The organism is Paenarthrobacter sp. 22069 (genome assembly GCF_052046035.1).
Classification (GTDB): domain Bacteria; phylum Actinomycetota; class Actinomycetes; order Actinomycetales; family Micrococcaceae; genus Arthrobacter.
On the sequence record NZ_JBQEQF010000019.1, the window covers coordinates 57,147 to 100,389 of the forward strand.

At 66.2% G+C, this 43,243-nt stretch carries 40 protein-coding genes (1 of these 40 running past the window's edge); 31 read left to right on the top strand and 9 right to left on the bottom strand.

All coding sequences use genetic code 11. The features are described from left to right. The 23 genes from dinB to dnaE all read left to right on the top strand — a co-directional run. On the top strand, positions 1-241 hold the final stretch of the coding sequence (gene dinB, locus ACTJK0_RS15860) for a DNA polymerase IV (protein WP_220034413.1). The gene continues 941 nt to the left of window position 1, outside the view; only the last 241 of its 1,182 coding nucleotides appear in the window; the start codon falls outside the window, past its left edge; the stop codon is at positions 239-241. Positions 242-493: 252 nt separating this feature from the next. Next, positions 494-865, top strand: a complete 372-nt coding sequence (locus ACTJK0_RS15865; protein WP_440745835.1) for a DUF3040 domain-containing protein — start codon at positions 494-496, stop codon at positions 863-865. Positions 866-1,215: 350 nt separating this feature from the next. After that, on the top strand, positions 1,216-1,644 hold the full coding sequence (gene mraZ / locus ACTJK0_RS15870; RefSeq protein ID WP_018763545.1) for a division/cell wall cluster transcriptional repressor MraZ: 429 nt from the start codon (positions 1,216-1,218) through the stop codon (positions 1,642-1,644). Between the two features lie 165 nt (positions 1,645-1,809). After that, on the top strand, positions 1,810-2,802 hold the full coding sequence (gene rsmH, locus ACTJK0_RS15875) for a 16S rRNA (cytosine(1402)-N(4))-methyltransferase RsmH (protein WP_440745836.1): 993 nt from the start codon (positions 1,810-1,812) through the stop codon (positions 2,800-2,802). Further along, positions 2,799-3,518: a hypothetical protein gene (locus ACTJK0_RS15880; RefSeq protein WP_440745837.1), complete on the top strand. Its 720-nt coding sequence runs from the start codon at positions 2,799-2,801 to the stop codon at positions 3,516-3,518. The genes rsmH and ACTJK0_RS15880 overlap by 4 nt, the downstream gene beginning before the upstream one ends. A 48-nt stretch (positions 3,519-3,566) precedes the next feature. After that, positions 3,567-5,372, top strand: a complete 1,806-nt coding sequence (locus ACTJK0_RS15885) for a peptidoglycan D,D-transpeptidase FtsI family protein (protein ID WP_440745838.1) — start codon at positions 3,567-3,569, stop codon at positions 5,370-5,372. 94 nt (positions 5,373-5,466) lie between these two features. Further along, positions 5,467-7,098: a UDP-N-acetylmuramoyl-L-alanyl-D-glutamate--2,6-diaminopimelate ligase gene (locus ACTJK0_RS15890; protein ID WP_440745839.1), complete on the top strand. Its 1,632-nt coding sequence runs from the start codon at positions 5,467-5,469 to the stop codon at positions 7,096-7,098. A gap of 6 nt (positions 7,099-7,104) precedes the next feature. Continuing rightward, positions 7,105-8,568 (top strand): UDP-N-acetylmuramoyl-tripeptide--D-alanyl-D-alanine ligase, encoded by a 1,464-nt coding sequence (locus ACTJK0_RS15895; protein ID WP_440745840.1) that lies wholly within the window; start codon positions 7,105-7,107, stop codon positions 8,566-8,568. Further along, the gene (mraY, locus tag ACTJK0_RS15900) at positions 8,565-9,674 is read left to right on the top strand and encodes a phospho-N-acetylmuramoyl-pentapeptide-transferase (protein ID WP_110544615.1); all 1,110 of its coding nucleotides are present in this window, start codon (positions 8,565-8,567) and stop codon (positions 9,672-9,674) included. The genes ACTJK0_RS15895 and mraY overlap by 4 nt, the downstream gene beginning before the upstream one ends. Next, positions 9,656-11,230, top strand: coding sequence for a UDP-N-acetylmuramoyl-L-alanine--D-glutamate ligase (murD, locus tag ACTJK0_RS15905; RefSeq protein ID WP_440745841.1), 1,575 nt, complete (start codon positions 9,656-9,658; stop codon positions 11,228-11,230). Before mraY ends, murD begins: the two co-directional genes overlap by 19 nt. A gap of 2 nt (positions 11,231-11,232) precedes the next feature. Next, positions 11,233-12,558: a putative lipid II flippase FtsW gene (gene ftsW, locus ACTJK0_RS15910; protein WP_440745842.1), complete on the top strand. Its 1,326-nt coding sequence runs from the start codon at positions 11,233-11,235 to the stop codon at positions 12,556-12,558. Positions 12,559-12,564: 6 nt separating this feature from the next. Beyond that, complete coding sequence (gene murG, locus ACTJK0_RS15915; protein ID WP_440745843.1) at positions 12,565-13,665, top strand: undecaprenyldiphospho-muramoylpentapeptide beta-N-acetylglucosaminyltransferase; 1,101 nt, start codon at positions 12,565-12,567, stop codon at positions 13,663-13,665. Beyond that, on the top strand, positions 13,662-15,038 hold the full coding sequence (gene murC, locus ACTJK0_RS15920) for a UDP-N-acetylmuramate--L-alanine ligase (protein ID WP_110544608.1): 1,377 nt from the start codon (positions 13,662-13,664) through the stop codon (positions 15,036-15,038). Before murG ends, murC begins: the two co-directional genes overlap by 4 nt. Next, a complete protein-coding gene (locus tag ACTJK0_RS15925; protein ID WP_440745844.1) occupies positions 15,031-15,948 on the top strand; it encodes a cell division protein FtsQ/DivIB in 918 nt (305 codons plus the stop codon). Before murC ends, ACTJK0_RS15925 begins: the two co-directional genes overlap by 8 nt. A gap of 184 nt (positions 15,949-16,132) precedes the next feature. After that, positions 16,133-17,371, top strand: a complete 1,239-nt coding sequence (ftsZ, locus tag ACTJK0_RS15930) for a cell division protein FtsZ (protein WP_110544604.1) — start codon at positions 16,133-16,135, stop codon at positions 17,369-17,371. A gap of 8 nt (positions 17,372-17,379) precedes the next feature. Next, positions 17,380-18,069 (top strand): polyphenol oxidase family protein, encoded by a 690-nt coding sequence (locus tag ACTJK0_RS15935; protein WP_440745845.1) that lies wholly within the window; start codon positions 17,380-17,382, stop codon positions 18,067-18,069. Further along, a complete protein-coding gene (locus tag ACTJK0_RS15940) occupies positions 18,062-18,814 on the top strand; it encodes a YggS family pyridoxal phosphate-dependent enzyme (protein WP_440745846.1) in 753 nt (250 codons plus the stop codon). Before ACTJK0_RS15935 ends, ACTJK0_RS15940 begins: the two co-directional genes overlap by 8 nt. 90 nt (positions 18,815-18,904) lie before the next feature. Next, positions 18,905-19,435 carry a cell division protein SepF gene (locus tag ACTJK0_RS15945; protein ID WP_440745847.1) on the top strand — a complete coding sequence of 177 codons (531 nt, stop codon included), beginning with the start codon at positions 18,905-18,907 and terminating at the stop codon, positions 19,433-19,435. 135 nt (positions 19,436-19,570) lie between these two features. Continuing rightward, positions 19,571-19,858, top strand: coding sequence for a YggT family protein (locus ACTJK0_RS15950; RefSeq protein WP_043453045.1), 288 nt, complete (start codon positions 19,571-19,573; stop codon positions 19,856-19,858). Between the two features lie 175 nt (positions 19,859-20,033). Further along, complete coding sequence (locus ACTJK0_RS15955) at positions 20,034-20,720, top strand: DivIVA domain-containing protein (RefSeq protein ID WP_110544597.1); 687 nt, start codon at positions 20,034-20,036, stop codon at positions 20,718-20,720. Between the two features lie 93 nt (positions 20,721-20,813). Then, positions 20,814-21,386, top strand: coding sequence for a signal peptidase II (gene lspA, locus ACTJK0_RS15960; protein WP_110544595.1), 573 nt, complete (start codon positions 20,814-20,816; stop codon positions 21,384-21,386). Then, the gene (locus tag ACTJK0_RS15965; RefSeq protein ID WP_110544594.1) at positions 21,379-22,305 is read left to right on the top strand and encodes an RluA family pseudouridine synthase; all 927 of its coding nucleotides are present in this window, start codon (positions 21,379-21,381) and stop codon (positions 22,303-22,305) included. The genes lspA and ACTJK0_RS15965 overlap by 8 nt, the downstream gene beginning before the upstream one ends. A 47-nt stretch (positions 22,306-22,352) precedes the next feature. Continuing rightward, positions 22,353-25,913: a DNA polymerase III subunit alpha gene (gene dnaE, locus ACTJK0_RS15970; protein WP_440745848.1), complete on the top strand. Its 3,561-nt coding sequence runs from the start codon at positions 22,353-22,355 to the stop codon at positions 25,911-25,913. 61 nt (positions 25,914-25,974) lie between these two features. Here the strand turns inward: dnaE and ACTJK0_RS15975 are convergent, their stop codons facing one another. Further along, a complete protein-coding gene (locus tag ACTJK0_RS15975) occupies positions 25,975-26,475 on the bottom strand; it encodes a flavin reductase family protein (protein WP_110544590.1) in 501 nt (166 codons plus the stop codon). Between the two features lie 127 nt (positions 26,476-26,602). Here ACTJK0_RS15975 and ACTJK0_RS15980 point away from each other — a divergent pair, with 127 nt between their 5' ends. From ACTJK0_RS15980 to nrdR, 3 genes are all read left to right on the top strand, one after another. Further along, positions 26,603-27,136 carry a hypothetical protein gene (locus ACTJK0_RS15980; RefSeq protein ID WP_440745849.1) on the top strand — a complete coding sequence of 178 codons (534 nt, stop codon included), beginning with the start codon at positions 26,603-26,605 and terminating at the stop codon, positions 27,134-27,136. Positions 27,137-27,140: 4 nt separating this feature from the next. Continuing rightward, on the top strand, positions 27,141-28,514 hold the full coding sequence (gene hisD / locus ACTJK0_RS15985) for a histidinol dehydrogenase (protein WP_440745850.1): 1,374 nt from the start codon (positions 27,141-27,143) through the stop codon (positions 28,512-28,514). A gap of 138 nt (positions 28,515-28,652) precedes the next feature. Continuing rightward, positions 28,653-29,147, top strand: coding sequence for a transcriptional regulator NrdR (gene nrdR / locus ACTJK0_RS15990; RefSeq protein WP_043453030.1), 495 nt, complete (start codon positions 28,653-28,655; stop codon positions 29,145-29,147). 50 nt (positions 29,148-29,197) lie between these two features. Here the strand turns inward: nrdR and ppgK are convergent, their stop codons facing one another. Both ppgK and map read right to left on the bottom strand, forming a co-directional pair. Beyond that, a complete protein-coding gene (ppgK, locus tag ACTJK0_RS15995) occupies positions 29,198-30,001 on the bottom strand; it encodes a polyphosphate--glucose phosphotransferase (protein WP_440745851.1) in 804 nt (267 codons plus the stop codon). A gap of 111 nt (positions 30,002-30,112) precedes the next feature. Beyond that, positions 30,113-30,991 carry a type I methionyl aminopeptidase gene (gene map / locus ACTJK0_RS16000; RefSeq protein WP_440745852.1) on the bottom strand — a complete coding sequence of 293 codons (879 nt, stop codon included), beginning with the start codon at positions 30,989-30,991 and terminating at the stop codon, positions 30,113-30,115. A gap of 120 nt (positions 30,992-31,111) precedes the next feature. Here map and ACTJK0_RS16005 point away from each other — a divergent pair, with 120 nt between their 5' ends. Continuing rightward, complete coding sequence (locus tag ACTJK0_RS16005) at positions 31,112-31,276, top strand: SPOR domain-containing protein (RefSeq protein WP_110544584.1); 165 nt, start codon at positions 31,112-31,114, stop codon at positions 31,274-31,276. Between the two features lie 198 nt (positions 31,277-31,474). On the opposite strand, the gene panB is transcribed toward ACTJK0_RS16005, so the two are convergent. After that, entirely contained in the window at positions 31,475-32,389 is a 915-nt protein-coding gene (gene panB / locus ACTJK0_RS16010) for a 3-methyl-2-oxobutanoate hydroxymethyltransferase (RefSeq protein ID WP_440745853.1), read from the bottom strand. Positions 32,390-32,668: 279 nt separating this feature from the next. Between panB and glnA (ACTJK0_RS16015) the strand changes: the two genes are divergently transcribed. The 3 genes from glnA (ACTJK0_RS16015) to ACTJK0_RS16025 are packed head-to-tail and all read left to right on the top strand — an operon-like array spanning position 32,669 to position 37,559. Beyond that, the gene (gene glnA, locus ACTJK0_RS16015; RefSeq protein WP_110544581.1) at positions 32,669-34,009 is read left to right on the top strand and encodes a type I glutamate--ammonia ligase; all 1,341 of its coding nucleotides are present in this window, start codon (positions 32,669-32,671) and stop codon (positions 34,007-34,009) included. A gap of 9 nt (positions 34,010-34,018) precedes the next feature. Continuing rightward, positions 34,019-37,030, top strand: coding sequence for a bifunctional [glutamine synthetase] adenylyltransferase/[glutamine synthetase]-adenylyl-L-tyrosine phosphorylase (locus tag ACTJK0_RS16020; protein WP_440745854.1), 3,012 nt, complete (start codon positions 34,019-34,021; stop codon positions 37,028-37,030). Beyond that, positions 37,020-37,559 (top strand): GNAT family N-acetyltransferase, encoded by a 540-nt coding sequence (locus tag ACTJK0_RS16025; protein ID WP_440745855.1) that lies wholly within the window; start codon positions 37,020-37,022, stop codon positions 37,557-37,559. The genes ACTJK0_RS16020 and ACTJK0_RS16025 overlap by 11 nt, the downstream gene beginning before the upstream one ends. 283 nt (positions 37,560-37,842) lie before the next feature. Here ACTJK0_RS16025 and glnA (ACTJK0_RS16030) read toward each other — a convergent pair whose 3' ends face one another. Then, positions 37,843-39,267, bottom strand: coding sequence for a type I glutamate--ammonia ligase (glnA, locus tag ACTJK0_RS16030; RefSeq protein ID WP_285242527.1), 1,425 nt, complete (start codon positions 39,265-39,267; stop codon positions 37,843-37,845). 284 nt (positions 39,268-39,551) lie between these two features. Between glnA (ACTJK0_RS16030) and ACTJK0_RS16035 the strand changes: the two genes are divergently transcribed. Further along, complete coding sequence (locus ACTJK0_RS16035; RefSeq protein ID WP_440745856.1) at positions 39,552-39,989, top strand: RDD family protein; 438 nt, start codon at positions 39,552-39,554, stop codon at positions 39,987-39,989. On the opposite strand, the gene ACTJK0_RS16040 is transcribed toward ACTJK0_RS16035, so the two are convergent. From ACTJK0_RS16040 to lipA, 4 genes are all read right to left on the bottom strand, one after another. Next, positions 39,986-40,921 carry a DMT family transporter gene (locus ACTJK0_RS16040; protein WP_440745857.1) on the bottom strand — a complete coding sequence of 312 codons (936 nt, stop codon included), beginning with the start codon at positions 40,919-40,921 and terminating at the stop codon, positions 39,986-39,988. The genes ACTJK0_RS16035 and ACTJK0_RS16040 overlap by 4 nt on opposite strands. Before the next feature lie 69 nt (positions 40,922-40,990). Continuing rightward, positions 40,991-41,344 (bottom strand): DUF3817 domain-containing protein, encoded by a 354-nt coding sequence (locus ACTJK0_RS16045; RefSeq protein ID WP_440745858.1) that lies wholly within the window; start codon positions 41,342-41,344, stop codon positions 40,991-40,993. Between the two features lie 113 nt (positions 41,345-41,457). Next, positions 41,458-42,210, bottom strand: a complete 753-nt coding sequence (locus ACTJK0_RS16050; protein WP_110544573.1) for a DUF4191 domain-containing protein — start codon at positions 42,208-42,210, stop codon at positions 41,458-41,460. A gap of 85 nt (positions 42,211-42,295) precedes the next feature. Next, a partial coding sequence (gene lipA / locus ACTJK0_RS16055) for a lipoyl synthase (protein WP_440745859.1) occupies positions 42,296-43,243 on the bottom strand: 948 nt, incomplete at its 5' end.

Genomic DNA, 43,243 nt, shown 5'->3' on the forward strand with positions numbered 1-43,243 from the left:
CCTGGAGTCGCTCGGGAGCAGGGCCATGGCGGTACGGCTGGTGGGCGTGCGGGCCGAGCAGCTCGAGGAGACCGCCCGGACGTCCCTGCAGCTGAGCATCGACCGCAGGGATGAGAACTGGCGCGCGGCCGAGCAGGTCCTGGATGAAGTGACCCGCAAGTTCGGCAACAAGTCCGTCCTGCCGGCCCGTCTGATGGAGCCCGAAAACCGGCCCGGCGGCGGGGCGGAGCGGCTTGCCTGACGGGCCCGCCGAAGTCATTGCCGTCTTTCAGATCAGCCCTCAACAATCTATCCTTAGATATACATAGTTTTTGAGTGAATGGACTTACTGCCGGACCCTCTTGGACATGCTCCCGCTCCCGCGGACGCGTGCTGGGTTCCTGTTTTTGCCAGTGACGGCGGAACGGGAACTTTCCAGCAACAGCAGGCGTTTTACGGTGCAGTAGTAGTGGCTGGGACCAGCCCGGACGTTGGCCTACAAAAGGAGGTCGTGATGCCGCTGTCGGAGCACGAACAGAAGTTGCTTGAGCAGCTTGAGAAGCAGCTTCACGAGGACGACCCGAAGTTCGCGAACTCAATGGGTTCGGACCCCGGTCGTTCATGGTCCACAAGGCATGTGGTTATTGGGGTCCTGTGTGCACTCGCCGGCGTCTTCCTGCTGCTGGTCGGTGTCACCCTCCAAAACATCTTTGTTGGCGTGCTGGGCTTCGTAGTGATGGGCGGCGGAGTGTATTTCGCCACCATGCGAAGTTCCCGCGGAAGGGCAGGCTCCAAAGCAGCCGGCGGAAAGTCCGGCAAGCCGCGGAGCTCGTTCATGAGCGGTCTCGAAGAGCGCTGGGACGAACGCCGCAAGGGTGAGCCCTAGCCACTCCGCCCGACGGCGCCAGCCTCCTCCACTTCGCTCCCCGCGAGCAGGGGAGTTCACGAAAAGACCCGCTTCGGCGGGTCTTTTCGCGTTTAACGGCGCGCGGTGGCCTGCATGCGCTTTCTTCCGGCCGCCGCCAGGGCTGATCGGGGGGCGCTTGCGAAAAGTCCTCCACTTTCCACCACCGGAGCAAAAACCCGGCAATTCAAGGAATTTTTCCCACAACAACGCTGCCTGCCGGGTGGTTTTGCGTTGACTGTGGTGGAAAGTGGAGTAATGTGGAGGACATAAGAGGGTGGTTGCAACATTAGGGGATGTGCAGTTCCTGACAGCGGACAGGCGGTGGGCCAGTGTTTCTGGGCACTCACTCGCCGCGTCTGGATGAAAAGGGACGGATCATTCTCCCCGCTAAGTTCCGGGAGGAACTTGCCAGCGGTCTGGTGCTCACGAGGGGCCAGGAACGTTGCATCTACGTCTTCAGTGAGAAGGAATTTGCACGGGTCCACGAGCAGATGCGGGAGGCACCAATCTCCTCCAAGCAGGCGCGTGACTATATCCGCGTATTTCTCTCTGGAGCCTCGGACGAGGTACCTGACAAGCAGGGGCGCGTGACCATTCCACCGGCGCTCCGGGAGTATGCAGGGCTCGGAAGGGAACTCGCCGTTATCGGCGCCGGTACCCGCGCCGAGATCTGGGACGCCCAGGCTTGGAATGAATACCTTGCGGAGAAGGAAACGGCCTTTTCCGAAACTGACGATCCCATTCCAGGAATTCTCTGAATTCCGGGAGCGGGGCAGCAGGGTTTCCTGGATGAGATCTCCAGCCGGCCCATCGGCTGTCAACCTGGCTCACCTTCCCCGGAGCCAGGCGGGCGGAACGGTAGGCGCGGATGGGGATCTGGTCCCGGAAACAGCAAGTGACAACGACGGCGGGAGAGGACAGGCATGACCGACCAGCCCAAACCCACGTCCGAACGCCATGTGCCGGTCCTTCGCGACCGGTGCATCAATTTGTTGGCACCGGGATTTGAAGCCGCAAGGCTCCGCGGCGAAACCCCCGTGGCAGTGGACACCACCCTCGGTATGGGCGGCCACTCCGAGGCAATGCTCCAGCGGTTTCCCGACCTCCACCTCATTGGCATCGACCGTGACGAGGAAGCGCTGGCCCTCGCGGGGGAGCGGCTTTCCCCCTTCGCTGCCCGGACTGACCTGGTGCACGCGGTCTACGACGAGATCCAGGACGTCCTGGCAGACCTTGGCGTGGCCGAAGTGCACGGGATCCTGATGGACCTCGGGGTTTCGTCCCTTCAGTTGGACGAGCGTGGGCGCGGTTTTGCCTATTCCTTCGACGCGCCGCTCGATATGCGGATGGACACCAGTCGTGGACAGACCGCAGCGGATGTTGTCAATACCTATAGCGAAGAGGACTTGGTCCGGATCATCCGCAAGTGGGGTGAGGAAAAGTTTGCAGGACGCATCGCCAACAGAATCGTCGCGGCACGTGCGGTCAAGAAGTTCACCACCACGGGGGAACTGGTGGAGCAGATCCGTTCCGTGGTCCCTGCCTCCGCTGCAAAGTCGGGCGGCCATCCCGCCAAGCGGACCTTCCAGGCCCTGAGGATCGAAGTCAACGAAGAACTCGACGTCCTGGAGCGCGCCGTTCCTGCCGCCGTTGACTCCCTAGCCCTCGGCGGCCGCATCGTCGTCATGTCTTACCACTCCCTGGAAGACAAGATCGTCAAAGGCGTCTTCCAGGCCCGCTCCAAGTCTTCCGCTCCGCTTGGTTTCCCGGTCGAGCTGGAAGAGCACAAACCTGAACTCAAGACCCTGACCAAAGGCACCGAGGTGCCAACCGCCGCCGAAATCGCCGAAAACCCGCGCGCTGCATCCGCCAGGCTTCGCGCGGCAGAACGAATCAGAGCCAGGAGAGCTGCATGAGCACCGCCGCCGTCAAGAACTTTCCCATCGTGCCCGGCAGTTCGGCGGCCGACAGCAGGCCAGCAGGCGAACCCGGTGGGGGACGGAAGGAGCGCACGCCCCTCTCTGTGGTCCAAAGTGCCCCGCGCAAGCGCCGTGCCCCGTTCGTGGTGCTGTGCTTCGCCATGCTCGCCGCGGCGTTGATCGCTGTCCTGGTGCTGAACATCTCGGTATCCACCGCCCAGTACCAGTTAGTGGAGCTGCGCGCCAAGCAGAGCTCCCTGACCAAGGCGAACCAGGACCTCACCCAGCAGGTGCAGAACTTCGAGGCCCCGCAGAATCTGGCGGCAAAGGCCACTGAGCTGGGAATGGTGGCTTCCACCGTCAAGGGACAGATCGACCTGTCCACACTCTCTGTCACTGGAAAGGCCACCCCCGCGGTCAAGGGGGCTGCGGCGGGAGCCGTGATTCCATCGCCCGCCGTGGCAGGCCAGCTTATTGTGCCGCCCGCTGCCACGGATGCGGGCGCGAACAAGTCGGCCACCGCCGCGGACAGGTCGGCCACAGCTGCCGACGCCGGCAAGGCAGCGGCAGACGCCGCCTCCGCCAACGCGGCCAACGATGCCGCGAAGGCTGCGGCCGCCGCCCAGGCCGCTGCTGCCGCCGCTGCCGTGCCGGCCCCCGAACTTCACGGCGGATCCATCCCGGCACCCCAGCAGAAGGTCCCCGGACAGTAGGCCGTCAGGCAGGACAGGCAGCAGCGTCGAGCAGCAAGGAATATCAAGGTGGCGGAGACGACCGGCAAGGCAGGAAAAAGCAAGGCACCCAACGCCACGAAGCGCTTGCGTTTGGGACTGGGCATCATGCTCACGCTCCTGCTGGTGGTAGGCGGGAAGCTCTTCCTGGTCCAGGGACTGGACGTCGGGGGGATGGCTGAAGCGGCTTTGAACAGCCGGATGACGTCCGCGATCCTACCCGCCGAGCGCGGCAGCATCCTGGACTCGCGCGGCACCGTCCTGGCGAACAGCGTCATCCGCTACAACATCGTGGTTGACCAGCGCGTCAACACGAAAACGGACTCCTACAAACGGCTCGAGCCCCAGGCCGACGGCCACGACAAGCTGGTGGATGTCACCCGCGACCAGGCAATCTCGGAGCTTGCTTCGGCGCTTGGCATGGACACCAACGCCGTGCGGGATGCCGTTACGGGCGCGAAGCCTTACTACATCGTGGCCAAGGAAGTGAAGCCCGATGTGGAAGACCGCATTTCCAAGCTCCAGGTTCCCGGCATCGTTGCGGAGGGTGTCAGCAAGCGCGTCTACCCCAACGGGGCCGTGGCCGGGGGAGTGGTGGGATTCCTCCAGGACGGCACCACCGGACAAGCCGGCATCGAGCAGACCCAGGATGACCAGCTCAAGGGCAAGGACGGCAAGCGCCTGTTCGAAATCGGGGCTGATGGGCTCCGCATTCCCGTTGGCCTTGACGAGCTGACGCCACCTCAAAACGGCAAGAACGTCAAGCTCACCCTGAACTCGGATCTGCAGTACTTTGCGCAGCAGGCCATCCAAAGCCAGGCGGACAAGCTCAGCGCCGAATGGGGCGTCATCATCGTGATGGACGCCAAAACAGGGAACCTGCTCGCGCTGGCGGACACCAACGCCCCGGACCCCAACAATCCCGGGTTGGTGGCCGCAAAAGACCGCGGCGTGCGCTCGGTGACCGCAGCCTACGAGCCCGGCTCGGTTGAAAAAATGATGACCGCTGCTGCCGTTATCGACGAAGGGCTCGCCAGCCCCCTGGACCACTTCACTATTCCGCCCACCTACACCGTGGATGGGCAGACATTCAGCGACGCCTTCACCCATGGGACTGAGGAACGGACACTGGCCGGCATCATCGGCTATTCCATGAACACGGGAACTGTCATGGCCGGCCAGCGGCTCAGTAAGGAACAGCGCTACGACTGGCTGAAGAAGTTCGGCATCGGCGAGGCGCCCGACATCGGGCTTCCGGCAACCGCATCGGGCATCCTCACCCCGCCGGACCAGTGGGACGGACGCCAGCAGTACACCGTCCTGTTCGGGCAAGGCGTTTCCCAGTCCACGCTTCAGACGGTGCGCGCCTACCAAAGCATCGCCAACAACGGCGTCATGCTGCAGCCCCGGCTCATCGACTCGTACATCTCACCCGACGGCACGGAGGAGAAGGTTCCCGCGCAGCCCTCACGGCAGGTTGTCTCCGAGAACACTGCCCAGCAGGTCCAGGACATCCTGGAGAGCGCCGTCACCGAGGGTGAAATCAAGGACGCAGGCATCGATGGCTATCGTGTGGGCGCCAAGACGGGAACGTCCGAGTCACCGTGCGACGACGGCAAGAGCGGCTACTGCGGCTACACCGCCTCCATCGTCGGAATGGCGCCGATGGATGATCCGCGGTTTATTGTTGAGGTGGTGCTTCAGCGGCCGAAGGGCAGCATCTACGGCATCACCAACGGTCCGGTGTTCCGGTCCGTCATGAGCCAGACGCTTCGGACCTACAACGTCCAGCCGTCCACCGGCGAGCCGGCACGACTGCCGCAGTACGCCAAGTAGCCGCTGCGCCGCCGCGAGTACCAGCAGCATCCAGCGCACCACAGTGCCCGGCACGATCCATGCCGGGCACGCACTAGCACCATCGGAGATCCCCTTGTCAGAGTTCAGCACGCCCGGCAGCGACACGGCCCGGGACGAAAACCCAGGCCGTTTCCGGCCCGCAGCCGTGGCAGCAGTCCCGCTGGCCGCCGTCGGGCAGGCCGTTGGCGTTGCCGTGCCCGCTCCTGCCGCGGACGTGGAAATCACTGGTATCTCCATCAACTCCCGCACCATCGAGCTCGGCGACCTGTACGTCGCCCTGCCCGGGGCAACGCGCCACGGAGCCGACTTTGTCACTGACGCCATCGGTTCCGGGGCGGCAGCCGTCCTCACCGACGACGCCGGCGCACGCCTTCTTGCCCTTTCCGCGGACACCCCCGTGCCCGTGCTTGTCGTGGACAAGCCACGCAACGAGGTGGGGCCGCTTGCTGCCATGATCTACCGGAGCCAGTCCGCTGACGGCACCCCGCTGCAGCTCTTCGGCGTTACGGGAACCAACGGAAAAACCACCACGACCTACTTCATCACGTCTCTGCTGCGGGCCCTGGGCCGGCAGACCGGGCTGATCGGCACCATAGAGATCCTGGCCGGCGGGAAGCCGATCCCGAGCCTCCTCACCACCCCCGAGTCACCGGAGGTCCACGGGCTTCTGGCCCTCATGCACGAGCGGGGCCTGGATGCGGCGGCCATGGAAGTGTCTTCGCACGCCATCTCATACCAGCGGGTGGACGGACTGGTCTTCGACGTCGCCGGATTCACCAACCTCACCCAGGACCACCTGGACCTGCACCACACCATGGACGGGTACTTCGCCACCAAGGCACAGCTCTTCATGCCGGAGCGCGCCCGCTCTGCGGTGGTGACGGTCGACGACGAGTGGGGCCAGCGCCTGGCCAACAGCAGCCAGGTGCCCCTCATCACGCTCAGCACCAGCGGACAGAGCCCCGCCGATTGGACAGTGACCCGGTCCTCGCCCCGCGGGCTTGGCACCGACTTCACCCTCACCGGACCCGCCGGGACCACCCTGGACATCCACACCGGGCTGCCCGGCAGCTTCAACGTGGCCAACGCCGCCCTGGCGGCGCTCATGGTGCTCGCCTCCGGCGTGGACCCGGCAGACCTTCAGGCAGCCCTGGACAACGCCGATCCGTTCACCGTGGCCGTGCCGGGGCGAATGCAGCTCGTCGCGGAAAAACCCGCCGCCGTGGTGGACTTCGCCCACAACACCGACGCCCTGGCCCGCGCCCTCGAAGCCGTACGGTCGCCGGAACCGGGCTCGCGGCTGATCGTTGTGTTCGGCGCCACCGGGCAGCGCGACCAGGGCAAGCGGCCCGCCATGGGAGCCATTGCCGCCAGGCTCGCGGACACCGTGATCATCACCGATGACGATCCGCACGACGAAGACGCGGCGGCGATCCGCGCCGACGTGATGGCCGGGGCGCGGGAAGCCATTGACGCTGAGTCCCTGGGTGCCGGGCTGCTGGAAGTCTTCCCGCGGGACGAAGCCATCCGGCACGCCGTGGCCCTGGCACATCCCGAGGATACGATTCTCGTGGCAGGCCGCGGCCATGAGGTCTGGCAGGAAGTCAAAGGGGTCAACGTTGCCCTGGACGACAGGGTGGAACTGCGCACCGCCTTGACAGCCAGGGGATTCAACGTTCTCCCCGACGACCGGATAGAGTCCTAGACCGAGATGATTGCATTTACTGCGGCGGAAATCGCCGAAATCACCAGCGGGCGCCTGGACGCCGATCCCGGAATCACGCCCCTCTCGGTGGTGACGGATTCACGCGAAGCCACCCAGGGCTCGCTCTACGTCGCGAAGCCGGGCGAGCACGCCGACGGCCATGACTTCATTGGCGCAGCCTTTGCCGGCGGGGCCGTCCTGGCTCTCGTGGAGCACCCGGTCACCGCCCCTGACGGCGCAGCCTACCCGTCAATCGTCGTCGCCGACGCCGTCCTGGCGATGGGTTCCCTCGCCGCCGAGGCCGTCCGCCGCATCCGCGCCGCCCGCGCCGACGCCGGAGACAAGCTGACCGTCGTGGGCATCACCGGCTCGGCCGGCAAGACCACGACCAAAGATCTCCTGGCCGGAATCCTGGCCACGCAGGGCAACACCGTTGCGCCGCAAGGCTCCTACAACGGCGAGGTGGGCGTTCCGCTGACCGTGTTCCGGGCCGCAACGGACACCCGTTACCTGGTCATCGAAATGGGCGCCACCGGAATCGGCCACATCCGGTACCTGTCCGAAATGGTCAAGCCTGACATCGGCGTCGTCCTGGCAGTGGGGACAGCCCACGCCGGCGAGTTCGGGGGAGTGGAGAACATCGCCCTGGCCAAGGGCGAGATGGTTGAAGGACTTTCCGGCGCCGGGACCGCCATCATTAATCTCGACGACGAACGCGTCGCCGCCATGCGCAGCCGCACGCAGGCCACCGTAGTTGGATTCTCCGCAGAGGGACGCCTAGACGCCCAGGTGCAGGCACTGAAGGCGGACACCAATGCCGGAGGCAGCCCCGAATTCGACCTCCAACTGCCGGACGGTGCCGCTCCGCGGCACGTGGCCAGCCAGCTCATTGGAGCCCACCACACAGGCAATCTGCTGGCCGCGGCCGCAGCTGCTTGGGCGGCAGGAGTCCCCGGGGACCACATCGCTGATTCATTGAGCAACCAGGCGGCCGCCAGCCGCTGGCGCATGGAGCGGTCCGAACGGCCGGACGGCGTCACCGTGATCAATGACGCCTACAACGCCAATCCGGAATCGATGCGTGCTGCGCTGCGGACCCTTGCCGACCTCGGCCGCGGCCGCCGCACCTGGGCCGTCCTGGGTGCCATGCTGGAACTCGGTGAGGACTCCATCCGCGAGCACACGGCGGTTGGCACCCAGGTGGTCCGCCTCAACATCTCCAGGCTGCTGGTGGTGGGCCGGGAAGCACGGGCCCTCTACGTCTCCGCCGTGCAGGAGGGATCCTGGGGCGACGAATGCATCTTCGCCGAAACCGTGGATGAGGCCTTCCTCATCCTCGATGCGGAACTTCAGCCGGGCGACCTGGTGCTGTTCAAGTCCTCCAACAGCGTGGGGCTTCGCCATTTGGGCGATCGGATAGCATTGCCACCAACCCCCACCCCCGCCGGCGAAAGGAGCACTCTGCCGTGATTGCTCTGTTGATCGGCGCAGGCCTTGCCCTGCTGTGCGCCCTTGTGGGCACCCCGCTGTTCATCCGGCTCCTGGTTCACCGGGGCTATGGGCAGTTCATCCGTGATGACGGCCCCACCTCCCACCACACCAAGCGCGGAACACCCACCATGGGCGGGACCGTGGTGGTGGCCGCCGTACTGCTCAGCTATGGGCTCACCCACCTCATCATGCTGATGATGAACCCCGATTCGCCCGGCCCTTCTGCCTCAGCCCTTATCCTGCTGTTCCTCATGGTGGGCATGGGCTTGGTCGGCTTTCTGGACGACTTCATCAAAATCTCCCGCCAGCGCAGCCTCGGGCTCAATGCCAAGGCCAAGCTGATCCTCCAGGCAGCCGTCGGGATCGTCTTTGCCATCCTGGCACTGAACTTCCCCAACGACGCCGGACTGACTCCGGCATCGACGAAGATCTCCCTGGTGCGCGACCTGCCCTGGCTTGACCTCGCCTTTGGAGGCACCGTCCTTGGAGCCGTCCTTTTCGTCATCTGGTCGAACCTGATCGTCACCGCCGCCACCAATGGGGTGAACCTCACCGACGGCCTGGACGGGCTTGCGGCCGGAGCCTCCATCATGGTTTTCGGCGCGTATACCCTCATGGGAATATGGCAGAGCAACCAGGCCTGTGGCTCACCCCGGGAAGCCGGCAGCGGCTGCTACTCCGTGCGGGACCCCCTGGACCTGGCATTGCTTGCCGCCATCCTGAGCGCCGCACTGGTGGGCTTCCTCTGGTGGAACACCTCCCCGGCAAAGATCTTCATGGGCGACACCGGCTCGCTGGCCATCGGCGGCGCCGTGGCCGGGTTCGCCATTCTGTCCCGGACCGAGCTCCTGCTGGGCATCGTGGGCGGCCTTTTCGTGCTGATCACCCTGTCCGTCATCATCCAGGTGGGCTACTTCAAGGCCACGGGCGGAAAACGTGTCTTCAAAATGGCACCACTGCAGCACCACTTCGAATTGAAGGGGTGGGCGGAAGTCACCGTGGTAGTCCGGTTCTGGATCCTGGGCGGACTCTTTGTCGCCGTGGGCCTGGGCATCTTCTACGCAGAATGGGTTGTACTGCTGTGACCGTTTCCCCCCGACTGGCAAACCTCGTTTCGTGGGACTCCGACTGGACCGGCCTGCGCGTCGTGGTCACCGGCATCGGCGTCTCCGGTTTCGCGGCCGCCGACACCCTGATTGAACTGGGCGCACGCGTAGTAGTGGTGGATGCCGCCACCAGCGACACCGCGCGGGCCCACGCGGACACCCTGAAGATCGTCGGCGCCGCGGACGTGTTGCTGGGCGCCGATGCCGTCACCCACATCCCACGCATTGATGGCGCGCTCCCGGAACTCATCGTGACCTCTCCCGGCTGGCGTCCCGACCAGGCACTGCTGGCCGCAGCGGCACGGGCCCACGTCCCGGTTTGGGGCGACGTCGAACTCGCCTGGCGCGTGCGGATCCGCGAAGGCCGGAAGACGGCGGACTGGCTCGCCATTACGGGCACCAACGGGAAGACCACCACCGTGGGACTCACCGAATCGATGCTGCGGGCCGCCGGCCTCAAGGCGATCGCCGTCGGCAACGTGGGAACCCCGATCCTTGATGCCCTCCGCGATCCAGTGGACTATGACGTCTTCGCGGTGGAGCTGTCCAGCTTCCAGCTGCACTGGGCGGAATCACTCTCGCCGGTGGCCAGCGTTTGCCTCAACGTGGCCGAAGACCACGTGGACTGGCACGGCTCCTACGATTCCTACCTGGCGGACAAGGCCAAGGTCTACGAGCGGACGCAGAAAGCGTGCATCTACAACGCCGAGCAGGTGGAAACCGAACGGATGGTGGAAGACGCCGACGTGGTGGAGGGGTGCCGCGCCGTGGGTTTCACCACTGTCACGCCGGCCGTCAGCATGCTCGGTGTGGTGGAGGGGCTGCTGGTGGACCGGGCCTTCATCGAAGAACGCCGCAACAGCGCTGCGGAGCTCGCGTCCATGGCCGACCTTGGCCCCCTTGCCCCGCGGCACATGGTGGCCAACGCCCTGGCGGCGGCAGGCCTGGTACGCGCGTACGGTGTTGATGCCCAGGCCGTCCGACAAGGCATCCTCGACTACGTGCCGGGCGACCATCGCATCCAGCCCGTAGCCCGGATGAACGGCGTTCTGTGGGTCAACGACTCCAAAGCCACCAACCCGCACGCAGCGGCGGCATCCCTCTCGGCCTTCAGCAACGTGGTCTGGATTGCCGGCGGCCTGTCAAAGGGCGTGAGCTATGACGACCTCGTCAGGGACCATGCAGCCCGCCTCAAAGCGGTGGTACTGATCGGAACTGACACCTCGCAGCTCCGGGAAGCCCTCCGGCGACACGCGCCCGATGTCCCGGTGATCGAACGGGGGGCGGGTGAGACTGAAGGAGTGCAGACTGCCGCAGCCGATGGCATCCCGGCCGGTTCACCCGGCCATGGAGAACAGGTGATGTCCTGGGCCGTGTCGTCAGCTGCACGGTTCGCCGAAACCGGCGATACCGTGCTGATGGCTCCGGCAGCTGCTTCCATGGATCAGTTCTCTTCCTACGCTCACCGTGGTGGTGCTTTCATCGACGCTGTCCGCGAGCTGGTGGAAGGGCAGGCCCAGACCGGCGAGGAGTAACAATGGTCAGCACGCCCACCCGGGCCAAGGGTGGCAAGCCGCGCCCCGGCTCCACGGCCACCGCAGCACGGCGCCCCGCCCCGGCCGGAGCCAGGCTGCGCAACGCCTACCGTCGCTTCTGGTCAGCGTTGGAGGGCACCGGAACCTCCCGGAACGGCTCCACGTATTACCTCATCCTCGGCGCCACGCTGGCCCTGACGGCGATTGGCATCATGATGGTCCTCTCCGCCTCCAGCGTCGAATCAATCGCCGCCGGAAAGTCCCCCTACGGCGATGCACTGAAGCAGGGCGTCTTCGCCGCGATCGGCATCTTCACCATGTTCGTGCTGTCCCGGATCAATGTCGTATGGCTGAAGCGGCTCGCGTGGCCCGCCGTGGGCATCGCGGTCCTGCTCCTTGGGCTCGTGCAGGTGGTGGGCGACGAGGTCAACGGCAACCGCAACTGGATTGACCTCGGCGGCATCACCTTCCAGCCCTCCGAGGCGGCAAAACTGGCCCTCGCCCTGTGGCTGGCGACCGTGCTGGCCCGCAAGGGACGGCTTCTCGCCCAATGGCAGCACGTGCTGATCCCGGCCGTGCCCGTGGCGGCCGTCGTCATCGTGCTGATCCTTGTCGGCAACGACCTCGGCACCGCCATGATCATCATGATGATCATGGCTGCGGCGCTGTTCTTCGCAGGGGTTCCCCTCTATCTCTTCGGCATCGCCGGCGTCATCGCCGCTGCCGGCACAGCGGTCATGGCCGTCACAAGTTCCAACCGCATGTGCCGCATCACATCCTGGTGGACCGGCCAGTCCTGCGCCGACGGCATCGACGCCAACTACCAGGCCACCAACGGCATGTACGGGCTGGCATCCGGCGGCTGGCTGGGCGTGGGACTTGGGCAGAGCCGGCAGAAGTACAGCTGGATCCCCGAAGCCCACAACGACTTCATCTTCGCCATCATCGGCGAGGAACTCGGCCTGGTGGGGACCGTCGTCGTCCTGGTCCTCTTCGCGATCCTCGGCGCCGCCATCTACCGTGTGGTGGTGGCCCAGGAGGACCTGTTCCACCGCGTGCTGGCCGGGACCATCATGGTCTGGCTGCTGGGCCAGGCAACCGTGAACATGTCCGTCGTCACCGGCCTGATGCCCGTCATCGGCGTGCCGCTGCCCTTCATTTCCTACGGCGGTTCGGCCCTGCTGATGTCGCTGTGCGCCGTGGGCGTGGTCCTGTCCCTGGCCAGGGAGCAGATGGCGCCGGCCATGCGTCCCAAGCGGATGCTGAAGTTCAAGGGCCGGGCAGGGCGGGACAAGAACAAACCCAAGATTTCCAGAAAGCGTGCCTAACCCCACATGACTGCGACCCAACCTTCCATCGTCCTCGCCGGTGGCGGCACCGCGGGCCACATCAGCCCCCTGCTCGCCATCGCTGCCGCGCTCCGAAGCGAAGCGCCCGGGGCCTCCATCCTGGCGGTCGGGACACCCGCCGGAATGGAAACCCGGCTTGTTCCGGCTGCGGGGGTGGAGCTGGCCACCATCGACCGGGTTCCGTTTCCGCGCCGGCCGTCCGCGGACCTGCTCCGCCTGCCCGGCCGCCTTGCCGGCGCTGTCCGCCAGGCGGGGGCCATCCTGGACCGGGCCCAGGCTGATGTGCTGGTGGGCGTGGGCGGATACGTCTGCACACCCATGTACCTCGCCGCGCGGAAGCGCCGTACCCCCATTGTCATCCATGAGGCGAACACGCGTCCGGGTCTGGCCAACCGGGTAGGCGCGCTCCTGAAGGGCCGCGTCGCCGTGGCGTTCGAGGGTACCCCGCTGCGCAACGCGGTCCACGTGGGCATGCCCATGCGAAAGGAAATTTCCGGCCTCGACCGCAAAGCCGACCGTACGGCCGCCCGGGAAGCGCTGGGACTGGACGCCAGGCAGCCCACCCTGATCGTCACGGGTGGTTCCTCCGGTGCACAAAGCATCAACCGGGCCATCGCCGCGGCGGTCGAACAACTTTCCGCTGCCGGAATCCAAACCCTCCACATCACCGGCCGCGGCAAGACCGTGCTGGACCGGGCCGGCCAGCCGCTCGCAGCTGAGGGCTACCGGCAGGTCGAGTACATCGACGGCATGGAACTTGCCTATGCCGCTGCCGACCTGCTGCTGGCCCGGTCCGGCGCAGCCACGGTCAGCGAGGTTGCCGCCGTCGGCGTCCCGGCTGTCCTGGTGCCGCTGCCTATCGGCAACGGGGAGCAGGCTCTCAATGCGGCCGGCCTGGTGGCGGCAGGCGGGGCGCTCCTGGTCCCGGACAGGGACTTCACCCCTGAATGGATTGCCCGTGAACTGATTCCTCTGATCACCGATAAAGCACGGCTCGCCGAAATGGAAGCCAAGTCCTACCGGCTCGGTATCCGAAATGCCGACCAGCGCATGGCTGGTCTTGTCCTGGAAGCGGTATCTGCATGAGCCCCCACAACACGCCAAGCCTCGAATCCCTTGGCAAGGTGCACTTCATCGGCATCGGGGGAGTCGGCATGTCCGCCGTGGCCCGCATCATGGTGGCGCGCGGCGTCCCCGTGAGCGGATCGGATGCGAAGGACCTGCCCGTCATGGCCGACCTCGCCGCAGCGGGTGCGCGCATCGCCGTCGGCTACGCGGCAGCGAACCTCGCAGATGCCCAGACCGTGGTGGCCGGGTCGGCGATACGCGGGGACAATCCGGAGCTGGCGGCTGCACGCCAGGCGGGCCTTCCGGTGCTGCACAGGTCCCAGGCCCTCGCGGCCACCATGGCAGACGACACCGTGGTGACGGTCGCCGGGACGCACGGCAAGTCCACCACGACGTCGATGATCACCGTACTGCTGAAAGCGGCGGGGCTGGACCCGTCCTTCGCCGTCGGCGCCAACATTCCGGCCCTTGGCGTCAACGCTGCCCATGGCACGTCCGGCATCTTCGTCGCCGAGGCCGACGAGTCCGACGGCTCCTTCCTGAACTACCGGCCGCGCATCGCGGTTGTCACCAACGTGGAGCCAGACCACCTTGACTACTACGGCACCGCCGAGGCCGTCTACGAGTCGTTCGACCGCTTCACCGGGCTGCTGCCCGCCGATGGCCTCTTAGTGGCCTGCGCGGACGACGCCGGCGCGCTGGCGTTGGCGGAGCGTACCAGGGCGCGGGGGAACACCCGGGTGGTCCTGTACGGGACGGACGGACGTGCGGACGTCAGGCTTGACGACGGCGGTCCCGGCCACGTGGCCGTGTCGACGGCGGGGGCGCGGTTCGGGTTGTCCCTCCAGGTCCCGGGACGGCACAATGCGCTGAACGCCGCAGCTGCCTTCGCCGTCGCACTGGAACTTGGAGTTGCCCCGGAGGCCGCGGCGGCTGGGCTGGCCCACTTCTCGGGCGCCTCGCGCCGGTTCGAACTGAAAGGCTCGGCCCGGGGCGTGCGGGTCTTCGACGACTATGCACACCACCCCACTGAGGTCCGGGCTGCCCTCACCGCAGCACGCTCAGTGGCAGGCGGCCACAAAGTCCACGTGCTGTTCCAGCCCCACCTGTTCTCCCGGACCCGCGAATTCGCGGCGGAGTTCGCCGAGGCCCTCAACCTCGCCGACACCGCCCTGGTCCTGGACATCTACCCGGCCAGGGAGGACCCCATTCCCGGCGTCACCAGCCAACTCATCGCCGACCACCTCGGAAAGGGCGGCCAGTTGGTCACTGCGGCTGACGCCGTCGACACCCTCGCCGGAACAGCAGCGGACGGGGACGTTGTCCTGACAGTGGGCGCCGGCGATGTCACAGCGTTCGGCCCCAGGATCGTGGAGGCGTTGCGTGCCTAGCTCCCGCCGGCCCACCTACTCTCCACCCAAGCGGACCAGCCGGCCGGGTACCGGGAACGGGAGCACCACCGGGCCCCGCAAGGGCGCTCCCGCGCCAACCCCTGCCGACAGCGACGTGATCACCGCATCCCGCAGCATTCCGGATCCGGTTGAGCCAAAGCCGGCGAAGGAACGGGAAACCTCCGGGGCAACGGTCCTGGCGTTTCCCGAACCCAGGGGCCGGCGGCGCCGCAAGCAGGTCCTGCTGGCAGTGGGTGCCGTGCTCGCGCTGGTGGCAGGGCTGCTGGTGGCCGCGGTCTACTCGCCTGTCCTTGCCCTGCAGACCATCACGGTCACGGGCACCAGGATCCTCACGCCTGCCCAGATCCAGGCTGCCCTTGAACCACTGCGCGGCAAGCCGCTGCCGCAGATCAGTGACGGGGACGTCAGCGGGCTCCTCGGTTCCCTGGTCCAGGTCAAGTCCGTTTCCGTTGAGGCACGGCCACCGTCCACCCTGGCTGTGGCAGTACATGAGCGGGTGCCGGTGGCCCTGGTCAAGCAGGGGGAGCAGTACCAGCTGGTGGACGTCGACGGCGTCCAGCTCGCGACGACGGACGACCCGGCGTCGGCTGCACTGCCGGTCATCGACGGCGGCGCCGGTGCGATCGGCCAGGACCTGTTCCGCGCCACGGCGGCGGTCCTGGGAGCCCTGCCGGCGGATGTGCTGGCGAAGCTGTCCAACGCGTCCGCACAGTCCGTTGATGCCGTCGAACTCAAGCTGGTGGACGGCCAGACCATCGTGTGGGGGAACGCCTCGGAGAAGGAACTCAAGGCCAAGGTCCTGGCCGCCCTCCTCAAGGCTCCGGCGGACCCCAAGAACCCGGTCAGGGTCTACGATGTCAGTGTGCCCCGGCACCCCGTGACGCGCTGAGCGCTTTCTTTCCCGGTATTAATCCGACACGCGGACCCGGTTATTGAATGTGTGAGCCAGAGGAAATACCGTCACAAACAAGAGTTACTTGACATAACTATAACCTTCAACTCGAGGGTTAACGTTGCAGCCTTCAAGTACTCCATCAGTTTTCGCAATAAGACACGAACAAGGGACACGTAACGTGGCAGCTCCGCAGAATTACTTGGCCGTCATCAAAGTCGTCGGCATCGGCGGCGGTGGCGTGAACGCAGTCAACCGCATGATCGAGGTCGGCCTCAGGGGTGTTGAATTCATCGCCATCAACACCGACGCCCAGGCCCTGCTCATGAGCGACGCCGACGTGAAGCTCGACGTCGGACGCGAGCTGACCCGTGGGCTCGGCGCCGGCGCCAACCCCGAGGTGGGCAAGCAGGCTGCCGAAGACCACGCTGACGAGATCGAGGAAGTCCTGCGCGGTGCCGACATGGTGTTCGTCACCGCCGGCGAAGGCGGCGGTACGGGTACCGGTGGCGCCCCCGTCGTGGCCCGGATCGCCCGCTCCCTCGGTGCCCTGACCATCGGTGTGGTCACCCGTCCGTTCACCTTCGAAGGCCGGCGGCGCGCCGGTTCCGCGGAGGCCGGCATCGACGCCCTGCGCGACGAGGTGGACACCCTGATCGTGATCCCCAACGACCGCCTGCTCTCCATCAGCGACCGGAACGTCTCCGTCCTGGATGCCTTCCGTTCCGCCGACCAGGTCCTGCTGTCCGGTGTCCAGGGCATCACTGACCTCATCACCACCCCGGGCCTGATCAACCTGGACTTCGCCGACGTCAAGTCGGTCATGCAGGGCGCAGGCTCGGCCCTCATGGGCATCGGCTCCGCCCGCGGCGAAGACCGGGCTGTGAAGGCGGCCGAACTGGCCATCGCCTCGCCGCTGCTGGAAGCCTCCATTGACGGCGCCCACGGCGTCCTGCTGTCCATCCAGGGTGGCTCCGACCTCGGCCTGTTCGAAATCAACGAGGCCGCCCGCCTTGTCCAGGAAGTCGCCCACCCCGAAGCCAACATCATCTTCGGCGCAGTCATCGACGACGCCCTCGGCGATGAAGCGCGCGTCACGGTGATCGCGGCCGGTTTCGACGACGTCAAGGCCACCTCGCCCTCCATGGACCAGTCCCAGCCGCAGGTCGCGCCGCAGCGGCCGGCCGCGCCTGCAGCCGCTCCCGCCTCCGCGCACCAGCAGGGCGGCGGCAACCACCAGCAGAACGCCCAGCCGGTACACGCCGGCGTCGGGGCGGCAGGCCTCAGCAACTGGGGCCAGCAGCGTCCCACGGCCGTCCCGGCCGACTCGGGCTTCGACGTCGACCTGCCCTCTGTGGTGGAGCCGGACCTGACCGGCACCCACCCGGACGACCTGGATGTCCCCGACTTCCTGAAGTAGGCAGCGGTTTGTTCCATTGGCGGGCCGACATCCTTCCCGGGGTGTCGGCCGCATTCACCGATGTGCAGGCAGGAAACCTTGCCCTGCACGTGGGGGACGACCCCACCGCCGTCCAGGGGCGCCGCGAACGCCTGGAGCAGTCCATTGGCCTGGCGCCCCGGTCGCTGCGTTTCATGAACCAGGTCCACGGCACCACCGTGGTCTTGATGGACGGGGAAACGCCCGCCCCTGAAGCTGACGCGATGGTGTCCCGGGGAGTCCCCCTGGCCGTGATGGTGGCGGACTGCATTCCCGTGCTGCTCGCAGGGGATTCCGCTGCCGGACCGGTCCTGGCCGCCGTCCACGCTGGCCGCCCTGGAATCGCGCATGGCGTCATCCCCGCAGCCGTGGAGGCCATGGCATCCCTTGGCGCCTCCCGGATCCGGGCATGGCTGGGTCCCTCAATCTGCGGCGCCTGCTACGAGGTCCCCGCCCCCCTGCGGGATGAGGTGGCCGCCGCGGTGCCGGCCACCCGGAGCACGACCTCTTGGGGAACGCCCGCCCTCGACCTTCCCGCCGGCGCCCGAACCCAGCTTGAGTCTGCCGGGGTGGACATCGAGTACACCGGCCCGTGCACGCTTGAGACCCAAACGCTCTACTCCTACCGCCGGGATGCCAACACTGGCCGGTTCGCAGGCCTGCTCTGGTGCCATGACTGAGCCGGCGGGCACCGGGCAGGGGCAGGACGTGGATCCCCGGACGGCGGAACTGGCCCGGCGGCTTTCAGCCGTTCGGGAGCGGATTGCTGCAGCAGCGGCACGCGCCGGCCGCGCTGACCGGCTCCCGGCCCTGATCGTGGTCACCAAATTCCATCCGGCCGGGGACATCCGCCGCCTTGCCGCCCTTGGCGTCCGGGATGTTGGCGAGAACCGGGACCAGGAAGCCGCCGCGAAGGCCCAGGAACTGGCCGACCTGCCGTTGACATGGCACTTCGTAGGCCAGCTGCAGACCAAAAAGGCCAAGTCCGTGGCGCGTTACGCTGCCGCCGTCCACTCCGTGGACCGGCCACAGCTGGTGGAAGCCCTGGCGAAGGCAGTCCGGAACGAGATGGACAGCAACGGCCGTGCCCCGCTGGACTGCTTCATCCAGGTCAGTCTCGAGGAGGACGCCGGCACGCACCGGGGCGGGGCAGCTCCCGCCGACGTGTCCGCCCTGGCTGATCAGATCGCCGGGTCGCATGTACTCAACCTCGCCGGCGTCATGGCGGTGGCACCGCTGGGGGCGCCACCGGAGCCGCCCTTTGAGAAACTGGCCGGAATTTCCGCCCGGCTGGTGGCAACCCACCCCGGTGCAGTGGGAATCTCGGCGGGGATGAGCCAGGACCTCGAGGCCGCCATCAGGTTCGGGGCGACACACCTGCGAATCGGTTCCGATATTCTCGGTTCCCGTCCCGCCGTGGGGTAGCGTCGGTCCTGTTGGAAGTGATGGGCGGGGGACTCCAGTGCTGTCAAGTCATTGGGCGGCCCGCTTACGGGACACGATTAGGAGTCGACCATGGCCGGCGCTCTGCGCAAGACAATGATCTATCTTGGGCTCGCCGACGGCGATGAGCATTACGAGTCCGAGCAAGAGACAACACGTAAGGATGAGGACGAACCCATGGAAGTTGACCGCGAGGAACGCCGTGCTCCGGCACCCGTCCGCGAAGTCAGCCGCGAGGCGTCCTACGCCCCTGAAGAGGAATACCGCGCCCCTGTGACCCCCATAAAGCGCGCGGCCTCGAGCCGCGAAGAGAACACCGGTCTGCGCCAGATCACGACCATCCACCCGCGTTCCTACAACGATGCGAAGCTCATCGGCGAGAGTTTCCGCGATGGCATCCCCGTGATCATGAACGTTACGGACATGGGCGAGGCCGATGCCAAACGCCTGGTCGACTTCTCAGCGGGGCTGGTTTTCGGCCTGCGGGGAAGCATTGAGCGGGTCACCAACAAGGTGTTTCTTCTCTCACCGTCCTACGTGGAAGTCATCGGCGACGACAAGAAGGCCAGCGACACGCAGGCCAGCTTCTTTAACCAAAGCTAAGCTCCAGGGCTGCTATCAGATGCCAGGCAGGGACACCTGTCTGGCATCTGTGCTGAAATAGACAAGACAACAGCGGTAGACACAGCGGGCCCCGCCACGAAGGCGCCGCATGAATATGGAGATATGGAATAAGTCATGGGAATTGTTTTCGGACTTCTCTATCTCGCCTTGCTGCTGTTCTTCGTAGCCCTCATCATCCGCCTGGTCTTCGACTGGGTGCAGATGTTCGCGAGGGAATGGCGGCCCCGGGGCGCGGCCCTGGTTGTGGCCCACGCCGTTTACTCCATCACAGACCCGCCACTCAAGGGACTGCGGCGGCTGATCCCGCCGCTCCGGCTCGGCGGCGTCTCCCTGGACCTGGGCTTCCTGATCCTGTTCATCGGCGTCAGCATCGCGATGAGCGTCACCAGAGGCCTGGCCTGAAATGCCAACCAGACCCAGCAATGCAGTCCGATCCTTCCCGGAACAGCTACTGTAAAGCGAAGAACCCTCCCGTTTGACACCGCAGTGTTGAATTAGAGTAAGCAGACCAAATTTAGGTACCGTAGTTTTGACGGCCGGAAGGCCTACTGACTAACCAGACCAGTGAGGTGACCAGATGGCTTTGACGCCAGAAGACGTTGTCAACAAGCGCTTTCAGCCCACCAAGTTCCGCGAGGGCTATGACCAGGACGAGGTTGACGACTTCCTGGACGAGATCGTCGTTGAACTCCGCCGCCTGAACCAGGAAAACGACGAGCTCCGCAAGAAGCTCGCCGAAACCGGTTCCAGCGTTCCGGCAAGCTCCGCCGGAGCCCCTGTGGTGGAGAAGGTCCCCGCGCCGGTCAAGGCCGACAAGGACGAGGCCCGCGAGAAGGCAGAGGCTGAGGCGAAGGCTGCCGAAGCCAACAAGAAGAAGGACGTCCAGCCGGCTGCTCCGGCTGCCGCCGCACCGGCCGCGCCCGCGTCTGCTGCCACTCCTTCCGCCGAATCCGCTGCCGGCCTGCTGGCCATGGCACAGCAGATGCACGACCGCCACGTCGCCGACGGCCAGGCCCAGAAGGACAAGATCATCGCCGAAGCGCAGATCGAAGCCAGCAGCCTCGTCAACGACGCGCAGGAGAAGTCCCGCAAGATCCTTGGTGCACTGGAGCAGCAGCGCTCCGTGCTGGAACGCAAGGTGGAGCAGCTCCGCGGCTTCGAACGCGACTACCGCTCGCGCCTGAAGGCCTACATCGAAGGCCAGCTCCGCGACCTCGAAGCTCGTGGCTCCGTGGCGACGCCGGAAGTCAGCGAAGCCAACTAAGCCTGGCAGCACGTATTCTGAAAGCCGGTGGCTGAGGATTCCTCGGCCACCGGCTTTCGGCATTGAATCCCAGTTCCCCGAATTGAAAGCACCATGACTGACGAACTTGCCGCGGATGCGGCACGCCCTGTCCCGCCCCCGAACCGGCCCCACCGGCCTGTGCTGCTGTCCCTGTTCGCCGGGTTCGCGGTCTTTGCCTACGTCCTGGACCAGCTGACGAAGCTCTGGGTCACTTCCACCATGGTGGAAGGGGAGCGGATCCCAGTGCTGCCCCCACTGCTGCACTGGTATTTCATCCGCAACTCCGGTGCCGCGTTTTCCATCGGCGAGAACGTCACCTGGGTGTTTTCGATCATCATGGCCGGCGTCGCCATCGCGATTCTTTTCCAGGTGCGTCGGCTTGGCTCGGCCTGGTGGTCCCTGGCCTTGGGCCTGCTGCTGGGCGGTGCCCTGGGAAACCTGACCGATCGGCTTTTCCGTGAGCCATCCTTCGGCATGGGACATGTGGTGGACTTCATCCAACTTCCCAACTTTGCCATCTTCAACATCGCCGACTCCGCCGTCGTATCCGCCGTCGCCATCATCTGCATCCTGACCATCCGCGGCATCGCCCTGGACGGGACCCGGCTGGGCAGCGCGCACAAGGACAAGCCCGGCCATGAGTGAGCGGATCATGGTCTCCGACGAGTACGCCGGGACGCGGGCGGATGCAGGACTGGCGGGCCTCCTGGGGGTATCACGGTCCGTCGCTGCGGCCCTGCTGGCCGAAGGCCACGTCCTGAACCAGGGTAAGGCCATGGGCAAATCGGCGAAGCTCGCGGCTGGCGACGTCCTGGACGTCACCATCCCGGAACGTCGGGATCCCCTGGAAGTTGTGGAGGAAGTTGTGGAAGGCCTGGATATCCTGCTCGACGACGACGATTTCGTCGTCGTCGACAAACCCGTGGGTGTCGCGGCCCATCCTTCGCCCGGCTGGGTAGGACCCACCGTGGTGGGCGGACTCGCCGCCGCGGGCTACCGCATTTCCACCTCGGGCGCTCCCGAGCGTGCCGGCATTGTGCACCGGCTCGACGTCGGTACGTCGGGTGTGATGGTTGTGGCGAAGTCCGAGCGGGCGTACACCGCGCTGAAGCGGGCCTTCAAGGAACGCACCGTGGACAAGGTCTACCACGCAGTGGTGCAGGGACTCCCTGACCCCCTGACCGGCACCATCGACGCCCCCATCGGCCGCCACCCGGGCCATGACTGGCGCTTTGCCGTGATCGAGGACGGCCGGCCGTCGATAACCCATTACGAAGTCCTCGAGGCCTTCGGCAAGGCGAGCCTGGTAGAGGTCCATCTTGAGACCGGCCGTACGCACCAGATCAGGGTCCACTTCTCTGCGCTGCGCCACCCCTGCGCAGGAGACCTGACCTACGGTGCCGACCCCCGGCTCGCCGCCAACCTGGGGCTCACGCGGCAGTGGCTGCACGCACGCCAGCTTGCCTTTGACCATCCCGTGACAGGGGAGCGGGTGACGGTCACCAGCGGGTATCCGCAGGACCTGGCCTATGCACTGGACGTGCTGGAATCGGGCCAGGCCTGACACCCGGCTTGCCGGGTCCGGCCCGATGCAGCGCTTAGAATGGTCCGGTGAGTTCCAGCAATGATTCGTTCGTCCACCTGCACACCCACACCGAATATTCCATGCTGGATGGAGCAGCCCGCCTGGGGGAGCTGTTCGACGAGACCGAGCGCCTGGGCATGCCTGCCCTTGCCACCACGGACCACGGCTACCTGTTCGGCGCTTTCGATTTCTGGCAGAAGGCCCAGGCCAAGGGCATCAAGCCGATCATCGGCGTCGAAGCCTATGTAACTCCCGGGACCGCGCGGACCGACAAGGAACGCGTGCGCTGGGGCGACGAATCCCAGCGCAAGGACGATGTGTCCGGTGGTGGTTCGTACACCCACATGACGCTCCTGAGCTACAACAACGTGGGCATGCGGAACCTCTTCCGTGCCTCATCCATCGCGTCCCTCGACTCGGTCTTCGGCAAATGGCCACGCCTGGACCGGGAGCTGCTGAACACCTACTCCGAAGGACTCATCGCCACCACGGGCTGCCCCTCCGGGGAAGTCCAGACCCGGCTCCGTCTCGGGCAGTACCGCGAAGCACTCGAGGCTGCGGCCGAGTTCCGGGATATCTTCGGCGCGGAAAACTATTTCTGCGAACTGATGGACCACGGGCTGGACATTGAGCGGCGGGTCACCGGCGACTTGCTGCGGCTCGCCAAGGACCTGAACCTGCCGCTGGTGGCCACCAACGACCTCCACTACACGCACGAGCACGACGCCAAGGCACACGAAGCCCTGCTGGCCATCCAGTCCGGCTCCACCCTGCTTGAACCCACCTACGACAACGGCGGCTCGCGGTTCGCGTTCTCCGGCAGCGGCTACTACCTCAAGTCGCCGCGCGAGATGCGGGAACTCTTCCGCGACCATCCGGATGCCTGCGACAACACGCTCCTGATCGCAGAGCGTTGTGAGGTGTCCTTCAACACGGACGCCAACTACATGCCCCGCTTCCCCTGCCCGCCGGGCGAGGACGAGACGTCCTGGCTGGTCAAGGAAGTGGACAAGGGCCTGCAGTACCGCTACCCGGGCGGTATCCCGGACGAGGTCCGCAAGCAGGCCGACTACGAGCTCGGCGTCATCACGTCCATGGGGTTCCCCGGATACTTCCTGGTGGTTGCCGACTTCATCAACTGGGCCAAGAACAACGGCATCCGCGTGGGTCCGGGACGTGGCTCAGGTGCAGGCTCCATGGTGGCCTACGCCATGCGCATCACCGACCTCGACCCCCTCCGCCACGGCCTGATCTTCGAACGGTTCCTCAACCCGGACCGCGTCTCCATGCCCGACTTCGACGTCGACTTCGATGACCGGCGCCGCTCGGAAGTCATCGACTACGTGACCCGCAAGTACGGCGACGAGCGTGTGGCGATGATTGTCACCTACGGCACCATCAAGACCAAGCAGGCCCTCAAGGACTCCTCGCGCGTCCTGGGCTACCCGTTCAGCATGGGCGAGACGCTGACCAAGGCCCTGCCGCCCGCGGTCATGGCCAAGGACATACCGCTGGCCGACATCCAGAACCCGGACGCCAAGCGCTACAGCGAGGCCGGCGACTTCCGGCAGCTGATCGCCACCGACCCCGAAGCAGCCAAGGTCTTCGAGACGGCCCTGGGTATCGAGGGCCTGAAGCGGCAGTGGGGCGTGCATGCCGCCGGCGTGATCATGTCGTCGGACCCCATCATCGACGTCATCCCGATCATGCGCCGTTTCCAGGACGGCCAGGTGATCACCCAGTTCGACTACCCGACGTCCGAGGGCCTTGGCCTGATCAAGATGGACTTCCTGGGCCTGCGGAACCTGACGATCATTTCCGACGCCCTCGAGAACATCAAGATGAACCGCGGCATCGACCTGGACCTGGAAAACCTCGAGCTCGACGACGCCGCCTCCTACGAACTTCTCGCCCGCGGCGACACCCTGGGCGTGTTCCAGCTCGACGGCGGTCCCATGCGGTCACTGCTCAAGCTGATGAAGCCTGACAACTTTGAAGACATCTCCGCCGTCCTGGCGCTCTATCGTCCGGGTCCCATGGGCGCCAACGCCCACACCGACTATGCGCTGCGCAAAAACGGGATCCAGGAGGTCATCCCCATCCACCCGGAGCTGGAGGAGCCGCTCAAGGAGATCCTCGGTGGTACGTACGGCCTGATTGTGTACCAGGAGCAGGTCATGGCCGTGGCGCAGAAGCTCGCCGGCTACTCGCTGGGCCAGGCAGACATCCTCCGCCGCGCGATGGGCAAGAAGAAGAAATCCGAGCTGGACAAGCAGTTCGCGGGCTTCTCCCAGGGCATGCAGGACAACGGCTACTCCATGGAGGCCGTCAAGACACTGTGGGACATTCTCCTGCCCTTCTCGGACTACGCCTTCAACAAGGCGCACTCGGCAGCCTACGGGGTGATCTCCTACTGGACCGCGTACCTCAAGGCCCACTACGCGCCGGAGTACATGGCGGCGCTGCTGACCTCGGTGGGCGATGACAAGGACAAGTCCGCCATCTACCTCAACGAGTGCCGGCGCATGGGCATCACGGTGCTTCCGCCGGACGTCAACGAGTCCGCCCTGAACTTCACCCCGGTGGGGAACGACATCCGTTTCGGCATGGGCGCCATCCGCAACGTGGGCGTCAACGCCGTGGAAGCCATGGTGGCAGCACGCGAAAGCGAGGGTGCCTTCACCTCGTTCAAGGACTACCTGATGAAGGTTCCGGCCGTCGTCTGCAACAAGCGGACCATCGAGTCCCTCATCAAGTCCGGCGCGTTCGACTCACTGGGCCATCACCGCCGCGCCCTGGCAATGATCCACGAAGAGGCCATCGACTCCGTCATCACCCTCAAGCGCAACGAGGCCATCGGCCAGTTCGACCTTTTCGCCGGGTTCGAGGACGCCGGGGCGGAATCGTCCTCCCTGAGCATCGACATTCCGGACCTGCCGGAGTGGGAGAAGAAGGACAAGCTCTCGTTCGAACGGGACATGCTGGGCCTGTACGTCTCGGACCACCCGCTGCAGGGCCTTGAGGGCCTGCTGAGCCAGCACGCGGAAATGAGCATCACCACCATCCTCGGCGAGGACGGGCCGCAGGATGGCGCCATCATCACCATCGCCGGAATGATCACCTCGTTGAGCCGCCGCATCGCCAAAGCCAGCGGAAATGCGTACGCCCGGGCCGAGGTGGAGGACCTGGGCGGTTCCATCGAGGTGATGTTCTTCGGCCAGGTTTACGGACCCATCGCATCCGTGCTGGCCGAGGACCTGATCGTGGTGGTCAAGGGCCGCCTGCAGAAGCGCGACGACGGCGCCATCACGCTGAACTGCATGGAACTGTCTGTCCCGGACCTTAGCGAGGGCCTGCACGGACCACTGGTGATCACCATGCCCACCCACAAGGCCACCGAGGCCGTGGTCACGGAGCTTGGCGATGTGCTGCGCACCCACCGCGGCAACTCGGAGGTCAGGCTCCACCTGCAGGGCGACACCCGCACGGAAATCATGGGCCTGCCGGTGCACCTGCGGGTGAACCCCAGCCCGTCCTTGTTCGGTGACCTGAAAGTCCTGCTGGGCCCGGCCTGCCTGGACGCCTGACAAAGACGCGGACGACGGCGGGANTCGTCCGCGTCCTTGTGCCCGGTAAGGTCCGGGCTGGCTAGATTTCGTAGTCCAGCGGCACCGGCTGCCCGTAGGCCCCGCCGTGGTAGAGCAGCGGCGATCCCTCGCCGCCCACCTGGCCATCCACCACCTGGACCACCACCACCGCGTTGTTTTCGAACGAGAGCCGCATTTGGACTTCGCCGATCAGCCAGCCCGCCACGTCCTTGAGGATAGGAACGCCGTGCGGGCCAACCTCCCAGTGGTTGCCTTCGAACCGGTTGCCGGGGCGGGCAAAGCGCGCGGCCAGTTCCTGGTTCTCCAGCCCCAGCATGTGGACCCCGAGGTACTGGGTGTTGGCGACCGCCGGCCAGGACCTGGAACTGCGGGCCATGTTGAACGTGAAGCGCGGCGGCTTGGCGGACAATGACGCGACCGAGGTGGCGGTGAAGCCGTAGGGCTCATCCTGGTAGTTCACCGTAATGATGGCCACGCCGGCGGCGTGCCGGCGGAACATCTCCCTGAACGTCTGCTCGAACGGCTCGCTGCTGTCGGTCACCGGGACTCCTGCACTAGGTGGCGTAACTCTTCCTCCAAGCGTATTGGTCCGTGGTCGCGGCAGGAAAACATGCCGCGGCGGCAACGGGGCCGATTCCCCCGCAGGAAGCTTTGTTAAGGTGTGTTGCATGACAAACTTTGCCCGCCCCGCCAGGCGGCTCCTGCCCTGGTCCCTGCTGCTGGTACCCGCGGCAGCGGGCATCCCGGCCGGACTCCTGTGGTGGCTCCTGGCCCCGGGCGGGCTGAACCTGATAACGCGGGATCCCGCGCTGTCCTCGGGCACCGTCCCGCTGGTCTGGCTGCCGCGCGACCTTACGCTCGCCGGGATCCTGGTGCTGGCCGGCTGCCTCCTTGCGGTGTTCCTGGCGGACGGCAAGCGGCGCGATCCACAGGCTGCACTGTTGACAGGGCTGGCCGGAGCACTGGCCGGCAGCGCCGTGGCGTGGGGGACCGGTATTCTGGCGGCGCGCTTGTGGGGTCCGGCCGTTGACGCCTCGGCGAACGCCAGCATCGCCTTTTCCCTCCGGGCATGGCCGGTCCTGCTGCTGTGGCCCGCCGCCACGGCGGTGTCCGTTTTCATCCTGGAACTCTTAGGCGCCGGTGGCAGGAAACCGGACGCCGGCCCTGCCGGAACAGCCACCCGGTTCAGCCCCCTAAAATAGACCGGTGACCACTTCCCCGGAACTTCCCGCCTCCGTGACCGCCGCCGTCGACTTCCGCACCATCGACCTGCGTGGCCGCAGCATGACCCTCGCAGCCCTGCGCGCCGCCGTTCCCCGTGCCACGGGCCACACCATGGCCGATGCGGAGGAAAAGGTTTTGCAGATCATCTCCGCGGTGCGCCAGCGCGGCTTCGCTGCCTTGGCGGAGCTGGCGGAGAAATTCGACGGCGTGGCGCAGGAGCATCCGCTGGTTCCCAGGGAGGCCATCTCCGCCGCCCTGGACGCTCTGGACCCTGCCGTGCGGGCCGCCCTGGAGGAATCCATCAGCCGGGCCCGGAAGTTCGCCGACGGGCAGCGCCCCCGCAACGTGGACGTGGAACTCGGTGACGGCGCCGTGGTCAGCCAGAACTGGGTGCCGGTGGGGCGCGTCGGGCTGTACGTTCCCGGCGGGCTCGCCGTGTACCCGTCGTCCGTGGTGATGAACGTCGTGCCGGCGCTGGCAGCCGGCGTCGAATCCATTGCCCTGGCCTCGCCGCCGCAGAAGGAATTCGGCGGACTCCCGCACCCCACGATCCTCGCGGCGGCGGCGCTGCTGGGCATCACCGAGGTCTATGCCATCGGCGGAGCGCAGGCGATCGCCGCCTTTGCGTACGGCATCGAGGCAACGGACGCCGGCGCGGCGCTGGAGCCCGTGGATGTGGTGACCGGTCCCGGCAACATTTTCGTCGCCACGGCCAAGCGACTGGTCAAGGGCGTTGTGGGAATCGACTCCGAGGCAGGAACCACGGAGATCGCCATCCTGGCCGATGACTCCGCCAAGCCCGCGCTGGTCGCCGCAGATCTGCTCAGCCAGGCCGAGCACGATCCGAAGGCCGCATCGGTCCTGATCACCGATTCGCAGGACCTGGCCGCCGCCGTCCGTGTGGAACTGGAACGACAGGCCGCGGCCACCAAGCACTCGGACAGGGTCCGTGAGGCGCTGTCCGGCCCGCAGTCCGGCGTGGTGCTGGTGGACGGCATGGAGCAGGGGATCGCTGCCTGCGATGCCTACGCGGCAGAGCACCTGGAAATCATGACCCGGGACGCTGCGGCCGTGGCCGCCCGTATCAGGAACGCCGGAGCCATCTTCGTCGGCGACTACAGCCCGGTAAGCCTGGGGGACTACTGCGCCGGTTCCAACCACGTCCTGCCCACCAGCGGCACCGCGGCCTTCTCCTCGGGCTTGAACGTGACCACCTTCCTGCGGGCCATCCAGGTCATCAACTACAGCCGGGAGGCCCTGGAACAGGTCAGCGGACACATCGTCAGCCTGTCACGGGCCGAGGACCTGCCCGCCCACGGCGATGCGGTCACAGCGCGTTTCCCTGCCAACGGGTGACACCACTAGATGTAGTAATTACAGGATTGTTATTACCCCATATCTGGCCGTAAACTGGGAGACGCCACGGCATCGCCCCCCGGCGGTGCTGGTGGCTTCCAAGGACGCCGCAGACCACGAGCGTGAAGGGGGACCGCCATGTACTGTCCGTTCTGCCGCAACCCCGATTCCCGCGTGGTTGACAGCCGCATGGCCGATGACGGGTCAGCCATCCGGCGCCGCCGGCAGTGTCCCGAATGCGGCCGCCGCTTCACCACGGTCGAAACCACGAGCCTCTCCGTCATCAAGCGGTCCGGCGTGGGAGAACCCTTCAGCCGCAGCAAGGTCATCAATGGCGTGCGCAAGGCGTGCCAGGGCCGCCCTGTGAGCGAGGATGACCTTGCCATGCTGGCCCAGGAAGTGGAGGAACAGATCCGTTCCTCCGGCGCGGCCGAAATCGACGCACACGAGGTTGGGCTGGTGATCCTCGGGCCCCTGCAGAAACTCGACAAGGTGGCCTACCTGCGTTTCGCCAGTGTCTACCAGGCATTCGAGTCGCTGGAGGACTTCGAAACCGCTATCGCGCTGCTCCGCCATGAGGCGGAGGAAGACGCCAAGGGCGCTGCCAAGAGCTCCGAGAAGAGCCCGCTCTAGACTCCGGTGGCGGCAGCGGAGGGGAAGCCGCAGCCGCCACCGGCACCACCCTACTTAGCCAGTTTGTGCTTCAGCGCGATTTCCAGCGCCGCTCCCACGATGCCTGCCTCGTTGCGCAGCACAGCGGGGACAATCGGGGTGCGGAGCTTGAGGTTGGGAAGGTATTCATCCGCGCGCTTGGAGATGCCGCCGCCCACGATGAAGAGTTCCGGTGAGAACAGGAACTCAACGTGCGAGAAGTAGCGCTGCAGCAGCACGCTGTACTCATCCCAGGACAATCCGTCGCGTTCACGGGCAACGGCCGACGCCTTGGATTCGGCGTCGAACCCGCCTATTTCCAGGTGGCCCAGCTCCGCGTTGGGAACCAGTTTGCCGTCGAAGATGAAGGCGGAGCCAATGCCCGTGCCCAGGGTGATCACCAGCACCGTTCCGGAAACGCCCGCACCCGCACCGTACCGTGCCTCGGCCAGGCCCGCCGCGTCGGCGTCGTTGATGACCTCCACCGGCCGGCCAAGCCGTGCTGTGAGGAGCGCATCGATGTCGGTGTCCAGCCAGCTCTTGTCCACATTGGCTGCCGAGTGCACCACGCCGTGCTGGATGATTCCCGGGAAGGTCACACCTACGGGGGAGCCGGCCTCCGGGGCCTCCGGGCGTGCCGAAAGCTCGGCCACCACCAGGGCCACGGCCTCGGCGACTGCTTTGGGGGTGGCGGGCTGCGGGGTGGGGACGCGGAAGCGCTCACCCAGGAGCTTGCCCTTCTTCAGGTCGACAATGCCGCCCTTGATGCCTGTACCACCGATGTCGATGCCGATCAGCGGTGCATTCTTGTGCGACTTCTCGTCCTTCTTGGCCAATGGGATTCCGTTCTAGACAGGGGCGGGCAGGAAAAGGGGCGCCCATGGGCAGCCCATAACAAGGGTCCGGTCTGCACCGGCGGACCATGCCCAGGGCGGGCATGGGACAGCCTACGGCAGGGTAAGGATTTCGGCGCCGGTCTCGGTGACCAGCAGGGTGTGCTCGAACTGGGCGGTGCGTTTGTGGTCCCGGGTGACGACTGTCCAGTCATCGCTCCACATGTCCCACTCCACCGTGCCCAGGGTGAGCATCGGCTCGATGGTGAACACCATGCCCGCCTCAATCACCGTGCTGTAGGCGGGGGCGGCGTCGTAGTGCGGGATGATGAGCCCGGTGTGGAAGGCTTCACCGACGCCGTGGCCGGTAAAGTCACGCACCACACCGTAGCCAAAACGCTTGGCATAGGACTGGATGGCGCGGCCGATGACGTTGATCTCGCGTCCGGGGGCCACCGCCTTGATTGCGCGGTTCAGGGATTCCTGGGTCCGTTCCACCAGCAGGCGTGATTCCTCATCGACGTCGCCCACCAGGAAGGTGTAATTGGTGTCGCCGTGGACCCCGTTGATGTACGCGGTGATGTCGATGTTGATGATGTCGCCGTCCTGGACCACGGTGCTGTCCGGGATGCCGTGGCAGATGACCTCGTTCAGGGAGGAGCAAAGCGACTTGGGGAATCCGCGGTAGCCGAGGGTGGAGGGGTAGGCATGGTGGTCCAGCAGGAACTCATGCCCCACCCTGTCCAGCTCATCGGTGGTGACGCCAGGCTGGATGTGCTTGCCCACCTCCACGATGGCCTGCGCTGCGATCTTCCCAGCTACCCGGATTTTTTCGATGGTTTCCGCGGACTTGACCTCGGAGCCGGTGAATTTGGCGGGTGCAGGCTTGCCCACATACTCCGGACGGGGGATGGACGCCGGGACGGGACGCTGCGGACTCAAGGTACCCGGGGTGAGGGTGCCAATGGGTGCAGTCGAGGCAAGGGAAGGCATAGATTGATCATATAAGGCACCACAGAACGCCTAACAACCGACAAGCGGCGGAGGGCATGCGTAAGTGTTTGTGTTACGTGGGTCACCCCGGTTTTCCTGTCGCCGGAACGAGGAGCAACGATGACTGAGTACTGGTTCAACATCAAGACCCACGAGGTGGAAGAGGACCGGCTGTCGGACTGGAGCCAGCTCATTGGGCCGTACAAGACCCGGGCCGAAGCCGAGCACGCCCTGGAAAAGGTCAAGGCGCGCAACGAGGCCTGGGAAAAGGGCGACGACGACTGAACGGTTGGGTGCCAGGGCGTCTGGGGTCAGGGCGTTTTGACGGCGGGGCGTCAGGGCGGCACTCCTCCGCGGACTGCCTCGGCCGCGGACGGCCTCACCTTGACGTCCGCTTCCGGAGTACCGCCCGGACGCTGCGGGTCATCCGGGCATATCCGTCAGTCGCCGGTTCCATAGTGCCGTCCGGCCGAAGCTGAAAGTTTAGAAGGAGTGTTCCGGGCCGGGGAACGCGCCGGACCGGACGTCGTCGCCATAGGCCGTGGCGGCGTCGAGCAGGGTGTTCCGCAGGTCCGCGTACTGCTTCACGAACTTGGCCATCCGGCCGCCCCTGAGGCCCGCCATGTCCTGCCAGACGAGGACCTGCCCGGTGGTTGCCTTGCCGGCCCCGATGCCCACGGTGGGCACGTCCACTGCTGCATCGACGGCGGCGGCCGTCTCCGCGGGCACCATTTCCATCAGCACGCAGAATGCGCCGGCGTCCGCAAGGGCGCGGGCATCCTCGATGAGCCGCTGGCCGTCGTCTCCGCGGCCCTGGACCCGGTACCCGCCCAGGGCGTGTTCACTCTGCGGGGTGAAGCCAATGTGGGCCATGACCGGGATCCCCGCCTGCACCATGGCCCGGACCGTGGGCGCGTAGTACTGTCCGCCTTCGATCTTGACTGCGTGTGCCAGCCCTTCCTTCAGGAACCGCACGCCGGCGGCCACGGCCTGTTCCGCGCTGACCTCGTAGCTTCCGAACGGCAGGTCCGCCACCACCAGGGCGCGCTTCGCGGACCTGGCCACGGCCCGGCACAGGGGGAGCAGCTCATCAACGGTCACCGGCAGGCTGGTCTCATTGCCAAACACGTTGTTTGAGGCGGAATCACCCACCAGCAGCACCTCGATGCCGGCAGCATCAAATATCTCGGCTGTGTACTGCTCGTAGGCGGTAAGCATGGCGAACTTCGTGCCGTCGCGCTTGGCCTGCTGCAGGTGGTGGACGCGGACCCTGGCCGGCTTCCGTACAGCTGTGGCGGCGGCTTCGGCACTGGCGGGGGCGGTGGTGCCGGGGCCGGTGCCGTACGGTGCGGGTACTTCTGCGGACGCGCGGGAGTCGGAGCTGTTGCTGGAAGCCATGGGATGAGCGTAGTGCGGTACCCGCCGTACTAGCTACCGCGTGCATCGCAGGAGAGCGGTGATTAGCGTCATAACAGTCGTGCCCGTGGGGCCATGCTGCACCGGGTAAGGACCGGTGCCGGTGGGAGGTCCGGGCGCCGCGCCAGGTTAATGCTGTGTTACGCGGGGTGCAGGCTCAAGCATGACGGCCGAATGATTAGTACAGTGTTGATGAACTGCTGCCGGTTCTCCCCATTGCGCGGACCCGGAGCATGGACGTTGACCGGAGAAGAGGCCATCATGGACCGCCAGCAAGAGTTTGTCCTGCGCACAATCGAAGAGCGTGACGTGCGTTTCGTGCGCCTGTGGTTCACCGATGTGGTGGGTTCGCTGAAGTCCGTGGCGCTTGCTCCGGCCGAAGTCGAGGGAGCCTTCGAGGAAGGCCTGGGCTTCGACGGTTCCTCGATCGAGGGCCTGGCCCGCGTCTTTGAATCGGACATGCTGGCCCAGCCCGATCCCGCCACCTTCCAGATCCTGCCGTGGCGCGGTGAGACTGAGCAGACCTCCCGGATGTTCTGCGACATCCTGACCCCGGACGGCGAGCCCTCCGCGGCTGACCCGCGCAACGTGCTCAAGCGCACCCTGGCCAAAGCCGCGGACATGGGCTTCACCTGCTACACCCACCCGGAGATCGAGTTCTACCTGCTGAAGTCGCACGAGCCGGGCCCCAACGGCGCCCCGGTGCCGGTCGATGAGGGCGGCTACTTCGACCACGTCCCCGGCGGCGTGGCCCAGGACTTCCGCCGCACCGCGGTGACCATGCTCGAATCCGTCGGCATCTCCGTGGAATTCAGCCACCATGAGGCCGGCCCTGGCCAGAACGAGATCGACCTCCGCTACGCCGACGCGCTGCAGACGGCCGACAACATCATGACGTTCCGCACCGTCATCAAGGAGGTGGCGCTGCAGCAGGGCACGTACGCCACGTTCATGCCCAAGCCGTTCACGGACCACCCGGGCTCCGGCATGCACACGCACTTCTCGCTCTTCGAAGGTGACAGCAATGCTTTCTTCGAGGCGGGCGCCGAGTTCCAGCTGTCCAAGACCGCACGCCAGTTCATTGCCGGCATCCTCAAGCACGCGCCCGAGTTCACCGCCGTCACCAACCAGTTCGTCAACTCCTACAAGCGGCTCTGGGGCGGCGGCGAAGCACCCAGCTACCTGAGCTGGGGCCACAACAACCGTTCGGCCCTGGTCCGCGTCCCGCTGTACAAGCCGGGGAAGGGCCAGTCGGCCCGCATTGAGTACCGTGGCATCGACTCCGCAGCCAACCCCTACCTGGCCTACGCCGTCCTGCTCGGAGCCGGCCTGAAGGGCATTGAGGAAGGCTACGAGCTTCCCGCCGCAGCCGAGGACGACGTCTGGTCGCTGAGTTCGGCGGAACGCCGGGCCATGGGCCACGATCCTCTTCCGGCGAGCCTGCACGACGCCATCCGCTCCATGGAGGACTCGGAGCTTATGCCGCAGATCCTGGGGGAACAGGTCTACGAGCACTTCCTGCGCAACAAGCGCGCCGAATGGCAGGACTACCGGCTGCAGGTGACACCCTACGAGCTGCAACGCAACCTCGGCATCCTCTAGGTGCCCGGCGTGAGCCTGGCACGCCGCCTCATCGCGGCCGGATTCAACGACCTGGAGAAGGGCGAACGGTTCCTTGCCGCCCGCGAACTCGAGGGCCTGGACCAGGACACGCTCTTCGCCGGACTTCAGCTCGCGGCCAGCCCGGACACGGCACTCCAGTCCCTCGTCCGGCTGATCGAAAAACACCCCCAGCTGCGCGAGCTTGCTGCCGCCGACCTGGAGGCAAGTGAACCCATGTTCCGGGTCCTGGGCGCCTCGGAAGCGCTGGGGGAGTTCCTGATCCGGCACCCCGAGCACCTTGATGCCTTCCAGATCCGTGCCAGCCCGGAACCATTGCCTGCCGACCCCGCCCGCCTGCGGGCCACCCTCCTCCAGTCCGTCGGCGCGGACCCCCGTGCCGCCCGTCCGGTCGCCGCCACGACGGGCGTGGAGGCCTATGCGGCCCTGCGGACGGCTTACCGGCGCGGACTGGTGGACCTCGCCGTCAAGGACCTCTGTGCGGCCGATCCGCTCGATTTCCTGCCATCGGTGGGTGGCGAGCTGGCGGACCTGGCCGCGGCGGCCATCGAGGCTGCCCTCGCCGTCTCCCGGGCTGAGGCCGCCGGGCAGTACAGTGCCGCCGATGTTGCGGATGTAGGCCTGGCCGTGATTGGAATGGGCAAGTGCGGCGCCCGGGAACTGAACTACATCTCCGACGTCGACGTCATCTATGTGGTGGACCCCGGCAGCCTGGCCGACGCGGACGCCAACACCATCGGCACAGCCCTGGCCAGCGGCATTTCACGGGCCATCTCCTCGGTGGCCAGGGAACCGGGTCTATGGGAGGTGGACGCCAACCTGCGGCCCGAGGGCAAGTCCGGCCCGCTGGTCCGCACCCTCGCCTCGCACGAGACCTACTACGCCCGGTGGGCCGAGAGCTGGGAGTTCCAGGCGCTGCTCAAGGCCCGTGCCATCGCCGGTGACCCCGGGCTGGGCCGGGCCTATGAAGACGCCGTGGCGCCGCTGATCTGGAGCTCGGCCGGTCGCGACGGCTTCGTAGAGTCCGTCCAGGCCATGCGCCGGCGGGTGACTGAGCATATTCCGGCCGCAGAGGAGCAGCGGCAGATCAAGCTCGGCCGCGGCGGCCTGCGCGACGTCGAGTTCACCGTGCAGCTGCTCCAGCTGGTGCACGGCAAGGCGGATGAGTCATTACGACGGCGGGACACCACGTCGGCGATCGCCGCGCTGTCCGCGGGTGGTTACATCGGGCGTTCCGACGCAGCGGCGTTCGACAACGCCTACCGCTACCTGCGCCTGCTGGAACACCGCATCCAGCTCTTCCAGCTGCGCCGCACCCACCTGATGCCGGTGGCCGAGCCGGCGCTGCGGTCACTGGCGAAGGCAGTACTGGGCCCCTTCTCCGGTGAACGGCCAAGCCCGGATTCCCTGCTGTCCGCCTGGCATCGGACCAAGCGGTCCGTGCGTGAACTGCACGAGCGGATCTTCTACCGGCCGCTGTTGAACACCGCTGCCAAGCTCAGTAGCGAGGACGCCAGGCTGACCCCAGAGGCGGCCCAGGGGCGGCTGGCAGCCCTGGGATACCGGGATCCGCAGGGGGCCATGCGGCACATCGAGGCTCTGACCGCGGGCGTAAGCCGCCGGGCTGCACTGCAGCGGCAGCTCCTGCCCATCCTGCTGGACTGGCTTGCCGAAGGCGTGGATCCCGACTCCGGGCTCTTGGCCTTCCGCCGCGTCAGTGAAGCGCTGGGCACCACGCACTGGTACCTTGGCCTGCTCCGCGACTCCAACGCCGCAGCGGAGCGTTTGTGCCACATGCTGTCCAATTCCCGGCTGATCGCCGACCTCCTGGAAGTCTCGCCCGAGTCCGTCGCCTGGCTGGGACAGGACAAGGACCTGGTTCCTGTGGGCTTTGAGGCCCAATGGCAGGAAATCACGGCCAAAATGTCGCGGCACGCTGATCCGGAAAGTGCCATGCGCCTGATCCGGCTGATCCGGCGGCGCGAAATCCTGCGCATCGCCATCGCCGATTCGGCCGGGCTGCTGGACCAGGAGCAGGTGGGCACGGCCCTCGCGGACACGGACCGCGCCGCCGTCCTGGGAGCCCTCCGTGTGGCGGAAGGCATCGTGTCCGCCGGCGGCCCGCTGAAGACCACCGTGCTGGTGGTAGCCATGGGCCGGCAGGGCGGGCGGGAGATCGGATACGGATCCGACGCCGATGTCATGTACGTCCACCGGGCCATCCCCGGATTCACCGAAGCCGAGGCGCAGGAACAGGCTGCCCGGATTGTTTCCAAGGTATCAAGCCTGCTGACCCAGCCGTTGAAGCCCGCCATCATGGCCGAGCGGGTCCTGCAAATGGACGCCGACCTGCGGCCGGAGGGCAAGAACGGGGCCATGGTCCGCTCCCTGGACTCCTTCGCCGAGTACTACCGCCGCTGGTCCCTGATCTGGGAGGCTCAGGCCCTGCTGCGGGCCCGCCCCATGGCCGGCGATGACACGCTGGCCGCCGACTTCCTGAAGCTCATCGACCCCATCAGGTACCCGAAGTCAGTCTCTGAGCAGGACGTACGGGAGATCCGTCGCATCAAAGCCAGGGTGGAATCCGAGCGGCTGCCCCGCGGCGCCGACCCCGCACGCCATCTCAAGTTGGGCCGCGGCGGCCTCAGCGACGTCGAGTGGCTGGTACAGCTGCTGCAGCTGCAGCACGCCGGCAACCACCCGGAACTTCGCACAACGTCGACCCTGGAGGCCCTCAACGCCGCAGCGGACCTGGGGCTGCTGGACACTGCCGACGCCGGACTGCTGGCGGAGGCCTGGCAGCTTGCCAGCCGGATCAGGTCCGCCAACGTCATCTGGAGCGGCAAGGCGTCCGACCTCCTGCCCTCGTCCCGCCGGGACCTGGAGGCCGTGGCACGCTGGTGCGGTTACGAACCGGGCAACGCCACCGCCCTGGAGGAGGATTACCTGAGGGTGAGCCGCCGGGCACGGGCGGTCTTTGAACGCGTCTTCTATGGAAACTAGGCCGGCCGCATGGGTGTGGCTTATCCCGCTGCGGGACCTCGACGGGGACGGCCGCGCGATCCAGTTAGGCGCCCTCGCAGCCATGTCGCTGCTGCCCGGCCAGGAGCGTTTCGTCGGCGACCCGCTGCGGATGGCACTGGCCGGACTGGCGGAGGAATCCAGGCATCCGTTCGTGGTGGAAGCCAACGGCGACCCGGTCGGCATGCTGACCCTGCAACGGACCGCGGCACGCCTTGCCGGCTGGCCTGACGACCACTCAGCGTGGCTGCTGCGCGGGTTCCTCATCGACCGCCGGCACCAGGGCTCAGGACTGGGCACGCGGGCGGCCACCGCCGCCGTGGAGGCAGCGCGCAGACTCACGGCCCGGCACTCGACGGGTGAATCCGGCGTCGTACTTTCCGTCAACGAGGAAAATCCGGCGGCACTGGCCGCCTACCGCCGTGCCGGCTTCGTCGACGCCGGACGCTACCTGGGCGGCTCCTCCGGCCCCCAGCGCACCATGTTCCACAGCTTCGTGGGTACCCTCTGACGTAACTCGCGTGACGGGCATTGCGCTTGGCATCCAATTGCCCGAGTATGTGGGTTGGCGGTGTTCTCCAACCTTGTTGGGGGGAAGGCTGGATAGAGTCTTCGTCTCGGGGGGCATCCGTCAGGGGGTCCGGTTCCCGGTCTCAGCACGTCAGGAAGCGGGCCCCCACCCCAGCGCTTTTCGATCCACGGGCCCTCGCATCCCCGGGAACGCCAAAGGCGGCCACCGGAACATTCCGTGGCCGCCTTTGCTGGTTCAGTGGTCCTGCCAGGCAGGCCGCAGACTAGACGCCGTAGTAGAGCTCGAACTCGTAGGGGTTCGGGCGCAGGGACAGCGGGCGGATCTCGTTCTCGTACTTGTACTCGATCCAGGTGTCGATCAGGTCCTGGGTGAAGACGCCGCCGGCCTGCAGGAACTCGTTGTCCTCGCGCAGGGCCTCCAGGGCTTCCTCAAGCGTGCCCGGAGCCTTCGGGATGTCCTTGGCTTCCTCTGCCGGGAGCTCGTAGAGGTCCTTGTCGATCGGGGCGGGAGGCTCGATGCGGTTGCGGATGCCGTCGATGCCGGCCATCAGCTGGGCAGCGAAGGCCAGGTACGGGTTGGATGAGGGGTCCGGAGCGCGGAACTCGATGCGCTTGGCCTTCGGGTTGGAACCCGTGATCGGGATGCGGATGCCGGCGGAGCGGTTGCCCTGCGAGTACACCATGTTGACCGGAGCCTCGAAGCCCTTGACCAGGCGGCGGTAGGAGTTCACCGTCGGGTTGGTGAAGGCCAAAACAGCGGAGGAGTGCTTCAGCAGGCCGCCGATGTACCAGCGGGCGGTGTCGGACAGGCCGGCGTAGCCCTTCTCGTCGTAGAACAGCGGCTCTCCACCGTTCCACAGCGACTGGTGGCAGTGCATGCCGGAGCCGTTGTCACCGAAGACGGGCTTGGGCATGAAGGTGACCGACTTGCCCCAGGCGTCAGCGGTGTTCTTGATGACGTACTTGAACTTCTGCAGGTCATCGGCAGCGTGGGTCAGGGTGGTGAACTTGTAGTTGATCTCGGCCTGGCCGGCGGATCCAACTTCGTGGTGGCTGCGCTCGACCTCAAGGCCGGCTTCGTCCAGGGCCACGCACATGGCGTCCCGCAGGTCGGCCTGCTTGTCGGTGGGGGAGACCGGGAAGTAACCGCCCTTGACGGGGGTCTTGTAGCCCAGGTTGCCGCCCTCTTCCTCGCGGCCGGTGTTCCAGTGCGCTTCCTCGGAGTCGATCTTGTAGAAGCTGCCCTGCGGGGAGGACTGGTACTGGACGTTGTCGAACACGAAGAATTCGGCTTCGGGAGCGAAGAACGCGGTGTCGGCAATGCCGGTGGAGGCCAGGTAGGCTTCCGCCTTCTCAGCAACGCCGCGGGGGTCGCGGTGGTACGGGTCGCCCGTACGGGGGTTGACGATCGAGAAGTTCAGCGCGAGCGTCTTCTCCATGCGGAAGGTGTCCAGGAACGCGGTGGTGACGTCCGGGATCAGCTGCATGTCGGACTCGGCGATGCCCTGGAAGCCACGGATGGAGGAACCGTCGAAGAGCTGGCCGTTGACGAAGAAGTCTGCGTCAACACTCTTGGCGGGGACGTTGAAGTGCTGCTGGACGCCCGGAAGATCGGTGAAGCGGATATCGACGAACTTTACATCTTCGTCCTTGATGAACTTGAGGACTTCGTCCGCAGTCTTGAACATCTATGCTCCTAACGCATATGTAAATATCTGGCGTGCAAGCCATGTGATCCAGCGCAATCCAAAAGCAGGGAGAACCCATGGTCTCCCTGCTGCGGTACCTGCCGGGGGATTGCTTGAAACTGCTAACAGACTATGGATGCGGCATTTCCCGTCCGTGTCCGCATTGTTTCGGGCAGGTTACAGAATGCCCTGCTATGACCACGCTATCCTCCGTCCATAGTGTGGTCGAGTCCTATCCACACTGTGGGCGCGTCGCGCGTCCCGCGGGTCGGTAAGCTTGGACGGTGGTAGATCGCAAAGACATTGGCTCCTGGCTCAGCGGGCCGGACACCTCCGGCATCTCGAAGTATCCGGGGGAGCGCCTGGGCCTGCCGGAGTCCGGTCCCGGCTCCATCGCCCGGGCGGGGCGCAGGATCGCAGCCATCATGATCGACTGGGGAATCGCCCTGCTGATCAGCAACTTTGCCTTTGGCGGCGACTCCTGGGCAACCCTTGCCGTCTTCGCCATCGAACAGATCCTCCTGGTGGGAACCCTCGGCTACAGCATCGGCCACCGGATCATGGGCATTGCCGTGGTGAAACCGGGAGGCGGCACACCCGGACCGTTCGCGGCCCTGGTGAGGACGGTGCTGCTCTGCCTGGTGATACCCGCCGTGATCTTCGACCCCGACCAGCGCGGCCTCCATGACAAAGCCATGAACACGCTCCTTCTCCGCCGCTAACGCTTCAGTCCGGAGGGCGCACGCGCCTTCCGCCGGTGCCCCGGAAAGGCTAGCGCGTTCGTGGCCACAACACCGCCGATCACGATTGCGCCGCCCACCAGCTGCGCCGTCGTCGGAACCTGCCCGGCGATGACCGTCAGGACCGCTGTGAAGACGGTGATGAGGTTGAGGAACACCCCGGCGCCGCCCGCGGGCAGGACCGCCAGGGCGCGGTTCCACAACAGGTAGGACAGCACCGACGGGAAGATGGCGATGAACAGCAGGGATGCCAGCGCGCCATTTGTCGCAGGAAGTGCCAGGCCGCCCGTTGCCAGGCGCACGGGGGCCAGCACGGCGACCGCTACTGCAGCCTGGATGGCGGTTGCCGTCACCGGCGGAATCTTCGGTGCCAGCCGGCCGGTTACCGTGTAGGCAGTCCACGCAATGATGGCGCCCGTCATCAGCAGTTCCCCGGTACCGAAGCCGGCGGTGAGCAGCCTGCCCAGATCCCCACCGCTGATGACAACCAGGACCCCGGCCAGGGCGGCGGCGATACCCGCCACCATGAGGGGAGTCAGCCGTTCGCGCAGGAAGACCGCGGCAGCCAGCGAGATAAGCGCCGGATTGAACGCGTTGATCAGCGACGCGTTGAAGGGCCCTGTGTGTTCCAGGGCGAAGTACAGCATGAGGTTGTAACCCAGGAGTCCGCAGACGCTCAGCGCAAGCAGCCATGGCCAGGCGGCCAGGACAGAGCGCCAGCGTGGCCGCTCCACGAGCTGGGCAATCACCAACAGGGGGACCAGGGCAATGGCCCACCTCAGGACCACGAGGCTGAGCGGATCGATGCTCCGGACGGCTCCCGCCCCCACGACATAGTTCCCGGCCCAGAACAGCGTTGCCCCCAGAAGCGAGAGCAGTGCCACCAGCCGCCTGCCGCCCGGGCGGCCTTTCACCGGCTCCGGCGCCTTCGCGGACCCCTGTGTTCCAGGTCCGGCGCCGCGTGATTCCACCGGGCCCGTCCGCTACGCCGGGCTGGATTCCAGGGCGGCGGCCGGATGGTCCGCAGATGCGGGGCTGAGGTAGCCGCGGCGGCCTGCCCACCGCTCGAACAGGACAGTGGCGAAGGGGAAGACGGCGGAGGCACCGGCCAGCACTGCCACGAGGAACGGCCAACGCTGGACGCGCCACAGCGTGAGCGCGGCAATGCCGTAGCCGATGAACAGCACACCGTGGATGGGTCCCGCTACCTGGACCCCGAGCTCGCTGGTGCCCGCGATCCACTTGAAGTACATGCCGGCCAGGAGCGCAGCCCAGCTGCATGCCTCGGCGACGGCAAGGGTGCGGAAGACGCGGAGGGATGTTGTCCTCAAGGGCATGGTCAGGTCCTGTCACAGGTGAAGCGCGGTCCGTTGCGGCTCCGCGGGCATGGTCAGGGGCAAGAAAAAACGCCCTGGCAGCCGGCTGTGCCGGCACCAGGGCGTTCTACCAGCTAGCGTCCGCGGTTGGGACGGGCCTTGTAGGGATCGATGCCCTTGGGGATGGGCAGCCGGGTGCCCATGGAGGCAATGCGCTTTGAAACGGTGCTGACCTCGAGCTTGGTCAGTTCGTTCTTCATCTTGCCCATCTGCTTGGCCACCTGGCTCAGCGGCACCTGGCCTTCGCCGCGGCCGGTCTGGATAGTGTGCACGGGAACGTTGGGCAGGATGCGCGCCAGGCGCTTCCGTTCAGCATCGAGCAGCGGCTTGACGCGGTGGGACGGGCCTTCACTGACAAGGACGACGCCGGGACGTCCAACGGCACGGAACACGGCATCCTGAGTCCGCGGGTTGACGGCGACCGGTTGTTCCTCGGTGATCCAACCACGGCGCAGGGTTCCCAGGGCGGCACCGGAGGCGCCGGGCTGGTTTTCGATCTGCGAGAATGCCGCGCGTTCGGCACGGCGGGAAAGAATGAACGTGGCAGCCAGCAGGCCCAACGGAATGCCGATGATCAAGCCGGTAATCCAGTTGTCCAGCCAGAAACCCACCAGGAAGCTGACGGCCACAATCCCCAGGAACACCAGCAGCATGAGCCACGGCACCATGGGGTCGTGGCGGCGGGTCATCGTGAAGACCTCGCCGATCTGCTTGAGCCGGCTGGGCTTCTTGGCCTTGGCTTCCTTGGGCTTGCGCTGGAACATGCCGCGCTTCACCGCACTTGAGCCCGAGGGGGTGGAGTTGCTGGAGTCAGGGGATTTCGCCATAGTGCCTCAATTCTACGTGACTTAAACCCCAGGGCCGGACGCCGGATTTGTTCCGGTGTCCGGCCCTGGGCAGGCGTAATTGGGGTCAGGAATGGGCTGCCAGGAGGGTGGCGGCTTCCTGGCGGGTGGTGCCGGAGTCCTGGATGCCGTCGGCGATGTGGGCGAGTTCGGCGGGGATGTCGCGGCCTTTTTTGCGCATGGCGGTGGCCCAGAGGCGGCCGGCCCGGTAGGAGGAGCGGACCAGGGGGCCGGACATGACGCCGAGGAAGCCGATCTCTTCGGCTTCGTGCTGGAGGTCCACGAATTCCTGGGGTTTGACCCAGCGGTCCACGGGCAGGTGCCGTTCGGAGGGGCGCAGGTACTGGGTGATGGTGATCAGGTCGCAGCCGGCGTCGTGCAGGTCGCGGAGGGCTTCGCTGATTTCCTCGCGGGTTTCGCCCATGCCCAGGATGAGGTTGGATTTGGTGACCATGCCCAGGTTCCGGCCTTGGGTGATGACGTCCAGGGAGCGGTCGTAGCGGAACGCGGGGCGGATGCGCTTGAAGATCCGGGGCACGGTTTCGACGTTGTGGGCGAAGACTTCGGGTTTGGAGTCGCAGATCGCGGCGATGTGGTCGGGTTTGCCGGAGAAGTCCGGGATGAGCAGTTCCACGCCGGTGCCGGGGTTCAGTTCGTGGATCTTGCGGACGGTTTCGGCGTAGAGCCAGACGCCTTCGTCTTCGAGGTCGTCGCGGGCCACGCCGGTGACGGTGGCGTAGCGCAGCTGCATGGATTGGACGGAGCGGGCCACCTTGGTGGGTTCGAACCGGTCCAGGGGTGAGGGTTTGCCGGTGTCGATCTGGCAGAAGTCGCAGCGGCGGGTGCATTCGGAGCCGCCGATCAGGAAGGTGGCTTCCTTGTCTTCCCAGCATTCGAAGATGTTCGGGCAGCCGGCCTCTTCGCAGACGGTGTGCAGGCCTTCTTTTTTCACCAGGTTCTTCAGGCCCACGAACTCCGGGCCCATCTGGACCTTGGCCTTGATCCATTCCGGTTT

Excerpts from the sequence above, each read along its gene's own strand:
- ACTJK0_RS16025 (WP_440745855.1), top strand. The coding sequence starts at position 37,020 with ATGGAAACTAGGCCGGCCGCATGGGTGTGGCTTATCCCGCTGCGGGAC.
- rsmH (WP_440745836.1), top strand. The coding sequence starts at position 1,810 with ATGACCGACCAGCCCAAACCCACGTCCGAACGCCATGTGCCGGTCCTT.
- panB (WP_440745853.1), bottom strand. The coding sequence starts at position 32,389 with ATGGCTTCCAGCAACAGCTCCGACTCCCGCGCGTCCGCAGAAGTACCC.
- murC (WP_110544608.1), top strand. The coding sequence starts at position 13,662 with ATGAGCCCCCACAACACGCCAAGCCTCGAATCCCTTGGCAAGGTGCAC.
- murG (WP_440745843.1), top strand. The coding sequence starts at position 12,565 with ATGACTGCGACCCAACCTTCCATCGTCCTCGCCGGTGGCGGCACCGCG.
- ACTJK0_RS15945 (WP_440745847.1), top strand. The coding sequence starts at position 18,905 with ATGGCCGGCGCTCTGCGCAAGACAATGATCTATCTTGGGCTCGCCGAC.
- ACTJK0_RS15880 (WP_440745837.1), top strand. The coding sequence starts at position 2,799 with ATGAGCACCGCCGCCGTCAAGAACTTTCCCATCGTGCCCGGCAGTTCG.
- ACTJK0_RS16045 (WP_440745858.1), bottom strand. The coding sequence starts at position 41,344 with ATGCCCTTGAGGACAACATCCCTCCGCGTCTTCCGCACCCTTGCCGTC.
- ACTJK0_RS15865 (WP_440745835.1), top strand. The coding sequence starts at position 494 with ATGCCGCTGTCGGAGCACGAACAGAAGTTGCTTGAGCAGCTTGAGAAG.
- ACTJK0_RS15965 (WP_110544594.1), top strand. The coding sequence starts at position 21,379 with ATGAGTGAGCGGATCATGGTCTCCGACGAGTACGCCGGGACGCGGGCG.
- lspA (WP_110544595.1), top strand. The coding sequence starts at position 20,814 with ATGACTGACGAACTTGCCGCGGATGCGGCACGCCCTGTCCCGCCCCCG.
- glnA (WP_285242527.1), bottom strand. The coding sequence starts at position 39,267 with ATGTTCAAGACTGCGGACGAAGTCCTCAAGTTCATCAAGGACGAAGAT.
- ACTJK0_RS16005 (WP_110544584.1), top strand. The coding sequence starts at position 31,112 with ATGACTGAGTACTGGTTCAACATCAAGACCCACGAGGTGGAAGAGGAC.
- ACTJK0_RS15950 (WP_043453045.1), top strand. The coding sequence starts at position 19,571 with ATGGGAATTGTTTTCGGACTTCTCTATCTCGCCTTGCTGCTGTTCTTC.
- ACTJK0_RS15955 (WP_110544597.1), top strand. The coding sequence starts at position 20,034 with ATGGCTTTGACGCCAGAAGACGTTGTCAACAAGCGCTTTCAGCCCACC.
- nrdR (WP_043453030.1), top strand. The coding sequence starts at position 28,653 with ATGTACTGTCCGTTCTGCCGCAACCCCGATTCCCGCGTGGTTGACAGC.
- ACTJK0_RS15980 (WP_440745849.1), top strand. The coding sequence starts at position 26,603 with ATGACAAACTTTGCCCGCCCCGCCAGGCGGCTCCTGCCCTGGTCCCTG.
- ACTJK0_RS15895 (WP_440745840.1), top strand. The coding sequence starts at position 7,105 with ATGATTGCATTTACTGCGGCGGAAATCGCCGAAATCACCAGCGGGCGC.
- ACTJK0_RS16050 (WP_110544573.1), bottom strand. The coding sequence starts at position 42,210 with ATGGCGAAATCCCCTGACTCCAGCAACTCCACCCCCTCGGGCTCAAGT.
- glnA (WP_110544581.1), top strand. The coding sequence starts at position 32,669 with ATGGACCGCCAGCAAGAGTTTGTCCTGCGCACAATCGAAGAGCGTGAC.
- ftsW (WP_440745842.1), top strand. The coding sequence starts at position 11,233 with ATGGTCAGCACGCCCACCCGGGCCAAGGGTGGCAAGCCGCGCCCCGGC.
- ACTJK0_RS15940 (WP_440745846.1), top strand. The coding sequence starts at position 18,062 with ATGACTGAGCCGGCGGGCACCGGGCAGGGGCAGGACGTGGATCCCCGG.
- map (WP_440745852.1), bottom strand. The coding sequence starts at position 30,991 with ATGCCTTCCCTTGCCTCGACTGCACCCATTGGCACCCTCACCCCGGGT.
- murD (WP_440745841.1), top strand. The coding sequence starts at position 9,656 with ATGGGTTGTACTGCTGTGACCGTTTCCCCCCGACTGGCAAACCTCGTT.